We start from the raw sequence: 44,422 nt of genomic DNA on the forward strand, positions 1-44,422 counted from the left end.
GAGCGCGCCTGCGCCCGACATCGCGGCGAACTGGCCGCTCCAGTGCATCGGCAGGAAGGCGTGGCCGGGGCGCTGCGCATCGCCGAGCCGAACCCGCGCGCGGGCAAAGCCGAAGCGCGTCTCGATTCGCGCCAGGTCGCCGTCGCGCAATCCATGCGCAATCGCGTCGCGCGGATGAAGGTCGATCACCGGCTCGGGCGCATTGGCGGCGAGCCGCGGCACGAGGCCGGTGCGCGTCATCGTGTGCCACTGGTCGCGCATGCGGCCTGTATTGAGGACGAGCGGATGGTCCGCCGTCACCGACAGGACCGGGCCTTCCTGACGGACGGCGACGAAGCGGGCGCGCCCGTCGGGGGTGGCGAAACGGCCATCGGCGAAGAGCCGCTCGGCATCGTTGCCGCCCTTCATGGCGGGCCAGAGGCGTGGTTCGAAGGCGTCGTAGTCGGCGTCCGCAATCTCCTCGAGGTCGCCGATGTGGAATTCGCGCCCGCCCGCGTTCTCGAAGGCGGAGAGCGCCGCATGCTCGCGCAGGATCGCGGCCGGACCGTCATAGGCGAAGGCGTCGCCGAAACCCATGCGCTGCGCGACGCCGCAGACGATGCGCCAGTCGGCCCGCGCCTCGCCGGGGAGGGCCAAGAAGGCGCGCTGGCGCGACATGCGGCGCTCCGAATTCGTGACCATGCCTTCCTTCTCGCCCCAGCCGGCGGCCGGAAGCAGGACCTCGGCATAACGGGTGGTGTCGGTGCGGGTGACGTCGGAGACGACCACGAAGTCGCACGCCTTCAGCGCCGCGCGCACCCGGTTCGCATCGGGCATCGACGCCGCAGGATTGGTGCCCATGATCCAGAGCGCCTTGACCTTGCCTTCGCCGATGGCGCGGAAAAGATCGACCGCCTTCAGCCCCGGCCTGCGGGCAGTGTCCGGCGCGTTCCAGAACCGCGCGACGCGGTCGATGTCAGCCGGCACATCGAAGTTCATGTGGGCCGCGAGCTGGTTCGCGAGCCCGCCGACCTCGCGCCCGCCCATTGCGTTCGGCTGTCCCGTCACCGAGAACGGCCCCGCCCCCGGCCGTCCGATCCGCCCCGTCGCCAGATGGCAATTGAGGATGGCATTGACCTTGTCGGTGCCGTGCGCGGACTGGTTGACGCCCTGGCTGTAAACCGTGACCGTGCGCGGTGTCGCCGCGAAGGCGTCGACGAACGCCTGCACGTCGGCCGTCCGCAGGCCGCAGCCGCGCGCGACATCTTCCAATGAAGGCGCATCCGCGCTCGCCAGCGACAGCGCTTCGGCAAATCCGTTCGTATGCGCCGCAACATAGTCCTGAGCGACCGCGCCCATCCGCGCCAAATGCGCGAGCAGCCCGTTGAAGAGCAGGACGTCCGTGCCCGGATTGAGCGCCAGGTGCAGGTCGCATTCCTCCGCCGTCGCGGTGCGACGCGGATCGATAACGACAATCTTCGTTCCTCTCGCCTGCCGCGTGGCCAGCATCCGCTGGTAGAGCACCGGATGGCACCAGGCCGTGTTCGACCCGACGAGGATGATCAGGTCGGCCTCCTCAAAATCGGCATAGATGCCCGGCACCACATCCTCGCCGAACGCGCGGCGATGTCCGGCGACCGACGACGCCATGCAGAGCCGCGAATTCGTGTCGATGTTGCCCGAGCCGATAAAGCCTTTCATCAGCTTGTTGACGACGTAGTAGTCCTCGGTCAGCAACTGGCCCGACACGTAGAAGGCGAAGGCGTCCGGCCCATATTCCGTGACCGTCTTGGCAAAGCGCGCGGCGACGACGTCCAGTGCTTCGTCCCACCCGGCAGCCCTGCCGCCGATCTCAGGCTGAAGCAGCCTTCCGTCGAGCCCCATCGTCTCCCCGAGCGCCGCGCCCTTGGAGCAGAGCCGGCCGAGATTGGCCGGATGGTTCGGGTCGCCGCGGACGGTGACCTCGCCATCCGCGGCGACCTTCGCCAGCACGCCGCAACCCACCCCGCAATAGGGGCAGGTCGTCCTCACCTCGGCCACCGGGCGATCCTGCATCGCGCTCACTCCGCCGCAAGGATCGCGGGTTCGAGGCCGAGCCGGATGCGGCCTTCCTCGACGCTGACGGGGATCGTTCTGACCGCGCCCTCGTCCACCCCCAGCGCCTTGCCGGTCTCGAGCGAGATGACCCAGTTGTGGAGCGGGCAGGTCACCGCCGCGCCATGGACGATGCCCTCGCTCAGATGCCCGCCGCGGTGCGGACAGTGATCCTCGATGGCAAAGATGCGGTCGTCGGCGGTGCGGAAGACGCCGATCCGTCCCTGCGGCGTCGCCACGCAGCGCGCGCCGCGTTGGGGAATGTCGGCGATCGTGCCGATGTCGAACCAGTGCTCCGCGCTCATTCCGCTGCCTCCTTGAAGGCGAGCGCCGTCATCGGGCGGAACTCGTGCTTGTCCTTGCCCGAGACACGCTCGGACCAGGGGTCGACCTGCGCGAATTTCTGGCTGAAGACGAAACGGTCGAAATAGGCGCGGCGGCGCTCACGGTCGTCGAGCACCTGACGGCGCACCTCGTCGGTGCCGATACGCTTTGCCCATTTGTAGATGCGCTCCAGATAGCGCGCCTGCTCGCGATACATCTGGACGATCGCGACGATCACCTCCAGCGCCTCGTCCTCGGTCGGGACGAGGCCGAGAACCTCCGTGCCCTTGATGTCGAGGCCTGCAGCGCCGGCAAAGTGGATCTCGTAGCCCGAGTCGACGCAGATCACGCCGACATCCTTGCAGGTCGCCTCCGCACAGTTTCGCGGGCAGCCGGAGACGGCCATCTTCACCTTGGCCGGCGTCCACGAGCCCCACATGAATTTCTCGATGCGGATGCCGAAACCGGTCGAATCCTGCGTGCCGAAGCGGCACCAGTCCGTGCCGACGCAGGTCTTCACGGTGCGCAGGCCCTTGGCGTAGGCGTGGCCGGAGACGAACCCCGCCTGGCCGAGGTCGGACCAGACGGCGGGCAAATCCTCCTTGCGGATTCCCAGCATGTCGATGCGTTGGCCGCCCGTCACCTTCACGGTCGGAATCGCGAACTTGTCGACGACGTCGGCGATTGCACGCAGTTCGGCCGCGCTCGTCACGCCGCCCCACATGCGCGGCACGACCGAATAGGTGCCATCCTTCTGGATGTTGGCGTGGACGCGCTCGTTGACGAAACGCGACTGGTAGTCGTCGGAATATTCGTCGGGCCAGTCGCAGACTAGGTAATAGTTCAGCGCCGGTCGGCATTTCGCGCAGCCGCAGGACGTCTTCCACTCCAGTTCCTGCATCACCGACGGAATCGTCTTCAGTTCCTTCGCCTTGATAAGCCGGCGCACATCGTCATGGCCAAGATCGGTGCAGCCGCACATGGGCTGGACGGCCGCCGGGTTGTAGGCGGTGCCGAGCGTCAACGTCATCAGCTTCTCGACGAGCCCGGTGCAGGTGCCGCAGGACGCCGACGCCTTGGTGTGCGCGCGCACCTCGTCGAGGCTCGTCAGGCCCCTCGCGGTGATCGTGCCGGTGATCTTGCCCTTGCAGACGCCGTTGCAGCCGCAGATCTCGGCGTCATCCGCCAAGGCCGCAACGGCCGCCAGAGGGTCCGCCGGAGCGCCTCCCTGGAACATCTGGCCGAAGATCAGCGTGTCGCGCATCTGCGAGATGTCGGTCGCCTTCTTCTTCAGGTCGTTGAACCAGGCGCCGTCGCCCGTCTCGCCGAAGAGGACCGTCCCGATGATGCGGTTGTCCTTGAGGACGACGCGCTTGTAGATGCCGGCCGAGGCGTCGCGCAGGATGATTTCGTCGCGGTCGTCGCCATCGGCGAAATCGCCCAGCGAATAAAGGTCGATGCCGGTGACCTTGAGCTTGGTCGGCGTGTCTGTATGAACGAAGCGCTTGTCCTCGCCGCCGGTCAATGCCGCCGCCGCGACCCGTGCCATCTCGTAGAGCGGGGCGACGAGGCCGTAGACATTGCCGGCAACCTCCGCGCATTCGCCTACGGCAAGAATGTCGGGGTCCGAAGTCACCATCCGGTCGTCGGTGAGGATGCCGCGATTGACGGAAAGGCCCGCTTCCTTGGCCAAAGCCGTGTTCGGGCGGATGCCGACCGCCATGACGACCAGCTTCGCGGGAATGATCGTCCCGTCTGCGAGCTCGACGCCCTCGACACTGCCGTCGCCGACGATCGCCCTGGTGTTGGCCTTGGTGATCACGTTGATTCCGCGCGCCTCGACGGCCTTTTGCAGCAAGTACCCGGCCGCCGGATCGAGCTGGCGCTCCATCAGCGTCGGCATGACATGGAGCACCGTGACGTCCATGCCGCGCTCCTTCAGGCCCGCCGCGGCTTCCAGGCCCAAAAGGCCACCGCCGATCACCACCGCCTTTTGCCGCGACTGGGCGGCCAGAAGCATGGCGTTGACGTCGTCGAGATCGCGATAGGTGATGACGCCCGGAAGATCGGCGCCGGGAACGGGAATGATGAAGGGCACCGAGCCGGTCGCGATCACCAGCCGGTCGTAGGGCTCGGTCACGCCCTGGTCCGACGTCACCGTCTTCGCGTCGCGGTCGATGGCGACGATGCGATGACCCTTGTAGAGCGTGATGCCGTTGGCGACGTACCAGCCGTCGCCGTGGATCACGATCTCCTCATAGGCCTTCTCGCCCGACAGGACCGGCGACAGCATGATGCGATCGTAGTTCACGCGCGGCTCGGCGTTGAAGATGGTGATCGCATAGCGGCCGGGCGCGGCTTCGATCAGATGCTCCAGCATGCGCCCGGGGGCCATGCCGTTGCCGATGATGACGAGTCTTTGCGACATGGGTTTGCTCCTCGCGGTCATTCGGCGGCGGGCGCCAAGGCGGGCGCGCGCTCGATGTTGCGGATGGCCAGGTGCATCCAGGCAAGGCTCGCGGCGACGATGAGGAAGAGCAGCATGAAGCAGCTCGTCCACTGGCCGGTCACGTCGCGCAGCACGCCGAAGGCGAAGGGCAGGACGAAGCCTCCCAGTCCGCCGATCATGCCGACGAGGCCGCCGACCGCGCCGACATTCTGCGGATAATAGACGGGGATGTGCTTGTAGACGGCCGCCTTGCCGAGGCTCATGACGAAGCCGAGGATGAAGACGAGCACGATGAACACCGCCGGCCCGATCGCAAAGGCCATGGCGCCCTCGCCCGCGACGAGGCCGAGCGAATAGTCGGGTAGACCGAGAAGCGCCGTCACCGCCGCCGCGACGAGGAACATCGTATACATGACCGCGCGCGCGCCGTAGCGATCCGACAGGACGCCGCCATAGGCGCGGAAGATCGAGGCCGGGATCGAATAGGCTGCGCCGACGATCCCCGCCGTGGCGATGTCGAAGCCGTAGACGCCGATCAGGTAGCGCGGCAGCCAGAGCGCCAGCGCAACGAAGGCGCCGAAGGCGAAGAAGTAGTAGAGCGAGAAGCGCCAGACGCGCAGATCCCTCAGCGGCGCGAATTCGGCGGCGAAGCTGCGGACCTGCCCCGCGCCGGTCCGCCGGCGCCCGCGGATTACCGGGTCGTCCTCGGTCGCCAGCCAGAAGACGACCGTCATGACGACGAGCGCCGCCGCCCAGATCAGCGCAACCGACTGCCAGCCCCAGGCGATCATGACGAAAGGCGCGACGAACTTCGTCACCGCAGCGCCGACATTGCCGACGCCGAAGATGCCGAGCGCCGTGCCCTGCCGCGCCGTTGCGTAGAAGCGCGAGACGTAGGCGACGCCCACCGCGAACGAGCCGCCCGCGAGCCCCACGCCGAGCGCCGCGACAAGCATCCCGCCATAAGTGGTGGCGAAGGCGAGCAGGAAGGTGGCCACCGCCGCCGCGAGCATGGTCAGCGTATAGACGAGGCGCCCGCCGTAGCGGTCGGTCCAGATGCCGAGCAGCATGCGCACCAGCGAGCCGGTGAGGATCGGCATGCCGATCAGGAGGCCGAATTCGGTCTCCGTCAGCCCGAGCTCGTCCTTGATGCGGATGCCGATGATGGAAAAGATCGTCCACACCGCAAAGCAGACGGTGAAGGCGATCGTCGACAGCGACAGCGCCTGGGTGGCGCCGGGATGAGAGTGATCCGGTTTCAGTGCTTGTGTCATTTCTGGCTCCTTGGCCGGCGTGGGAAGCGCCGCACGGGTGGCTGAAAACGAAAAAAGCTGCCGCCAGGCCGCTGCCCCGCGCCAGTCGCGCGAAGAAGGAGCCTGAACGGCAGCTTTGCCTGGAAGCGCCCGCCATTGGACGCCGATCTCGTGACCCTTACGGGTCTACGACATGAGACGCACGGACCGTGCCAGTTTTCGCAAATTGGCGAAAATCACGTAGATTCATGAGCTTAAGTGGATTCGGCCGAAACCGACCTTGAACCGGGCTTGGCGCATCTGCGCGCATTGCAGCACAAATCCGCCCATAGATTGCGCAAGTGCAACATGATGATGCCGAAGTAGGCAGTCAGAACGAGGCGAGATATTCGTCCAGGCGATCAGGATCGAAAATCCGGCCGTCGAAGAAGCCGTCCGGCCCGAGGACGAGGCTCGCCCCGGCCGAGCCGACCGGCGTCGCCGCCGTCAGCGCGCCTTCCACCTTGGCATTCGCGCCGGGCAGCGCCACGCCGAGCGGCTTCAGCGCCGCGCGGTAGAGGTCGGGCCGGTAGGTCTCGCGCGTGACCGAGGCGTTCTGCGCGCTCGCTGCCACCTGCCCCCAGCGCACCATCTGACTGTAGAACCAGAGCGCGTGGCTCTTCCAGGGAAAGGTCGCGGCCTTGGCCTGCGGCACGAAGAAATCGGGAACCACGACGGTCTCGCCCGCCCCCGCCGCAATGCGGCCCGTCAGCGCCGGCAACAGCCATTCGGCCGGTGCGCCGACATGGTCGGGCGCGGCCAGCATCGCCGCCAGTTCCTCGCGGTTACCCGCCTCGCCGCACCAGGCGGCGGCGCGATAGAGCGCGCGCAGGAGCGCGGCCAGCGTGTCGGGATCGGCATCCGCCCACTCGGCGGCGACCCCGAGCACCTTTTCCGGGCTCGAATGCCAGATCGCCGCCTTCGTCGTGACGATCCGTCCGACGCCCTTGGCGACCGCCGCTGTGTTCCACGGCTCGCCGACGCAATAGCCGTCGATGCGGCCCGCCGCCAGCGCGTCCGACATCAGCGGCGGCGGCACCACGACGATCTCGACGTCGGCATCGGGCGCGATACCACAGGCGACCAGCCAATAGCGCAGTTCGTAATTGTGCCCCGAATGGGGATGGACGACCGCAAAGCGCGGGCGCCTGCCGTCGCTGATCGCCGCGCGCAGCGCCCTGCCGGTCGCGGCCGGGTCGAAATCGCCCGTCGCCCCATGGGCGCGCATCGTATCCCAGAGCGGCAGCGAGACCGTCACCGCATTGCCGCCGAGGCCTAGCGCCATCGGAACGATGGTGCGGGCGGCGAGCGGCGCGAGTCCGAGATTGTGCGCGATCGGCATCGGCGCCAGCATGTGCGCGACGTCGAAATGGCCGACTGCCAGCCGGTCGCGAATACTCGCCCAGGAGTTCTCGCGCACCAGTGCAAGGTCGATGCCCTCGTCTGCGGCAAAGCCCTTCTGCCGCGCAGCGACGAGGATCGCGCTGTCGAGAAGCGGCAGGAAGCCGGCCGTAACGCGTGCGTTCATGTCCCGTCTCCCGGCCCAAGCAGGCCTGCTGCGGTGATCAGGCTTTGCGCGATCTCGGCGATCTTGCGGTTCTGGTTCATTGCCGTCCTGCGCAGGAGCGCATAAGCGGCCTCTTCCGAAAGCCCGCGCGATTTCATCAGGATGCCCTTGGCCTTTTCGATCAGCTTGCGGCTTTCGAGTTCCGTGCGCGCCTCATCGAGTTCGCGCGCCATGCGCGAGAAGGCGTTGAAGCGGCTGATCGCCATGTCGAGGATCGGCTTCACACGCTCCTTGCGCAGCCCGTCGACGACGTATGCCGAGACGCCCGCCGCCACCGCAGCCTCGATCGACGCGCTGTCGGAGCGGTCGACGAACATCGCGATCGGCCGCTTCACGGCGCGGGTCAACTGGAACATCGATTCCAGCATGTCGCGGTTAGGATTTTCGAGATCGATGACGATGACGTCGGGCTGCTCATCCGCGATCCGGCGAGCGATGCCCGCAACGTCATGGATGATTGTCACGTGAGCATGACCAGCCTCGCGCAGTCCTTCTTCGATGATCGCCGCACGGATGCGGTTCTTGTCGATCACCAGGATACGGAGGGCGCTATTCATAGCTACGTGTTTGCGCATTCCGTTTCGCGCTGCAACATCAAATCGTCATTGCGAAATTTCTGTCGACTCATCCATAGATCCACTCAAGCCGGCAAGCCGAGTTCTCTGGTCCGGTTCTCTTGATATGACGGAGGCGGATCGGCCGGCCGGCGGCGTCCGGGACAGCGTGCGGCTACACAATGCAGGTGATCGCTCGGCCCGTCACAGCATGGAGCTGATGTCCGAGGCGCCGGTGGGATAGGCGAACATCGTGGATTTCAGCTGCTCAGCCGTCAGTCGATGTCGGATCGCGAGCGCGAATATGTTGATGACTTCGTCGACATGCGGGCCGACCAGGTGCGCGCCCAGGATGCGATCGGTCTCCTCGTCCACCAGAACCTTGAACCCGTACACCTTCTCCGCTGCTTGGCGCGCGGTGAACCAGCCTTCCGCTCGCTCGCTCTTCACGCGGAATCTCAAACCCTTCTCCCGGGCGTCCGCCTCGCTGAGGCCGACGGCGGCGATCGGAGGGACTGTGAAGGCAACGCTGGGAACGCCTCTATAGTCGGGCGTGAGCGTGTTGCCATCAAGCAGATTGGCGGCCACCGCCTTTGCATCGTGGCTCGAAACCGGCGTTAGCGGCGGCCCCATCTCGGCAGCATCGCCGGCGGCGTAGACTGACGGGTTCGAAACACTCTGCAGGTATTCGTTCAGGACCAGCCGACCATTCTCGTATGTCACGCCGGCGGCGTCGAGGTTAAGTCCGTCCAGAGCCGGCGCGCGGCCCGCCGCGTGAACCACGAGGTCCGTTTCGACTGTCATCTCTCCAGCGGGACCGTTCGCCCTGACGAGGTATCCCCCGTCCGACGTCTCCACCGACGTCACCTCCACGTCGGTATGCACGTCAATCCCCACCTCGGCGAACTTGTCCATCAGCCAGCCAACCAGATCGTGGTCGAAGTGCTTCAACATGCGCTCGCCGTGCTGAAGGATCGTGACCTTCGATCCCGCGCGGGCCGCAATGTGGGAGAATTCCGCTGCGATGTAGCCCCCGCCGACGAGCACGATGTTCTTCGGCAAACACTCGAGATCGAGGAACGCCTCGTTGTCGATAAGGTGCTTTTCGCCTGGAATCCCGAGCGGCACCGGCTCCGCGCCTGCCGCAATTAGGATGTGGCCGGCTTCGATGGTCACCCCACCGATGTCCAGTGTGTTCGGTCCAGTGAAGCGGGCACGTCCATGAAACGTGTCGACTCCCTTGTCTGCGAAGATCTTCTCGCGCTTTTCGGGTACCGGATCCGTGAAGCTGCGTTTGAAGTCGAGAGGACCGGCCCACTCCAGGCGGATGTCGCCGCCGACGCCGCGCCCCGCCATGCGCCACGCATGATCGGCTGTATCGGCCCCGCCTATCATCATCTTCTTCGGGTCACATCCCCTGAGTGCGCAGGTGCCGCCGAAGGGACGGAAGTCGACGACCGCGACGCTCCAGCCAGCAGACCTTAACCGCGTCGCAGAAACCATCGCCGCCGTGCCCGTTCCAATGATCGCCAGATCGTATTTCTTGCTCATGACCGACTCCTGAAATCCAGAAACTGCTGTTGGCGGGTTCGCTCATCCCGCACAACAGGACAGTTGCGCCACGTCCATGTCGAAGGTCTGCGCGGCAAGCTTCAGGCCCTCGACGGTGGTGAGATAGGGGAAGATTGTTTCGCCGAGCGCCTTCGTCGTCATGCCGAATTTCAATGCCAGGACGAGCGTCTGCACACTGTCGGCTCCCTCCGGCGCCATGATCACGCCACCGAGGAGGCGGTCGGTCTGCGCATCCGCGACCAGCTTGATCAGACCGCGCGTGTCGCGTGCGGCGAGCGCGCGAGGCAGGTTGTCGAGCGTCAGTACGCTGGTCTTGACGTCGTATCCCCCATTCCGCGCTTGCGCCTCGGTCAGCCCGACCCCGGCGACCTGCGGATCCGTAAACACCACCCACGGCATCGCCGCATTGTCGCAGCGCTCGGAACCGCCCAGGACGGCATTACGCGCCGCGAGCTTGCCGCCGTAGGCGGCCATGTAGACGAACTGGTCGCGGTCCGCGACATCGCCTGCCGCATAGATGCCGGTCTGCGTTGTCTGCATGTCATCGCCGACCCGGATAGCACCGCGTGCATCGGTCTCGATGCCCATCTCGGCGAGGCCCAGCCCCCCGATGTTGGGCGCACGGCCCGTCGTCAGGACGAGGCGGTCGGCCGTCAGGTTTCGTTCGGCGCCGTCCACCGTCACCGTCAGGACCGCACGATCACCGTCGCGCCGCGCGGCGTGATAGGTAGCGCCATCGAGGATCGTGAGGCCTTCGGCGTGCAACGTCTCCGTGAGCGCCTCGGATATCTCCGGCTCTGCCCGCGGCAGCAGGCGCGAGCGGCAGACGATGGTAACGCGCGTGCAGATCCGCGCCATCATCTGCGCAAGTTCCACACCAATATAGCCGCCGCCGAGGAAGATCAAGCTCTCGGGCAACCGCTCTAGCTCCAGTAGCGAAGTGCTGTCGAGCGTTGGGACGTCCGGAATGTCGGGGATATCGGGGACGGCGGGTCGTCCGCCGGTGGCGACGATCACCTTGGGAATCGTGATCTTGCGCCCGCCGACCTCGACCCCGCCGGGGACGAGCCGCGCGGGACCCTCGTCGATATAGGTCACGCCCTCGTAGCCCGGCAGCAGGTCGGCGTACTTCTTCTGGCGCAGCGTCGAGACAAGATCGTCCTTGGCCGCGACGAGCGCCGCCCAGCTGGCCAGCTCGGCCGATCCTCGAAGTCCGGGAAAGCGATGCGCCGCCTGCGCGCCATGCACCGCTTCGGCAGCGCGGATCATCGTCTTGGAGGGAACGCAGCCCACGTTCACGCAGGTGCCGCCGATGGTGCCATGTCCGATGAGAGCGACGCGCTTGCCACCCTCGGCGGCGGTGATCGCGGCCGAGAACCCGGCCGATCCGGCGCCGATCACGGCAAGGTCGAAATCGCCCTTCGGCGCGCACATCAGGTCATCCATCCGTTCGAGTGTTCAGCCACCGCTGCCGCCGCCAGACCGCATACACGGTCAGTGCGACGAAGAAGGCGAGCGCGGGCAGCAGCACATAGTCGAGCCAACCAAGCCAAGCCGACAGGCCCAATGCGCCGAGAAGCACGACCAGGATCGGGGTGAAGCAGCAGAGCGCCGCGATGACGCTGCCGACGATTCCTGTCGCGATCAGCTTGCGGTCGGTCTGCTCGGTTATCCCTTCAGCCTGCGACACGCGCAGGGTAACCTCCATTGGCCGAGGCAGTCGCTATGGCGTCGGCGCTGGTTGCGACGGTATCGAAAACGACCGTGGCGGTACGGGCCTCGAAGTCGATTTCTACGTCGCGCACGCCCTCGACGCCCTCCATCGCGCGCTTCACAGTGACCGGACACAACGCACAGGTCATGTTGTCGACAGCGAAGGTGACAGTCTGCTCCGCGGCGACAGACTGCGCGACGGCGGGAATGGCGGTCATTGGGGCGACGGCGGTCAGGCCAAACAGCGCAAGGGCAAGGATCTTCTTCATGTGGTTGTCCTTTCAGGGTCAGTAAAGAAGCGGCGCCCACCAGTCGATGGTGAGCGCGGCGGCAACGAGGATGAAGGAGGCCCAGAGCGCGGTCTTGGTAATGCGCGCCAATGCTGGCCTTGCGCAGTATGAACCGGGCTCGCAAAAAGTCGGCTTGCGGATATACACCTGCCGGAATCCCGCTCCGATGAAGCCGAGCGCGATCACAGCGAAGATCGGCTTGTAAGGCTCCAGCGCCGTCAGGTTGCCGATCCAGGCGCCTGAGATGCCGAGGGTGAGCAGAGCCAGCGGCCCGACGCAGCAGGCCGAGGCGAGAAAGGCGCCGAGCACCCCGCCCGCCACGAGCCAGCCCTTTCGGCCTGCGCGATCAGCGCCGCCTTGTCCGTTCTGTCGTCTGTCAGCGCCATGTCGCGCACCTCTCGTCCGTGATTGACGAGAGGTATAGGGTCTGTAGTAACTACAGGCTCAAGAGGAAATTGCTCATGATCGATCACGAGCGCGAGAGCGGCTTCACACGCGGAGATCTGGCCCGGGCGACCGGCTGCAACATCGAGACGATCCGCTATTACGAGAAAACCGGCCTTTTGCCCGATCCGCCACGGACTGACGCCGGCTACCGGATCTATTCCGTCGCGCACGCTACGCGTCTGCGCTTCATCCTGCGTGCCCGCGAACTCGGGTTCTCGATGGAGGATATTCGCGGGCTGATGGGGCTCGAAGACGGCGCCGCGCCGACATGCGCCGAGGTCAAGGAGCGGACGAAGCGCCACCTTGCCGATATCCGCACGAGGATTGCGGATCTTCGGCGTATTGAGGTCGTTTTAGCAGAGACTTCAGCCAAATGTTCAGGCAGAAAATTGCCGCACTGTGCGGTGCTCGATGCGCTCGCCGGATAATGAGATGAACAAGAACCGCTTTATGGCGACGAGACTACATACACCCGACCCAATCCCGCGTTGCGGTGTAGCCACTCAGCGTCGGCGAGCCTTCCAACACAAGGTCGGTTCCCCGGTTGCCCGCGCCTGGAACTCACAGCTGAAGTCGATGATGGGCGGGCAGGAACAGAATGGATCACGGACCGACGATGGCGCCGTAGCGCAGCCCAGCTCTCACCCAGGTGCGAGCTGCTATCCGGGTCACGAGGGCGACGATCACCGCCGCCCCTTATTCTGGTCTCAAACGATCGGAAGTCGTCGATTGTGCCCGAGAACGGGGATAACTCACATGTCTGACATTTCGCCTGCCGGCCCCGGCCACGGGCCCATCAACTGCTCGAAGGTAACCTCGCCCATTTCGCCAGGCATATCTCCGTGACTCTGATTGTCAGCGTGGTAGGCAACGACCATCATGCCGTAGGTGTTTTCAGCAGGCACGCTGAATGTCGTCATGGGATGGCCCTGCGCATCAGCGGTGAATTCATTCGCTGGCGTCCCACCGGCTGGCCCCATGTCCATTCCAATTGTTTTCGGGGTAACCCACCATATTGTATAAAGGCCCTCGGGTACCAGACCGGTCGCTTCGACCTCTATCGATGCTTCGTCATTGTCTGTCGATACAACGCGCGCTTCTCCGCTCGCCTGCATCCATTGCTCGGCAGCTATGCCTACGGGCAGACCGCTCTTGTCGGCCGCCATGAGGTCGACTCGTTTCATCTCGACCGTCGCGTCCTGCGCGAAAGAAACCGCCGGAAAGGCTACAAAGCTACCGACAACGCCGAGCGCCAGCGCAGCAGCGGTAAGATATGGAATTGAGTGGCGCATTTTGATCCCTCCTGTTCAGAAACGGCGTCAGGGCCGTCAATCCGAGTTCGCTCTGGGTTTTAACTCGTTACTCGCATCTCGTTCACGGTAGCGTGAGTTGCCGACATCCGAGGAGCATTCGGGTCGGTGGCCCTTCATACGGACCGCGTGCGTTCAGCCGAGAACAATTGATCGCAACGGCAAGCCTGGCAAAGACGTCCCTGTAGACAGCGACCCGAAGTCACTCTCAGGCTTGTAGGCTGCAGATCGCCGATCCAGGCCGGAGCGATCGGATGCATCATCTGTCAGGATGCATCATTTCTCGAAATGCAACGCGCCGATCCTGCAACGAGGCGCGCGTGTCATTGGACGTTGAGGAGTTACAACGTCATTATTCCGTGTGGATGGGCGATCCCGAGCGAAATGCGTGAAAGGCGAACGCGAAGGTGACATCGTACGGGATATCTATCCTCTGCCCATCTGTTTCACGCTGCACGACAACATTGCCGACATCGCGTCCGCCGGCAACGGTTGCGGCGTCGAGTGCGGAGCTTTGACCTGTTATCCACGTCAGAACGATATCGCCTTTTCGCATGGTGCCCGTGTCGCGCAGGAGCGACAATGCAAAGGCTTCATGGCGGCCGGGCGTGATCTCGACGGCGACGACACGCGCCATCGGCTCGATCCCCTCGGGCATACTCCCGGCGTAAAGGAAGGGCGTCGAGCTCTCACGATCGTAACCAAGATAGGGATTGGCACCGTAGTTCCGATAGTCCGGATCGCTAGGCACAAGAACCCGACCGTCCGGAAAGCGCTCTGCGAAGCGTCCGAATGATTCCAGTCGCGATGGCACCAGCGCCAATCGTGTGCCGACCATCTCGCCGACAATTGCTTCTCCGGTAAACTGCTGCCACCAGCTTTCGCTCTGGCGATCATACATAACCAAGTCGGAATGACGCAGCTTGCCTGTCGTTCCGAAATCAAGCGTCTCTGCCTCCGTGCGACGATCGAAGACAAGTGCGGCGTTGCACAACGGACAATAGGTGGCGGCAACCGGCACGTCGCCGACCTCATCGTTGACGATCTCATGCCAGATCATGATGCGAAGCGGATAAGGGCCGTAGCGTTCAGGAATATCGGCCCAGGGAGAGCCCGTGCGAAAGCGCCACAAGATGCCGTTGATCACGCGGCGATCGTCAACGCGGCGAACACCACGGCTCTTGTTGGGCAACAAGGGTTCGATGATTGACCACTCAAAATCGGTCAGGTCAAAACGGCGACGCATTCCAAGGCTCCTTCGCAATTCGAAGCCTTGAATCAAATCAAGCCACCAATGTCACCCGTTTATGAGTTTACGGCCTAATGCTCAGATACTGGATCAATGTGCGCAATTCATCGATGACGGCAGGGTCGGCCTTATGAATAATGCAACCATGCGAGCACTTCGCGGTTTTGCTCTCGGACGGAAATCGTGGCTCTTCGCCGGCTCCGAACGTGGGGCCGCGCGGGCGGCGGCCATGACGGCGGAGCACAACCACGTCGATCCGTTCGCATAGCTGGCCGATCTGCTCGCCCGCATTGCCGACACCGCGCAAAGCCGGTTGGCCGAACTTCTACCGTGGAATTGGACGACGCAATCTGCAATATTGGACGCATGAGCCACGCTGATCGCATCGCCCGTATCAAGATCCAACTGGATGATTGGCAGCCCGCTATCTGGCGACGCGTCGAGGTTCCGCTAACGACAACGCTCAAGGCCTTGCACGACGTCATCCAGGCAGCCATGCCTTTCGACGACTATCACCTCTTCGACTTCCGGGCCGACGGAAAGCGTTATGCCATCCCCGATCCCGAATGGGACAGCATGCGCGATAGAACCTATTCCGCGAAGACCATGCGGCTTGGCACGCTTAGCGATCGGGGCGTCTTGAAGCTGGCCTACACTTACGACTTTGGTGACGATTGGCGTCACACACTCACGATCGAAGCATTCGTCGCCGCCGATCCAGCTATCGAATATCCCCGCTACATCGAAGGCGCTGGCCGTGCTCCTCCCGAGGACATTGGCGGCATTCCCGGCTTCGAACTGTTCCTCGACGCGATCGCCGACCCAACGCACGAGCAGCACGACGAACTCAAAGGCTGGCACGGTCGCCCGTTCGATCCAGGACATGTCGCCGAAGATGAGATCCTCAGTCGGATCGAAAAGCTCGCCAAACGTCGCGCTTTTGGGAAGGCAGGCTTTGAAAAGAGCCGCAGCCGATCAAACTGAACATTGCTATTGCGATGCGGCCTTCACCGAAGGCTTATTGGGGCTTGAGCGTGCAAATTGACAAAAAGAGCCTTCAGTCCTTGAAAGTCTTGCCTGCTCATCGTCTGGCTATCTTCTTTATGCGGCTGCACCAAATCCTCTCCTTCTTGACGTTGTTGCGGTCCATTATTGCAAGTTACTCCGAGATCCCTCATGCCACGCATAGGAACAAGCCCAATTAACACGGCACGATCCGCTCGATGGTTGCTCCCGGCTTGGGGTCACTTCCCGAGTGTGAGAATGTCTTCAGCTATCTGGAGCAGACTGCCACTCTCGACATCGGGTTGTAGCATTGTCGTGGGGAAGCGATGTCCTCGGTTCACATAGCCAGCAAGCAGTCCGGCAGCTTTCGCGCCGTGCACATCCCAAGGATGACACGCTACCAGCATCATCTCCTCCGGTCGTAGGCCGGCAATTTCCACCGCATGTCGGTAGACCTCCGCTCGTGGCTTGGACCAACGAACTTCGTCGACCGAGATCACGCGATCGACGAAGTTGCTGAGAGAACATCTTTGAAGAAGGCTGCTGGTGACGGCAGCGGCACCGTTGCTCAGGGCGAAGATCCGGACACCTGCCTCAGAAAGCCGCTCGAAAGCTGATCGCGCGTCTTCATGTGCCGTCAGCTCAGCCATCCCCTTCAGAACTTCGGCGCGTTTTTCAGCCGATCCGGCAAGACCAGATTGTTCGAGCATATCTGCCAGGACCGCGTCCAATACGTCTTTGAACGGCTGAAATCTGTCGCTTGCGGCGAGCCCAAACGCATCACGCAGGCTTGAGGCAAACCAAAGCTCGAGGCTGTTGCCGGGTAATCCCAGCCCCATCAGCCGCTCCCGCATAGGCTCTAATGACACCGTCGTCTCGATGATGTCGAACGCCACCGCCTTGATCATTCTTTCGGTCATTTCGATCCCTCGATCTTCTTACCATGCGGCTCATAGCGCCGCATTCTCTCGATTGTCGCTGCTATGTCGTCGGCCAATTCGACCACAGCTCGCTGCGCGCCGACGCGCTGCGCATAGACGCGCAAGCCGATGATCGACGCCTGGGCCTGCCTTGCCAATCGCCGAGGGTCCGCGCGAGGGGGCAATTCGCCCCGCTGAACCGCCTGTTCGAACAAGGCCGCCATGTCCAATTCGGTGTCATGGAGCGCACTTGCCGCGGCAGCATGCAACGCCCCTTCTTTCTTGGTGGACTCCAGTACAGTCTTAGCAAGCATGCAGGCTTTTGACGGCATGTCGTCCTGAAGATCAGAACCCAACGATCGAACGTAATCCGCAAGCGCTTGAAGCGGAGAAGCCGATGTCGCGATCGTGGCCCTCAACCGTTGCCGCATCGCCTGTGCGTAGAGATGCAAGGCTTCCATGAACAATTGCTCTTTGCTGCCGAACGCGGCGTAGATGCTCCCCGGACGCATATCCAGCGCACCTTCCAGATCCCGGATCGACGTGGCGTGAAAACCACGTTCCCAGAATAGATTGAGCGCAGACGCCAAGGCAGCGGGTCGATCATAGGCGGCGTGACGGGCCATCGCTTCACTCTTATTTGGGGCTGCTTCACACTGTAGCAGGCCCGGGGAGTCCGAGAAACAATTTTGAGTGATCGCTACGAAATTATCTTGAACGATCGCTCAGAAAGTGGGATTCGACGCGGCCCGCCGCTACGGCCGTCTCGCAGAGGAAGATCTGATGACCGAGTTTACGCTCCACGACAAATCATCCGCACCAGCTGAAAGCACCCCGCTTCTGGAAAAGTCCGAAAAGGCGTTTGGCCGCATTCCGGGACTTCATGCCGTCATGGCGGAATCGCCTCAGCTTCTCGACGGATATCAGGTCCTGCACAAGCTCTTCACCGAGACGAGCCTGAATGCTGACGAGCAGACGGTTGTCTGGCAAACAATCAATGTGGAGCACGCCTGTCACTATTGCGTCCCAGCGCACACAGGCATCGCCAAGCGCATGGGCGTCGATGACGAGATCACCACAGCCCTTCGCCAGGAAACGCCCCTCCCCACTGCCAAACTGGAAGCGCTGCGGACCTTCACACTTGCTCTTGTTCGCAACCGCGGCGTCCTGGGTGCCGATGATGTCGATAACTTTCTGGCAGCAGGATATGACAGGCGAAACATTCTCGAAGTCATCCTGGGCGTCGCGCAAAAAGTCATGAGCAACTACACCAACCATCTGGCCAACACGCCGGTCGACAAGCCGATGCAGCAATTTGCTTGGAAGAAGGGTGCCTCAACCCAGGGTTAAAGCCTTGGCGGCCGGCCGGATGCGGGCCGCCCCGAGCAATGTAAAAGGCGGCGGCACGTCGATGGACAGAACGGACCGGCTCGTTTACCGTGAAATCATGCGGATTTGGCTCAGATCACTGCTCGTGCTCATTGTCGTTGCGGTCGCGGCGGCAACCACAATGCAGCCTGGCGCAGCCACAGCGATGTCGATCGAGATGGATGCAGCGTCGACAAAAATGATGGACATGGCCGACTGCCATGACTGCGACGCCGCCGCCGGCGTTATGTCGTGCATGAATGCCTGTGCAACGGCTTGTCCTGCAATCTTGAACCAAACCGCGAAAGCCGATTTCTTGCATCGCATGTCGCATGAAATCGGCGTCGCTCTTTTTTCTTTGGGCGTAGTCCGTACGCCCGACCCATTTCCTCCCCGTCGAGCTGCTTGATCTAAAGCGCCGGAATTCACGCGGCGGCGGCGCGATATCGCGCGCATTTTGCCGCGGCTCTCCGGGCCGATAGACTGACTCCACTTAGAAGCTGAAGTCGAATTCGCGCAATTGCGGAAGAGCGGCACGCAGGTGCTGCGCCGATCGCGTACGCACAGAAAGAGGAAATTCGACATGATGAACGACATGGGTTCGATGGATGGCATGGGCTGGATGATGTGGGGGATGAGTGCTTTTTCGATCCTCGCTCTCATCGTCCTGGTGCTCGTGGCTGCCGCACTGATCAAGTATCTGCGGAACGGATCGCCGCGCTAGAATCAGCCGTCCTTAAGAAAGCAAACAAGATGAACACGATCGAACACGGCGTAGCCGCGCGTACTGACGGCTGCCGCTCCGCACGGCCGCGGCTGCGTATTCGCTGGACGATGCTCGCGGTCAGTTTGGCCGTTGGTACCGGAGTGGCGCTTAACTGGGGCTGGCTGACGGCAGTTGGCCTCGCGCCCTTCCTGCTGGGGGCACTGCCGTGCGCAGCGGCTTGCGCACTGGGACTTTGCGTCGGTGCGAAGCCGTCGCCCAGTCCTAGCGTCGGAAAGGATTCGCAATGAGTGACCGGCTTGCTCTGCTCGCGGCATTTCTGGCATCCGCATCGGTACAATTCTCGATAACGCCCGTCCTGGCGGCGGATGAAGGCTTCCGGTTTGAGATTGTCGACGAAGTAGCGACCGTCGGCGACAATGCTTTGACGGTGCGGCTCATCGATGCCGAAGGCAACAGCGTTCCGGCAGCCGTAATTTACGCCCTAAGACTGGACATGGCTCCCGATGGAATGGCTGCCATGACCGCACCCCTCCAACCCGTCGAGGAACTTGAAGATGGCCTTTATCGCTTCCGGGCCGATTTGATGATGGAAGGCAATTGGCGCCTTCAGATCGCAGCAAAAGTTCAGGGAGAGATGGAAACCGTCACGGCAGAACTGCCCTTGGAGGTACTTCCATGAGGCCCATCGGAATTGTGACGACCCTGGTAGTCGTCCTTGCTAGCGCGGCAGCAGGGTATTGGGTCGGGCGGCACGGAGGACTGACCCCCGCATCTTTAGTTCCCGCCGTCGCCCAAGCGCCGTCCTCCGCGAACACTGCCGGGGAGCAGGAGGACATTCTTTATTATCGGCATCCGGCGGGGGAAGCCGTCTATTCGGCAACCGCCGCTGAGACGCAGGAGGGAGAGCCGTTCGAGGCCGTGCGGGCGGGCGAAGACGTGACGCTCGGCGAACAAGGCCCAATTGCTCCCCAAGACAGATCAAAGGCCCCGGCTGCGAGCGGGAAAGTTCTTTACTACCGCAATCCGATGGGGCTCGCCGACACCTCGCCGGTCCCGAAGAAAGATTGGATGGGGATGGACTATATCCCGGTTTACGAGGGCGAGCAGCCGAGCGACTCGTCAGTCGTGGTTTCGGCCGGAAAAATCCAGAGAACCGGCGTAAAGACCGAAACGGCCGAGCTCGGCGTGATGGCCCGATCCATCGACGTTCCCGGCACCGTCACGCTCGACGAACGGCTGGTCAGCGTCGTGTCGCCGCGGGTCGAGGCATTCGTGGAGACCGTCGCCGACGTGACGACCGGAGACCGCATAGAGGCGGGCGACGAGCTGATGCGCGTCTATTCCCGCGACATCGCAGCCGCAGGCGCCCAGTTCCTCTTGGACTTGAACAGCGGCATCCCCGCGAAGGCGATGTCCGGAAGCCGCCTTCGCCTGAAGAACCTCGGCGTGCCGGAATCCGCCGTCCGCGACATGGAGGCGACGCGGGCCGTTCCCGAAAGCATCGTCGTGACCGCGCCTTTCGACGGCGTCATCCTCGAGCGCTCCGCCATTCCAGGCATGATGGCTGAGCCGGGCGACGTCCTGTTCAAGATCGCGGATATCTCGCGCGTCTGGATCATGGCCGACGTGCCCGAATACCTGGCTTCCGATGTCGCTGTTGGCGCGAAGGCTGTCGTGCGGTTCCGCAGCCTTCCCGGCAAGGAGTTAGAAGGCACGGTCGATCAGGTCTATCCCGAGATCCGGGAGCAGACCCGAACGACCAGGGTCCGCGTCGAACTGCCCAATCCTGACGGCGTCCTTCTGGCGAACATGTACGCAGATGTCGCAATAAAAGGAAGGCAGACTGCCAAAACCGTCACCGTGCCCAACGGAGCGGTGATCGACACCGGAAAACGCCAGTCCGTATTCGTCGATCTCGGCGAAGGGCGCTTCGAACCCCGCGACGTCCGGGTCGGGATGCAAAGCGGCGGCCGGACCGAAATCCTGGAAGGCATCGCGGAAGGCGAGCCCGTGGTCGTTTCCGGCAACTTCCTGATCGATGCGGAAAGCAACCTTAATGCCGCTTTCAGTGCCTTTCAGTCGGAGGTCATCGAACCATGATCGCGCGCATCATCGATTGGTCGTCAAGAAATCTGTTCCTCGTCGTCTTCGCGGCTGTTTTCGCTTCGGCCGCGGGAATCTACGCATTGCGCACGCTTCCTCTGGACGCGATACCAGACCTTTCAGACGTCCAGGTCATCGTGTTCACCGAATATCCCGGACAGGCTCCACAGGTCATCGAGGACCAAGTCACATATCCATTGACCACTGCGATGCTCACCGTGCCGCAGTCGAAGGTGGTCCGGGGCTTTTCGTTTTTCGGCGTATCGTTCGTCTATGTCATCTTCGAAGACGGCACCGATCCGTATTGGGCCCGGAGCCGGGTCCTCGAATATCTCAATGCGGCCGCGAGCCGATTGCCGGGCGGCGTGACGCCGACGCTCGGACCGGATGCCACGGGCGTGGGTTGGGTCTATCAATACGCAGTCGTCGCGAAAAAGCTGACGTTGGCCGAACTGCGCTCGCTGCAGGACTGGGTGGTGAGGTTCGCCGCCTCCGACGCTGACGGCGTCGCCGAAGTGGCGAGCGTGGGCGGGTTCGTCAAGCAGTATTCGGTCGTGATCGATCCTGCGCGATTGCGGTCCGCCGGCCTGACGCTCAGCGACGTGGCCGATGCCGTGCGCGACAGCAACCTCGATGTCGGCGGACGCACCGTCGAGATCTCCGAGTTCGAGTTCATGGTGCGCGGCCAGGGGTATCTCGAAGACGCGGGCGACCTGGAAAACATCGCCCTCATGGCCGACGGCGGCGTCCCGCTCAGGCTTACCGACGTTGCGCGTGTGGAAATCGTCGCCGACGAACGGCGCGGAATCACGGAACTCAACGGCGAGGGCGAAGTCGCGAGCGGCATCGTGCTACAGCGTTTCGGCGCGAACGCGCTCGACGTGATCGACAACGTCAAGGGGAGCCTGGCGGCGATCAAGGACAGCCTGCCGGCCGGAACCGACATCGTTCCAGTTTACGACAGGTCCAAACTCATCGAGGCCGCCATCACGACGCTCAAGACAACGCTGATTGAGGAATCGATCGTCGTCGCGTTAGTAACGATCGTGTTCCTTCTCCACGTCCGCAGCGCCTTGGTCGTTATCATCATGTTGCCCGTCGGCATCCTCATGGCATTCGCGGTCATGCAGTTCTTGGGAATTGGCGCGAACATCATGAGCCTGGGCGGTATCGCGATCGCGATCGGGGCGATGATCGACGCGGCGATCGTGATGGTCGAGAACGCCCACAAGCACCTCGAACGCGCGCCGCCGGAAAAGCCCCGCCTCGAGGTGCTGATCGAAGCGGCTTCAGAAGTAGGCCCAGCACTGTTCTTCAGCCTCCTCATCATCACAGTTTCATTCCTGCCGATCTTCACGCTGGAATCCCAGGAAGGCAGGCTATTCGCGCCGCTTGCATTCACAAAGACCTTCGCTATGGCAGCTGCGGCGATATTATCCATCACGCTCGTTCCAGCTCTCATGGTCATCTTCGTTCGAGGTAGGATCGTCCCCGAGCACAAAAACCCCGTGAACCGGCTTCTGACCGGAGCCTACCGGCCTGTCATCCGCGGGGTCCTCAAGGCGCAGGGCGCGACGATCCTGATCGCTTTGCTCGTGCTTGCCGTGACCATCTGGCCAGCCCGGCAGCTCGGCAGCGAATTCATGCCTGAGCTCGACGAAGGCACGCTGATGTACATGCCGACGACCTTACCGGGCCTGTCGGTGACCAAAGCCGCCGAGCTGATGCAGACGCAGGACCGGATCATCAAATCCTTTCCGGAAGTCGATTCAGTGTTCGGCAAGGCCGGCCGCGCCGCAACGGCAACCGATCCTGCTCCGATGGAAATGTTCGAGACCATCATCAACCTGAGGCCCAAGGACGAATGGCGCAAGGATGTAACGGTCGAAAGCCTGAAGGTCGAAATGGACGCCGCGCTCCAGTTCCCTGGCGTAGCGAATGCTTGGACGATGCCGATCCGAGCACGGATCGACATGCTTGCGACGGGCATCAGGACGCCGGTTGGCGTGAAAGTCTACGGACCGGATTTGGAAGGCATCGAAGGCGTGGCCCGCGAGGTAGAAGCCGTCTTGCAAACTGTTCCAGGAACGTCAAGCGCCTATGCCGAGCGCGTGATCGGCGGCTATTACCTCGACATCAAGCCCGACCGCACTGCCCTCGGTCGTTACGGGCTCTCCGTCGCTGACGTCCAGGACGTGATCTCCATGGCTTTGGGCGCGCAAGTTGTAACCTCGACGGTAGAAGGTCGCGAACGCTACGGGGTGTCGATCCGTTATCCCCGGGCGCTGCGAAGCGATCCTGATTCCATTGCGCGCGGCATCGAGATCGCCCTCCCCGGTGGCGGCGCTATCCCGCTCGGCGAAGTCGCCTCGGTCGAACTCGCCCGTGGCGCAACATCAATCAGGACGGAGAACGGGCGTCTGGCGGCTTACATTTTTGTCGACATTTCAGGACGCGATCTCGGTGGCTACGTGGCGGCGGCACAGTCGGCGGTCGCTCAAGCCATCGATCTGCCGGACGGCTACTCCCTCGGGTGGAGCGGCCAATTCGAATATCTCGAACGCGCCGTGGAGCGCCTCAAAGTTGTCGTGCCTTTAACTCTGGCGCTCATTTTCCTCCTGCTTTACCTGAACTTCCGCCGCCTGACCGAGACTCTGATCGTCATGCTGTCTCTGCCATTCGCGCTCGTCGGAGGCATATGGCTGATGTGGTGGCTGGGTTTCAACACGTCGGTCGCGGTCGCCGTCGGTTTCATCGCGCTTGCAGGCGTTGCCGCGGAGACAGGGGTGATCATGCTCATCTATCTCGATCACGCGCTCACTGATGCCAAGGTGCGTTGCGAGGTGGAAGGACGCCCCTTCCAACGCACTGATCTGCATCAAGCGGTTATGGTGGGAGCGGTCGAGCGGGTACGTCCCAAAATCATGACGGTCGTCACCATCATGGCAGGACTCATCCCGATCCTGTGGAGCACAGGTTCTGGATCGGAGATCATGCAACGAATAGCGGTCCCAATGATCGGCGGCATGGTATCATCGTCGTTGCTGACTTTGATCGTCATTCCGGCGGTTTATGCAATCGTAAAAGGCTGGCATCTTTCAAACCCCGTAGGAGTCGATGTGGACGCCGGTCATAAGGTTGTCCGCCCGAAAACCGCACGGGAAACATGACCATGCTCTTGGTTCAAGTTCCGATCAAAGGGATTTTATGAAGTCGCTTTCTGCGCCGGCACCTTGTGCGAGTATAATAGGAGCCAACGTTGGGGTCTTTAGCCTGAGTCTTGACCCTACTATCCGCGGTGCTTGGCATCCATGCCTCCGGTCGCAGCCTACCCGGTTAAAAAAAGGACACCGAGTTCATCATCGCTCGTCGCGACTTTTGCGGCATCGCGGTCGGAGGCTTTTCTCGAAAGGTCGCTTGCTTTTGTCTCACGACAATTCCTATTCCCGGCTGACACAGCTCGGTTCTGAGACTCTCATCCCTGCCACCTCTGAAGCGGCCACTTTGGAAAGAGTGCCAAGCCCGCATGCTGAAACGAGTTTCACCGTGCGTTTCGGGTCAGCCGGATTTTGCACATCTCGTCATCGATTACGTTCCCGGAGCGGGGTTGGTTGAGAGCAAGTCCCAGACACTCTTCCTGTTTTCTTTCCGCAATCACGGCGCCTTCCATGAAGAGTGCACGGTGATGATCGGCAAGTGGCTGATCGGCCTGCTCGAGCCCGAATGGTTGCGCATCGGCGGCTATTGGTACCCGGCGGCGGTATTCCAATCGACGTCTTCTACCAGACCGGATCCGCACGGACCGAACTGTGGATACCCGATTCAAGCGTCGCACCCTATCGCGGACGAGATGACGCGATGACAAGAATCAATATCCAGCGAACCGAGGGGGGGCGCCTATCTGGCACTCTTTTGCGCTACCATTCCGCTCGCCAACTGGCCGGTCGGTAATTTCGGCACGGCCTGCATCGAAGCCGGCCCATGCACCATTACCGTCTGGCCGGGAATCGCAGCGCCAAGCGGCGTGCTGGCGATTGGTGCCGCTCTTGTGCTGCGTGACCTGGTGCCGCGGCGGCTCGGCCTCAACGGGGCATTCGCGGCAATCGCCGTCGATGCGGCCCTGTCGACTGGCTCCCGCCGCGTTGGTAATTGCCTCCGTCGCCGCCTTCGTGATTTCCGAAACCGTCGATCTCGCCGTCTTCACACCGCTCCAGCGACGTGGGCTGGTGATGGCTGTCTTCGCGAGCGGTGCCGTGGGCTCGCTGCTGACAGCATAGTCTTCTTCTCGATCGCCTTCGGCATGTGAACCGGCGTGCACAATTTGCGCGCCGATTGACATTCGGTAATCTCGAATTTCTCACCGGCCAGATGATCGGCGAGGGCTGGGCGACCTTGATTGCATTGCCGCTCGTCTACGCAATTCGCATACGCGACCGCCGGCTCGGGCTTACAACTGCCTGACGACAACGTGAGCCGAAATCCGGCCATGCCGCCGTCGTTGCACCGCCAAATTCTCCAACGTTTATTTCCACAGGGATCATGCCCTGATCTGCAAGAAGATCAGGGCATGATAGGATCGATCGTTTAAGAGCTCTCACAATCGCGCAGAGTGAGCAGGTGGCCTCAAGCCACTAGCTGACTGTCAGGTTCGACACGGTCGCGTCGACCCGTGCTGGCGTGTTCTCGCTGTTGGAGGAGACGGCCACAGCGACGAGTCGGTCCAGAGGCTGTCCGAAGACGCGCGGGAAATCCGCCGCCAGATCGACCTCCTCGGTAAATCGGCCCGTGCCGGCTTCGCGGGTAATCAAATTGCGCAGCCGCTCGGGAGCATGTGGACTCGGCACGATCGTCCCGGGAGCGGTGTTGCCACCCCACGTGTACATCAGGATGCGCGCTGACCGATTGGCCATCAAGCTCCTGATATTCGTCCCCGGCCGAACCCGATCGGCATTTGCCGCATCGAGACTGACGAAGAACATACCGAGATTGCGATCGTCTTCGCCAAGTGTCGACAGGTCCGATGGGGGAACCGAACTTCCGACCTCCCAGGTCCATCGCGCCTTTTGCGCGCCGTGCAACGCAGGTTCCAACATCCGATATAAGATCGACGAACTGCCGTCTGCGACGACTTTCAAAGTCTCCCGGGCTGGCTGAAAGACATTCGGTATGAGACGCCGGAACGTCAGGTGTTCCCAACTTTCGTCAAAGCGAATATCGGCTGCGTTCGCTGTCCCCGTGCCCGTTAGAAAAAGGCTCGACGACGCTGCAAAGCCTATACAGAGCTGGCGGCGCGATAAAGTCAGTGGCGGGTGACGGGTCATGATATTCTCCTGAATATTCGGTTGTCGCCGTTGCTCATGGTGAACGATGAGGCTTTTGCGGCTGAACCTGGAGGGGGATGAGAGTGTTGGAAGGTGCTGCCAGCATCTTTTCGAACAGAATTCGTCGCATTAGCCAGCCTGCGGTCCTGGGAAAAAGGCGACCGAGAAGCGCACCGAGGATGGCGCGCCGCCCAGGAACGATCGCAAAGCGACGACGCGATCGCCAGATGGCCTCTGCGACAACTTGAGGAGCGATTCGACCTACCCGGTGGTTCGGTCTTGGTGAATGTTCTGAGGCGTGCGCCGTATCCATGGGTCCCGGCGCCACAATCTGAACGCATACCCCATTCTGCTTCCAAAGTGGTCGACGCAGGCTTTTCGCAAACACCGTGATGCCGTCCTTGGTCGCTGCATAGCTGCTCGCCCCTGGATAACCGACGTAATGCGAGAGCGATGAGACGAAGACCAGACGTCCAGAACGCGCCAGCTTTTGAGCCTTGATCAGACCGGCTGCAAGCTGCATGGATGCAATCAGATTGACCGCGACGACGCGCTCCATGCGTTCGAGCGATACCTCTTCGAACCGCCCTGTCGCGCTGATGCCAGCATTGAGTAAGACGAGGTCGAATGCCGGTTCGTCGGCGAGGCACGCCAGCGCATGAGCGACATCGACCTCACTCCCTAGGTCGGCCACCACACGCGTTACCTGCGACGGCAATTGCTGAAGACCCCTCGCATCCACGTCCACCACGAAAACGGATGCGCCGGCCGCGAGTGCCTTTTCCACCAAGGCACGACCAAGTCCGTTGGCGCCTCCCGTCACCAGGACTCGCATCAAGACCTGACCTTGCGTAGCGCGTTCATCAGATATCGACTATAGGAAAGCGTCTGACGAAAGCTGCCCCCGTCTTCAATGCTTCGAACGATCATTTCTGCCATCGCCGATGGCGGCAACATGACACGGGAGAGCCAATCTCGTTTTCGCCCCGCCCTTTCCGCCATCCCGGTTGCCGTAGGCCCAGGGTGTAAAACCTTGACGACGATCCGCCCTTGCCACTCCAATGCGAGCGACCGGCCCAAACCGTCCAGAGCGGCTTTTGTAGCGGCATAAACCGGCATGGCTGGCGATCCCTTGTATGCAGCCGATCCGATGAAACAAAGGCGACCGCCATTTCTGGCAAGGGGTATATAGAGGCGGTGTGCGAGCCGTATTTGAGACGAAAGATTCACGTCGACCACGCGATGGATGTCAGCAGAAGTCTCGGCTTCGACAAACCGATAGAAACCGGCTCCTGCGCACAGGACGGCCCGATCAAGGCAAGGAGCTACCCTGGACATTAATTCCGCGACACCAGTTCGATCCTTGGCGTCGAGCGTAACATAGTCCACGTCGGGAAAATCGACAGGCAGTTCGCGGGACGGTCGGCGACCACTGGCTGTAACTCGACAGCCCTTTGCAGCAAGTATCCGCACGACCGCCAGTCCGATGCCGGAACTTGCTCCTGTTACCAGATAGCACTGCCCACGCGGATCGAACGTTCCAGAGATGCGGTTTCGTCCAGGCAGCAGCATTTTTGTCCAATTTCGAAAACCGTCTAGGGAAACAGGGAAACAATCCTCTGGTGTCGGGAAAGTCCAGTCACCATGAGCTTGCCTCACGCCGAATTGAGTCGATGTGAATGGCAGCCCTTAGATCTTGAATCCTGAAGATCGTATGGGTCTCATGGGCTTGCGAGCCATCTGGTGGGCAATCGGATACTGGCGACGAAAATCCATGCCTCGGCGGAGGCGATCGTTCTCACGAAGTCCTTGGCCAGGCAGCGGTATCGTCCGAGTCACGCGAAGGTCCGTTCCACAACCCCTCTGCGCGGCAACACCTCGAAGCCCCTTGCCTTGTCCATTCGCTTGACGATCTCTATTAGAAAGAATCTCCATCCGGATCCCGCAGTTAAGTTAAATCATCGCGCAAGTTCGTAGCCCAACGACGGAACCGCCCAGCTGATGGAAAGCCCATGATACGAGTCGCTTGGTTAATCTAGCTCGGCGCCATCACGAGCAACAGCAAGGGTGCAGCGCAAGCGGCCTCGTCAACGGCCGAATTCTCTCCAGTTGGCTCCGCCGTCCTCGCTTGCGAGGATGTCGCCTTCATGCGACGCAACGAATATTCGCTCTTCGTCCGTAGGATCGACAGCCAGATGCAGGAGAACCCGGTCTCCCCAGTCTGCGCCGACAAGAGCGAGATCCAGTTGCTCCTCGGCTGAATGCACGAGCCCCTTACCGAGCACAAAAGCGTAGAACGCCCCCTCGGGCGTGACCTCTACAAGACTGACCGGAGAGCCTTCGACCACCGCCTTCCACGTCCCGCCCGCATCCTTACTGATCAGCAGCCCGGATTCGGTCGCGGCGTAAAGCGTGTCGCTGTCACGGGCGGAGGCGGCGAGGTCGATCAGCCGCTGAGGCAAGGGCCCTGCGACGGACCACGTCTTGCCGCCGTCGCGGCTGACCTGCAGGCCGCCGAACGCGCCGTAGACCGTCATCGGGTCCGCCGGGCTCACGGTCATCTGGTGGAAATCGACAGGACCGCCCTCGCCCGCCGATACCTGTTTCCAGTTCGCGCCGCCGTCGGTCGAAGCGATGAAGCCGAGGTTGCCTCCATCCGCCGGATGGCCGCTGGCATACAGCGTTCCCGGATCGGAAGGATGCGCCGTGAAGCCCATGAAATCCTGCACGACGGAAATGCGTTCCGCCTCGCCACCGGGATCGGCGCGGAAAAGCCCGTGATGGGTGGCGATCAAAAGATATTCCGGATCCTCGCGTTCTACTGCGAGTCCGTGGATATGGGTCTGCTGCTTGAGCTGCGACACCGGAACGGATTCAGCCCGCGCAACCAGGCCCACCGCGACCGCGGCGGAGCACGCCAAAGCTCCGAGCAAGGCTGACCTGCTTCGTTTCGTCATTGTTTTCTTCCTTTCCTGCATTCGTGTTGGTTTTCCGGTTTTTCGCACCCGCAGCAGATCACCCTATACGCCTCCCCGGCGGCGCTTTCCTCGACGGCATCGTCCCCGCAGAGGCATTCCAGCGCGCAAAGGAGATGTTCGGCGACATCGAGCCTGCCGACGTCGTGCGCTTGCTTGAACGCCGCCAGAATGGAACGGTCGAGAGGCTGGCTTCCCTGTCGCATCGCGCTGCCTTTCTTCATCCGTGCATCATGCTGTTTCTAGCAGGTGGAAGGTCAACGGGCGGGCCACGATCCCGGTCACTCTGCTGCCTCCTGGCGCTGCTGGAAGCGGCGGTTCATCTCGTCGTGGCGCTGGCGCACCTGCTCCGGCCATTGCGCCTTGATGAACGAGAGCACGGCGACAATCTCCTTGTCCGTCAGGACGCCTTCGAAGGCGGGCATCCTGGTCTGGTAACCTTGAATTTTAGCCGCCTCGGCTACGCCGAGCTTGGTGATATCGAACAGGAGCTTGTCCGGAATGATGCCAGCGGCCCTCCGCGTCGACGACCTGGGTGACGATGCCGTGGATCTGAAGCCCTAATCAGTCTTGTCGAACCCGTGCCCGAAAACCTCCGCAAGCCTGCGGGTGGTATCCTCAGGCAGGCCCTTGCAGCTTAGTCAGGAAGAGCCAGTTAACCAGATCGAGCCCGTGCGCCGGGCCGTAGCCGGGCATCACTTCTACCGTGTCGCAACATGCGATAGCCTGACCTGATGTGGTGGGCGGCCTCCGCTCGCGGCATTGCAATGTTCTAAAGCGAGACCGTCAAAAGTCACATGAGGGAGAACCGTCCACCACACCGGTGGGCGTCTACGGGTCCAACCTGCAATGTTGATGGATAACGGTGTCCGCCTTTCCGCTGTCCATTTTCGCGCAAGCTCTCGGCGGCATATTCTCGAGAGGAGATATGCAATGCGCATTGAAAATGTACAACGCACTCAAGGACAGGCAAGCCAAAAGGGCTTCACCAACCTTTGCACTTTTACGCTAGTCCTTGATGAGGGGATCAAGCTCTACGGCGTTAAGCTCATCGAGACGCCAGACGGAAATCATTTGGCTTATCCGCCCGACACGGCATCCGGTGGAAAGGCCTGGTGGCTGCCAAACGAGATGCGAGATGCGGTGGTAGCGTTGGCGCTGAAAGCGAAGGACGAAGCGCTGCTGTCGCGGTTTGCCAAGCTAGTAAGTTTATAAAAAAGGGTCGCTTAGAGCGACCCTTCTGTGTCACATCGCGGCTTTCGCTATTAGCGGAAGAGCGACAGGATCGACTGCGAGTTCTGGTTGGCGATCGACAGCGCCTGGATGCCGAGCTGCTGCTGCGTCTGCAGAGCCGACAGGCGAGCCGATTCGGCGTTCATGTCGGCGTCGACCAGAACGCCCACACCGCGGTCGATGGCGTCCATGAGCTTGCCGGTGAACTCGATCTGCGAGTCGATGCGAGCCTTCGAGGCACCCATCGTCGCGGCAGCGCCGCGCATAGCGTCGAGAGCCGTCTGCGAGGTCGCAGCGTCGGTCATCGTGGCGCCAGCTCCTTCGAGATCGTAGTTGGCGACTGTGATCGTCGTCGTGCCGCCTGCAGCGGTGTAACCATTTACGACCGTCAAAGCGGTACCCATGGTCGTAAGGAGGTTTTGCCCTTGGAAATCGGATGACGTGGCGATCGAGGTCATCTGAGCTTTCAGTTCGGTGATTTCTGCGTCGATTGCAACCGTGTCGACGCCGCCCTGCTGCCGAGCAACGTACTTGGCCATAATCTGTTCAGCGAGTTTGATGCCTTCTTCGAGACCGGTATAGGCGGTGTCGACGACCGCGGCACCAAAGCCGAGCGAGTCTTTGACGGCCGAGTTGGCGCTGTTCTGAGCCTTCATGCCCGTGGCGATCGACCAGTAGGCCGCGTTGTCCGAAGCGGTCGAAACGCGCTCGCCGGTGGCGATGCGGTTCTGGGTCGTCGCGAGATTCTTGTTGGTGCTCTGCAGCGTCTGGAGAGCGGTCATTGCGGAGGTGTTGGTGAGAATGCTAGCCATAACTGACAATCCTTTAACTCGATGAAAGCGCCCGGTTCATCCGGCGGAGTAGGATCGCATCATGCTAAGCCGCCCTGGCCCCTGCTCGTCGCCTATGAGTACCGCGCCGAGTTCTAACGAAAGGTGAACGGCCAGAGCGATTTTTGGGCTCATGCTGTCTCTCTTGGAGTCGGACACTGTCAGGCTTAACACTGCCGCCCCGTTGACCATGTCTTGCCAATTGGTCGTCTCGCGCGTTAGCAGCAAAAAACCCGGCAATTATATCAATGGCTCGGTAGGCAATGATCGACGCGAGCAGGCCAGTTCACCGCTTGAGATTGACCAAAATGTCCAACAAATCCGCTCCCGTCTGGAAGACTTTCGAATTTGCGGTGTAGTTACGCTGCGATTCGATCATGCTCGTCAGCTCTTCGGCGATGTCGACATTGGAGCCTTCGAGGGCGCCGGCCACGATTTCGCCGAAGTTCGAGGTGGTCGCGACCCCGATCGTCATGCCGCCCGAGCCGTTGTTCGCCTGATAGACGTTGCCGGGCAGCGTCGTCAGGCGGTCCGGGCTGGTGACGGTGGCGATCGGAATGCGGAAGAGATTGATGACCGAACCGTTCTTGTTCAGCGCCGAGACCATGCCGTCGAGATCGATCGAAATCTCGTCGAAGCCGCCGGTGCCGCTGCCGTTCACGGCAGGCGCGCGGGCGGTATAATCCGCGGCGAGCGACTGAATGCCGGCCAGCGAGAGCGTGAAGGCTTCGCCGCCGGGAACGGTGAAGTCGAGAGACTGGTCGCTCGCAGGGTCCAGCGAACCATCCGAGGGGTCGAATGTCAGTGCCGCGGTGCCCAGCGCCGGGCCTCCGTAGGGGAAGCCGCCATCGGGCGAGGCAAGGCTGGCATCATAGGCGACCGCTTCCCAGGTGTTCGGGCAGGTTTTTGCGAAATAGACGTCGATGACCTTCTCTTCGCCGATGCCCGTATAGACCGTCATCGAGGTCTTGCCGGAGAATTGCGGCGGGGTGCCTGCCGGATCGGGATTGGCGCTCGGCAGCGCGGCCGGGTCGGTGACGATGTCGGCGAGCGCCGGCAGGTTCGGCGAGAACGCGCCTTCGGTCGAGGCCGAGGCGGTGAGGCCGGTCGACGAGATCGACACGACTTCGAGATCGTCCGGCGTCAGGCCGGCGGCCATCTTGGTGCCGAGGAGGTAGAAGCCGGCCGCGTTGACGAGGCGACCCTGCGCATCGGGCACGAAGGAGCCTGCGCCCTACGACCCGGTGATGATGTTTAGGATCATGGTCCTGCAGGCGCTCTACGGCCTGTCGGACGACCAGGCCGAGTTCCAGATCCAGGATCGACTGTCGTTCATGCGCTTCCTCGGGCTGGGGCTCGGGGACCGCGTGCCGGACGCCAAGACGATCTGGCTGTTCCGCGAGCACCTCACGCAGGCGAAGGCGATCGAGAACCTGTTCGCCCGTTTCGACAAGCACCTCACCAAGGCCGGCTATCTCGCGATGGGCGGCCAGATCGTGGACGCGACGATCGTTGCGGCGCCAAAGCAACGCAACTCCGACGCAGAGAAGGCGGACATCAAGGCGGGCAAGGTCCCGGACGCATGGAAGGGGAAGCCTCCCAAGCTGCGCCAGAAGGATCGCGATGAGCGCTGGACCGTGAAGTTCTCAAAGGCCAAAGTGGCTGAGGACGGAAAGGTCCAGCAGCGCGACATCGCCATTCCCGCCTTCGGCTACAAGAACCACGCCTCTATCGCCGGCACGGCTTCATCCGCGGCTGGAATGGGCGCGCGCTGCTAAAATGATTCGGCTACGTCCGCGTACGACGAGCGATTTTGGTTTGCCAACTACGATCGTTGCCAACCGCTCTCAACAAACCAGTGTTATGGATTGGTGTCGTCTCAAGTGGAGCGTCATTGCGCCTTAGCGCATTGCCGACCCCGCTCAAAGGTAAGCGTCCGGTGAGGATTTGAGGTTCAGTTGCTGCCGCAGCACTTCTTGTATTTCTTGCCGGAACCGCAGGGGCACGGATCGTTTCGTCCGACCTTGCCGAAGCTTGGTGCAGGTTGCTCCGGTTGACCGGCAAGGTGCTGGGTAAGCCTCCAGGCGTTGAGGGTCTCCACCCAGTGCGCAATCAGGTCCGGGGCGTTCTCGGCGAGGTCGTCGGCCTCGGGCTTGGCGAGGCGGCTTTCATTGCGGCTGATCTCGGTGAGGGTGACGAGCCCGGCAAGCGCGATCTGCGTGTCTTCGTCGCTCCCCAGCATCACCGCCCAGCTTTCCGGGCGGAGTTGCATGGCCGCTTCGAAGCCGTCGATCCAGAACTCCCAGAGGATTTCGTCGTGTCGGGGATCGACGTCGAACACGGGCGCATATTGGCCCCGGTGCAGGTCATTGGCGGTGGCATTGTAGTGTTCCATGATCAGCCCGACCACCTTCTCCAGCTGCTTGGCGTTCTCGAAGACCGGAGCGGCATCTTCGTCTGTGCTGCCCCAAACCATCGGCAGCCACTCACCGGGCATGATCAGGTCGGGACAGACGAGAATCCCGGCCAGGAAGCCATCGAACTCGCTGATGAGCATTGGATCGCTATCTTCCGGCAGGCCTGCCAGTTGCTTGTCAAGCAGCGTCAAACGTCGCGGGATGCTCGGCATGCGGCTTCCAGTTCCAGGGCAGCAGTTCGCCGATGCGGTTGATGGGGTGATCGGCAATTCGAGCAAGAACGTCGCGCAGCCAGGCTTCGGGATCAAGCCCATTCAGCTTCGCCGTTTCGATCAGCGTCAGGATGCTTGCTGCCCGTTCGCCGCCAAGGTCGGATCCGGCGAAGAGCCAGTTCTTCCTCCCCAGCGTCACCGGCCGGATGGCGCGTTCGGCCGCGTTGTTGTCGATCTCGACCGTGCCGTCGTCGAGATAGCGGCAGAGCGCCGGCCAGCGCGTGAGCGCATAGCGGATGGCCGGCGCCGGTCCACTCTTGCCGGGTAGGCAGGCCAATTGCTGCTCAAGCCATTGCCGCAAGGCGTCAGCCTTCGGCTTCGCCTGTGCCTGGCGGACGCGATGACGGAGATTGGCGGGCGAACCGCGGATGGAGGCTTCGATGTCGTAGAGTTCGCCGATGCGACGCAACGCTGGGACTGTCAGGAATTCTGTGCGCGAGGCCGGTTTCGTCATTGGCTGACGAACCTCTCGCCGAAGACAACGGCGAACTGGGTCTTGGCCTCGAACCATTCGCGCGGCGGTCGTTTCCATTCCTCGGCCGCATGGTTCAGGACCAGATATAGCAGCTTCATGGCCGCGTCGTCACTTGGGAAGTGCCCCCTGGTTCGAACGGCGCGGCGCAGCTTCGAGTTCAGCGCCTCGATCGCATTCGTGGTGTAGATGATCCGGCGCACGCTTTCGGGATAGGCGAAGAAGGGAACGACCTGGCTCCAGTTGCGCCGCCAGCTCTGGGTGATCGCTGGATATCTCTGGCCCCAATAGCCGGCGTCGAACGCATCGAGCGCCGCCAGGCCGGCTTCGGCGTCCTTGGCCCGGTAGATCGCGCGCAGCGCCGGCACGACGGGTTTGCGGTCCTTCCACGACACGAACTCGAGCGAATGGCGGATCAGATGCACGATGCAGGTTTGGACCACGGTCTGGGGAAAGACGGCGTTGATCGCTTCGGGAAAGCCCTTCAGGCCGTCGACGACGGCGATCAGGATATCGCCGACACCGCGGCTCTTCAGTTCGTTCATGACGCGCAGCCAGAACTTGGCGCCTTCCGTCTGCTCGATCCAGATGCCCAGAATCTCTTTCGCGCCGTCGGGCAGGATGCCGAGCGCGATGTAGACGGCCTTGTTGCGAACGAAGCCCTCACCCCTGATCTTGACCCGGATCGCGTCGAAAAAGACCAAGGGAAAGCAGGCATCGAGCGGCCGGCTCTGCCATTCGGCAACCTCCTCCAGGACGGCGTCGGTGACAGCCGAGATCAGGTCCGGCGATACGTCGATACCGTAGAGTTCCTCCAGATGGCCGCGGATCTCGCGCACCGTCATGCCGCGCGCATACATGGAGATGATCTTGGCATCGAAGTCTGGAAAGCGGCGCTGGTATTTGGCGATCAGCTTCGGATCGAAGCTGCCGGCCCGGTCGCGCGGGATCGACAGCGTCATCTTCGACGTGCCCGTCGGCACCGACTTCCTCGAATGCCCGTTGCGCCGATTGGCGGCCCCCTCAACGCGTTCATCCTCAAGGTGCTTGTCCAACTCGGCGTTCAGAATCCGCTCCGAAAGCGCCTTCTTCAGATCGTCCAGAAGACCGTCCCTGGCAAAAACCTCATTCGGATCGCGGCCAGCAAGGAGCTGGTCCAGTAGTTCTTTCTCGATAGCCATGTGATGATTCTCTCCTTTCCATCATCATGGCCTCGCGCACAGAATTCCTGACAGTCCCCAGCGCTTCCTCCGCAATCGGCGCCGGCCCGGAGACGGTCAGTTCGAAGAACTTGCGCCGGGCATGGGCCCAACAGGCCGCCTCGACGACAGCGCTCTCGTCGTCAGGTGTAGCCCGCGATACAGGTGCTTGAAGCCGGCGTAGCCGTCGGCATGAAGGACACCGCGGAACGCCTTCAGGTGCGTCTGTGGATGCACGCCCCTGCGGTCGCCGCTGTACAGGTAGCAGACGGCCGGCGGCGCAGCGCTCGCCCAGGGGCGTTCATCGCGCACATAGGTCCACAGCCGTCCCTGCTTGGTGCGCCCGCGGCCCGGATCGAGAACCGGGACCGGTGTGTCATCGCCATGCAGCCGGGTGCCGGCAAAGACATGGGCACGCACCGCTGCGACAAGTGGCTCCATCAGGGCCGCCGTCCGACCGACCCAGTCGGCCATGGTCGAGCGGGCGATCTCGACCCCTTCGCGCGCGTAGATCGCCGCCGCGCTCAGCCTCGGATCTGAGGCCTCTTCCAGGATGCGCAGCTTGTCCTCATCCGACCATTGCCGCCGGCGCTCACGACCCGTGATGATCTCCATCCGTCCCATCGTTCCGTCGCTAACTTCGAAAATTGATGCGAAATCAGCTCCGAAACCTGGACCAGAAACCCGCCGGCACAAACCCCAACTCACCGGACGCTTACGCTCAAAGGCGGTTATGATACGGCCAAAAAACGATGTCAAAACCTTTGGGGCCTCAGCACGGTTGCGTGCGTCTCGACCCACACCATTTTGTAAGAAGTGAGGAATGGTTCAACAGCGAGCTGAAACTGCATGGCCTTTTCTTCCGTCGTAACAGTCCAGAAAAGAACCTTGGTGTCCGCTCCTGCCACCAGATCTTCCGACCACGCGCCTTGCCGCCCCACCCCTGCGAGAGTGGGTAGTATAGTGTAACCGGAAATTCCCGCAGCTTCAGCAAAATCAGCCAATCTTGGTATGAGCGGGGCATCGAGAAGCACTTCTATCTTGCGATGTCTGACTTCGGTCATGGTTGCAATCCACTAGCCATGATGGTGTAGAACGGAATACCGAGCGTGAGATTGAACGGGAACGTGATTGCGAGCGACATGGTCAGATAGATGCCGGGATCGGCTTCCGGAAGAGCAAGGCGCATAGCAGCAGGCACTGCGATGTAGGAGGCACTGCCTGCCAAAGTTCCCAGAATTGCAACCGATCCCGGATCCAACCCGGCTATTGTTCCCGCCAGCACGCCGATCGTGCCATTGAAGACTGGGATGAAAATAGCCAGTGCGACCATTCGTGGTGTCAGGACTTGCGATCCGCGTAACCGTCGTGCGGCAACCAGACCCATGTCCAACAGGAAGAGGCATAGCAGCCCTCGAAAGCCACTTTCGAAAACGGGTGCAATGCTCGCGAACCCAGATGGCCCGATCGTGAGTCCTACAGCAAAGCTTCCCGCCAGCATAACAACTGAACCGTTGAGGAGCGTTTCCCGCACGAGGTTTGTCTGGCTACCGGATTTGGCAAACCCCCTTGAGCGGGCTAGCATCAGACCAACGACAATGGCCGGTGTTTCCATCAGAGCCATCACAGCGACCATGTAGCCCTCAGCGGAAAGTCCTGAAGCCGGCAGAATCTCGACAGCGGTGACAAATGTGACTACGCTGACGGAGCCATAGTGAGCTGACACCGCCGCCGCGTTGATCCGGTCTATCCGCCCGAATTTCTGAAGCATCCAGAAGGCCGGTAGAGGCAATGCGCAACTGAGAACCATGCCCACCCCGGCAGCAATCAACATGTCGCTCGAAAAGCCGACTTCGGCAACCTCAATGCCACCCTTCAACCCGATCGCGGCCATCAAATAGAGGGACAGTCCTTTAGCGACCTGTTCCGGAACGGAAAGATCGGATCGGCCAAAGCCGGCCGCCATACCCAGAACGAAAAAGAGAATGATCGGCGACAGGAGCTGTGACAGCATTAGCGGAACTTCTATTGCGAGATCTCTACCGTAGAAGCACCAGCTGAGGGTCTGCAAGCCGTTCGACCATCAAGCCAAAATTTTCTATCCCAAGGAACCACGGCAACGGCTCGTTGTTACCCTCGAGATCAAGCGAGGTTAGTATGAGCGATGACCCTTCACTCGCGCCTGCTTTAGAGAGAAAACTCGAGGACGCGATAATTGACGAGTTGCGGCGACAGGTCGAAGAGGACTCCCAGGCCCTGTCGTTTGAACATGAACCCGGGCGATTGAATGTCCAGGGGGAGATCGATCTTGATGCGCTGATGATGGTCATAGTCGGATCGGTAGCGGGAGGCCCTTAGAGCAGTATTTCTCAACGACGCCGAGCTGGACGTGCTCGCCTCTTGGCGCATCGTCCATCCGACGGTTCTTTTGGCCAAGTTGTTAAAGGTCGAGGACTCATCAACAGAGTAGCCGCTCGCTGTTCATACATTGATCACACCGCCCGGCGTCCACGCCGCCAGGAAAGAAGGGACGTTATATCCTGGCGGCTCGGAGCATGGCCCCACGCACTGAGCACGCGTCGGGTACCGCAATAAGAATTATCATTTCGGAAGGTTCCCGCCGGGCCGAGAGTGCCGCAGAATTTTCATCGACGCAATGTGCACAATCAGGAGGTTTCCGTAAAAAGGCCCGCGAAGCGGTGAGCGTTTCGCGCGTTGGCTCCACCAAGCGCAACGCGTCTAATTCATCGCTCACTAAAATGCGACCGCTGATCTTCACTGTCCGGTAGTACGTTCACCTGATCGTCGCGGATTGGGTTTGAGGATCGGCATAATGTTGAAGCGCTTTGCAATATCGGAGAGCGGCAATTTCGCGGCGATCCTCGCCATCGCCGCGATTCCGGTGGTAACGGCTGTGGCCGGCGCGATCGATGTCGCCGAGACGCAGCGCAAGGCGTCGCAGGTTCAGCAGGCACTCGACGCCACGGCGCTCGCAATGGCCAACCTTGAGATGAATGGGACAGTGCCGACCGACGGTCAGGCCGAAGCCTATTTCCAGGCTAACCTTTCCAGCTGGTCAGGCGCTTATCCCGATTTCAGCTACGTCGCGCCGACGAACCAGGACAGTTTTGCTGCCCTCATCGAAGACCTGCAGGCGCAAGCCATCCTTGGCGCAGCGGCCGAGGGTGAACTTGTCCGAGGCGTTACCGCTTCGTTCCGGCATGAGGGCATGACGTCGTTTTCCGGCAAGTGGAATGTGACGCGCCAGGCGAGCGTGCGCATGGCGGCCGGATTGCCCGCCTGCATTCTGGCGCTCAACGAAACCGCCGCGTCGGCCATCAAGATCCAGGGCTCGACGGAAGTCACCATGGCGCATTGCGTCCTGGCGGCGAATTCGAATGCGCAGGGCGCGATCTCGCGTGGTGGCTCCGCGACGGTCGATGCCGAATGCGTGACGACCGTCGGGACGGTCAGCGGGTTCGAGACGAGCCTCGCCGACCTTAAATGCGACGCACCGCTCGAACGGCGCTGGAGCAGCACCGATCCCATGAAGGACGTCGCCATACCGAGCTATACGAGTTGCCAGAAAGCCGTCGGCACCGGCAAGGCAAAGTCGCTGAAGCCAGGCACATATTGCAGCGAACGCATTTCCGGCGACGTCGTGATGGAGCCCGGCACCTATATCCTGCGCGGCGGCAGCATCAGCCTGAACGGCAACGGCTCGCTCGCCGCGCCCGGCGTTACTTTCTTCCTGCTCGATGACGCGAGCATGTCCATCGGCGCAAACCAGCTTGTCCAGCTTTCGCCGCCGACCAGCGGGCCATATGAAGGCATCAGCATCTACCAGGAGCAGGGCAATACCAATGCCCTGCAGATCCTGGGCACATCCGGTTCGACGGTTTCGGGCATCATCTACGCGCCATCCGCGCACGTGCAGTTCGCAGGCAACGCCACTGCCAATGCAGCTCCCGAATGCCTCCGCGTCATCGCCGACACGATCGAGCTGACCGGCAATTCGACATTCGAGAGCGACTGTGAAGATGAGTTTGCGGGCCGCAAGATCGAAGCCGAGGTCTCGCTCTCCCTGATCCGATAAGAGTCAGTGCCGACACTGCTCATGAGTGTCGCGCGATGCGTCTGACGAGGATCATGACGGCTGCGGCGTAGAGGAATGCGGTGGCAGATTCGATGATGGCCTCCGCGTCCTTCCAGAGCCTTCGGTTGCGGCTGATCCAGGCGAAGAAGCGTTCGACCACCCATCGCCTCGGCTGTACGGCAAAGCCGACCTGATCGGGCTTCCGCTTGACGATCTCGACGGCGAGGGAGCTGGCTTCCGCGACGCGCGTGATCGCGTCGCCCGTATCAAGATCCAACTGGATGACTGGCGCCCGCTATCGGGCGGCGCGTCGAGGTCGTGGCTCATGCGACCAATCTGGCAGATTGCGTCGTCCAGTTCCACGGTAAGGGTTCTGACATCCGATTCGAACATCAACATGAGGCCATAACCTCGAAAAGGACCATGACCCGGCACGGACTGTAACCCGGCGTGCAAAATTGGACCACGGACAGAACGGGCACTGAACCCCGCAATGAACGGGCTCATTGACGTCCACACCTGTCAACGCATCTACCAACCGTTATTGAGCGAGGCCGTGAATGCGGGCACCTTCCTGGCCACGACCCAAAGAAACTCGAGGAGGCCCGCAGGCAATTGTACGCAACACCAAGGCCATCTTCGCGCCCAATCCGATCAGGGCTTCGGTAGCGGAGGTTTTTTGTGGTCAAAACTGTTTTTTCAATCCGATGGCAAAGGACGTATTGTGCGCTCCGCTAGCCCAAAAATCTGAGTTCAGGTTTGTGGTGAGATCGAAATCGCTGAATGCTTTCGTCGTGTAGCTTAATCCAGCTCTCATGGGCATATCCGTCTCGCGCAGATCGAACCTCACTTGCTCGAAGGTGATCAGACCATCCTGGCTCCGCGACGTCGGCACCCGCGCCGTAGCCGATCCGGCGATCGCTGTGGGCAAAACGCCGCCATAAAGCGTGATCCGATCATCGTCGTTCAACAGCTGTCGTCGCGATGCGGAGAAGCCGATGCTTCCATGCATGAATGGATCATAGGTAATGAGATTACCCTCACGTGTATCCACATCGCCAACCCCCACCTCAGCGAAGCCCGTTACTGACCAGTCGCCTACTGAGGGAAAAGTTAAACCAATCGCCGATGCCACATTCGAACTGCCAAGAGCCGCCACGAACGGGCCGTTAGCAACGGATCCAAAGAAGCTGTTCGCATACCCCCCTGACAAAGTAAATTCAACGCTGAGCGCCTCATGATTCGTTAAGCGGGACATGCTGAAGGAGATGGCATCTCCCTGCGGGTTTTTCTCCATTTGGCCCGAATACTGAAAAAACTTGTTCTCGCTTATGGGCATCAAACTCGAAAACCGCGTCGCTCCGTCTACGTTTTGATGAGCTTGAGAGAAAAAAAGCTTCGCCGTGGCTGTGTCCTCGAGAACGCGCATCTCAGAATCAACTTGGCTGAAACCAAAACTGAGAGCTTCCATGCTGCTAGCAAGCGCCTCAGACGGGTTCGCTTGGAAATGCGATGCGTGCGCCGTCGTCGTCAGCTCCTCACCTTTGACGTAGAAATCACCCCCCAATTGGTCGAGGAGCATGACGGCGCGGCCGGCCAAGGCTCTCTTGAGACTCGTTCCTACAATCGGAGCAGTCCCCTGCAAACCGCCACCTACGGAATGACGGGGTGACGTAGCTACATGATGGCCTGTCGCAACTGCCAAGCCTCCGACTGGAGCAAGTGCGGCGGCCATGTCAGGAACACCGAGCCCATAGAGGCTGGAAATAGGTCGCGAGACGTTCGCGCCAAACTGGACGCTTCCCGAGACTGACTGTTGGAAAGCGCTCCAGTCATTTTGGGCCGTAGCGAGGAGACGCGTCGTTAATTCCTGCGGCGCAAGCTGCGGAAACGCTTGCGCGAGAAGCGCGATCTGGCCTGAGATCTGCGGCGCCGCAAAGGACGTTCCAGTCATTGTCCCATAAGAAGTATCGCTAGATGCAGTCGGGGCATGGACTGTCCCATTGGCCGTCAGGCAAAACGACGCCGCTGATCCACATGGTGCTGAAATCAGATCCGAATCGAGAATCTTGCCGCTGTCGCGATCAACTGAAAAAAGTGCATTGGCGGCAACGATCCACGCCCCTTGTAGCTCTGGGACGAAGAGTGGAAGTGCCGCCCAGGCATCGACGTCCCCAAGCGACTCTTCGTTTGCGTTAGCAAAAACCACAACGCCGTTCTGTTGGAAGGTCCTATAGGATGCGAACAAGTCGGCCCACTGGCCGGATGAGCCGCCGAGTCGGCTTGGCAGATAGTTGGCATAGGTCGATGCGCCAGAGGCTTGGTAGGCAGCTTGCTCGTCGGAAGCTGCGACCTTGCTTGCCCAACCCCAGGAATTGTTCTGCACCTTGGCACCATTCGCCGACGCGTCCAAAGTGGCTCCCGTCAGGTGGCTGAGAAGATTCGACGACGAAACATTGCCAAAAGAGGTGAGATGCAGCGCTGAGTTTGGCGCTACGCCCATTATCCCCCTCCCATCGGTGTTTGCTGCGGCGATCGCGGCAACCGACGTGCCATGTTGTTCGACTTGTAAGCTTGGTGCAGAGCCGAGATAGGTTCGGATCTCTTTGTTTGCGAATTCCTGGTGCGAGATACGAAAACCGTCGTCAACGACGGCAATTAGCTGACCATCGCCTCGAACAGACTTGCCGTGAGCAAGTGTGGCGGTATGCGCGAAATGAATGTTCTGAAGCACATAGGGAGACGAATTCGTACAATTCGCGGCAACATAATTGGCACAGGCTGGAGCGACACCGAGCTGCTGACGGACAGTATTCTCTTCGAGCAGGCTCAGCCCCACAGCCGTGAATTCCGCATTGCTTTTGTAGCGTGCGGCCGCCTCAGGATTCAGTATCGGATACTCACTGGGCGTGGGCTGAGGATCGGGCGGTGCGGAGGAAACTGTCTCGGAACCGCCTCCTTCACATCCGGACAAAACTGCAATGCAAACCGCTCCCGAAAGAAGGGAATACCGCATCGTACCCTCGAACTATTCTGACGCCCCATCTTCCCTAGAGAACAATTTTGCCTCTCTCGGTCCATCGGCGTGCGGGCAAATAGGTAGCAGTCCGCGAAATCGAGCGCTCTGTGTGACACGTAGACCACATTTCTCGAATCGAGCCTTCAGGTTAGCCCACCACCCGTAAGCATGGATCACGAGAGTTTTTGGATCCGAATTGCCGAGGCATAGAGCTTAGGCCGTAGATCTGTAATTTGCAGAGCTTGGCGGTGTTTCCCTTGAGGGTTTCAAGGATCTGTCCGCACTGATGGCTGCAAGCAGCGATCGTGCTGTATCGGGTTTCACAAGGCCGAACGTTGCATTGACTCGAAGCGGGCTTTCTGGCCCATCCGGTAACCTTCGCAGATCGTCCGTCCCTGCGTTCCCTCTCGGGACACCGCCCTCGGATCAGCTATCTTGCTTCACCGCTGGCAATCAGATTCTATCGCACCTCATGCTTCGAACAAAGTGCCATCGCGCAGCATGGCGTGCATGATGACGGCAAGACGGCGAGCAAGCGCCACGCGTGCCTTTCTTAAACCGCGCCGCTTCGCGATCTTCATGGCCCACCCCTTGAGGGCGAAGCTGCCGCGGCTGCGCGTCAGGATCGAGTTGGCCGCTTCGTAGAGCAGCTTGCGCACCATACTGTCGCCTTGCTTGGTGATGCGCCCTGTCCGGTCGATCTCTCCGGATTGGTGACGTCTGGGGACAAGGCCGAAGTAGGCGCCGGCGGTGCGCGATTGTCGGAAGCGGCCAACTTCATCGATTGCCGCGGCAAAAGCAGCAGAGGTTTGGACGCCGACACCGGGGATGCTCATGAGTTGCCTGCAGGATTGAGATCGGTGGGCGAACTCACGCAGCACCAGATCCATTTCCTTGATCTGCTTCATCAGCTCAGTCCTCACCGCAAGCAGCGCGGTGATGCTCTGGCCGAGACCGGGTATGTTGGCAGCCTCTATCACACGGTCGATGAACCCCTTACCCTGACCGGGACCGGGCTTGAATCCGAAGGTCGCGCACAGGCCGCGGATCATGTTGTCGAGCCGCACTCGGGCTTCGACCAGGTGGTTGCGTGCCGTGATGACGCTGCGCACACCATGGGCGGCAGGCGACTTGACGTGCACTTCCTTGTAGAAGCCAGTCCTGGCAAGTTGGGCCAGCCCTGCTGCGTCATGAGGGTCGGTCTTGTTCGCCTTCAATGCCTTCAGGCTCTGATGTGCCTGCCGCGCATCGATGCACACTATAGGAATGCCGAGAGCACGCAGACCGTGACAGATTGCCGGCGACATGCGGCCAGTTTCGATCACCGCCCGTTCGACGCCACGCACCTCGTGCAATGCCTGTGCGATCATGGCGGGCGTGCTCTCGACCTTCATCGAGACGATCTTCCTGCCGCTTTCGTCGACGACGCAAACCTGCGTGGTTTCCATCGACAGGTCCAGTCCGGCATAATGTTTCATGGCTGCTTCCTTCCTTCAGCTTTCGACAGCCAGAAGTGTGGGCCATCTTTCAGCTCCGAGGGAAGCGGCCACAAATTACCCGATGACTCATTACGTTTGGCACCAGATGCGTGTCGAGATGAGTTTGATGGCGGCGAGGTAGTTTTC

General features: G+C 61.4%; 41 protein-coding genes and 8 pseudogenes (1 of these 49 running past the window's edge). 13 read left to right on the top strand and 36 right to left on the bottom strand.

The window, feature by feature from the left end:
* From PZ895_RS10605 to PZ895_RS10655, 11 genes are all read right to left on the bottom strand, one after another.
* Positions 1-2,034 carry the 5' portion of a nitrate reductase gene (locus tag PZ895_RS10605; RefSeq protein ID WP_275838987.1) on the bottom strand. It extends 639 nt beyond the left edge of the window, so only the first 2,034 of its 2,673 coding nucleotides appear in the window; the start codon lies at positions 2,032-2,034; its stop codon lies off the left edge, out of view.
* A 5-nt stretch (positions 2,035-2,039) separates the two neighbouring features.
* A complete protein-coding gene (gene nirD / locus PZ895_RS10610; protein ID WP_275838988.1) occupies positions 2,040-2,378 on the bottom strand; it encodes a nitrite reductase small subunit NirD in 339 nt (112 codons plus the stop codon).
* Positions 2,375-4,825: a nitrite reductase large subunit NirB gene (gene nirB, locus PZ895_RS10615; RefSeq protein ID WP_275838989.1), complete on the bottom strand. Its 2,451-nt coding sequence runs from the start codon at positions 4,823-4,825 to the stop codon at positions 2,375-2,377. Before nirB ends, nirD begins: the two co-directional genes overlap by 4 nt.
* Before the next feature lie 17 nt (positions 4,826-4,842).
* Positions 4,843-6,120, bottom strand: a complete 1,278-nt coding sequence (locus tag PZ895_RS10620; protein WP_275838990.1) for a nitrate/nitrite transporter — start codon at positions 6,118-6,120, stop codon at positions 4,843-4,845.
* Between the two features lie 349 nt (positions 6,121-6,469).
* Positions 6,470-7,666, bottom strand: coding sequence for a CmpA/NrtA family ABC transporter substrate-binding protein (locus tag PZ895_RS10625; RefSeq protein WP_275838991.1), 1,197 nt, complete (start codon positions 7,664-7,666; stop codon positions 6,470-6,472).
* Positions 7,663-8,262, bottom strand: a complete 600-nt coding sequence (locus PZ895_RS10630; RefSeq protein ID WP_275838992.1) for an ANTAR domain-containing response regulator — start codon at positions 8,260-8,262, stop codon at positions 7,663-7,665. The genes PZ895_RS10625 and PZ895_RS10630 overlap by 4 nt, the downstream gene beginning before the upstream one ends.
* Before the next feature lie 201 nt (positions 8,263-8,463).
* The gene (locus PZ895_RS10635; protein WP_275838993.1) at positions 8,464-9,810 is read right to left on the bottom strand and encodes an NAD(P)/FAD-dependent oxidoreductase; all 1,347 of its coding nucleotides are present in this window, start codon (positions 9,808-9,810) and stop codon (positions 8,464-8,466) included.
* Positions 9,811-9,852: 42 nt separating this feature from the next.
* Entirely contained in the window at positions 9,853-11,265 is a 1,413-nt protein-coding gene (gene merA, locus PZ895_RS10640) for a mercury(II) reductase (protein WP_275838994.1), read from the bottom strand.
* A 4-nt stretch (positions 11,266-11,269) separates the two neighbouring features.
* On the bottom strand, positions 11,270-11,521 hold the full coding sequence (merF, locus tag PZ895_RS10645) for a mercury resistance system transport protein MerF (RefSeq protein ID WP_275838995.1): 252 nt from the start codon (positions 11,519-11,521) through the stop codon (positions 11,270-11,272).
* Positions 11,508-11,813, bottom strand: a complete 306-nt coding sequence (locus tag PZ895_RS10650; RefSeq protein WP_275838996.1) for a cation transporter — start codon at positions 11,811-11,813, stop codon at positions 11,508-11,510. The genes merF and PZ895_RS10650 overlap by 14 nt, the downstream gene beginning before the upstream one ends.
* 18 nt (positions 11,814-11,831) lie before the next feature.
* Positions 11,832-12,155 (bottom strand): mercuric transporter MerT family protein, encoded by a 324-nt coding sequence (locus PZ895_RS10655; RefSeq protein WP_275838997.1) that lies wholly within the window; start codon positions 12,153-12,155, stop codon positions 11,832-11,834.
* A 140-nt stretch (positions 12,156-12,295) separates the two neighbouring features.
* Between PZ895_RS10655 and PZ895_RS10660 the strand changes: the two genes are divergently transcribed.
* Positions 12,296-12,709: a helix-turn-helix domain-containing protein gene (locus PZ895_RS10660; protein ID WP_275838998.1), complete on the top strand. Its 414-nt coding sequence runs from the start codon at positions 12,296-12,298 to the stop codon at positions 12,707-12,709.
* Positions 12,710-13,033: 324 nt separating this feature from the next.
* Here PZ895_RS10660 and PZ895_RS10665 read toward each other — a convergent pair whose 3' ends face one another.
* From PZ895_RS10665 to PZ895_RS10675, 3 genes and pseudogenes are all read right to left on the bottom strand, one after another.
* A complete protein-coding gene (locus tag PZ895_RS10665; RefSeq protein WP_275838999.1) occupies positions 13,034-13,573 on the bottom strand; it encodes a hypothetical protein in 540 nt (179 codons plus the stop codon).
* A gap of 370 nt (positions 13,574-13,943) precedes the next feature.
* The gene (locus PZ895_RS10670; protein WP_275839032.1) at positions 13,944-14,687 is read right to left on the bottom strand and encodes a DUF3179 domain-containing protein; all 744 of its coding nucleotides are present in this window, start codon (positions 14,685-14,687) and stop codon (positions 13,944-13,946) included.
* Positions 14,667-14,837 (bottom strand): annotated as a pseudogene (locus PZ895_RS10675) (transposase); the annotation flags it as partial. The gene PZ895_RS10670 and the pseudogene PZ895_RS10675, both read right to left, overlap by 21 nt.
* A gap of 103 nt (positions 14,838-14,940) precedes the next feature.
* Between PZ895_RS10675 and PZ895_RS10680 the strand changes: the two are divergent.
* Both PZ895_RS10680 and PZ895_RS10685 read left to right on the top strand, forming a co-directional pair.
* Positions 14,941-15,210, top strand: a pseudogene (locus PZ895_RS10680) (transposase domain-containing protein); the annotation flags it as partial.
* Positions 15,171-15,824 carry a plasmid pRiA4b ORF-3 family protein gene (locus tag PZ895_RS10685; protein WP_275839000.1) on the top strand — a complete coding sequence of 218 codons (654 nt, stop codon included), beginning with the start codon at positions 15,171-15,173 and terminating at the stop codon, positions 15,822-15,824. The pseudogene PZ895_RS10680 and the gene PZ895_RS10685, both read left to right, overlap by 40 nt.
* A 260-nt stretch (positions 15,825-16,084) precedes the next feature.
* On the opposite strand, the gene PZ895_RS10690 is transcribed toward PZ895_RS10685, so the two are convergent.
* Together PZ895_RS10690 and PZ895_RS10695 are read right to left on the bottom strand one after the other, a co-directional pair.
* Positions 16,085-16,765: a haloacid dehalogenase type II gene (locus tag PZ895_RS10690; RefSeq protein ID WP_275839001.1), complete on the bottom strand. Its 681-nt coding sequence runs from the start codon at positions 16,763-16,765 to the stop codon at positions 16,085-16,087.
* Positions 16,762-17,391, bottom strand: coding sequence for a TetR/AcrR family transcriptional regulator (locus tag PZ895_RS10695; RefSeq protein ID WP_275839002.1), 630 nt, complete (start codon positions 17,389-17,391; stop codon positions 16,762-16,764). The genes PZ895_RS10690 and PZ895_RS10695 overlap by 4 nt, the downstream gene beginning before the upstream one ends.
* A gap of 157 nt (positions 17,392-17,548) precedes the next feature.
* On the opposite strand from PZ895_RS10695, the gene PZ895_RS10700 reads away from it, so the two are divergent.
* Positions 17,549-18,115: a carboxymuconolactone decarboxylase family protein gene (locus PZ895_RS10700; RefSeq protein WP_275839003.1), complete on the top strand. Its 567-nt coding sequence runs from the start codon at positions 17,549-17,551 to the stop codon at positions 18,113-18,115.
* An 84-nt stretch (positions 18,116-18,199) separates the two neighbouring features.
* Here PZ895_RS10700 and PZ895_RS10705 read toward each other — a convergent pair whose 3' ends face one another.
* A complete protein-coding gene (locus PZ895_RS10705; protein WP_275839004.1) occupies positions 18,200-18,730 on the bottom strand; it encodes a hypothetical protein in 531 nt (176 codons plus the stop codon).
* Here PZ895_RS10705 and PZ895_RS10710 point away from each other — a divergent pair.
* The 5 genes and pseudogenes from PZ895_RS10710 to queF all read left to right on the top strand — a co-directional run.
* Entirely contained in the window at positions 18,717-18,857 is a 141-nt protein-coding gene (locus PZ895_RS10710; RefSeq protein WP_275839005.1) for a hypothetical protein, read from the top strand. The genes PZ895_RS10705 and PZ895_RS10710 overlap by 14 nt on opposite strands.
* 286 nt (positions 18,858-19,143) lie before the next feature.
* Positions 19,144-19,539 (top strand): FixH family protein, encoded by a 396-nt coding sequence (locus tag PZ895_RS10715; protein WP_275839006.1) that lies wholly within the window; start codon positions 19,144-19,146, stop codon positions 19,537-19,539.
* Positions 19,458-20,960: an efflux RND transporter periplasmic adaptor subunit gene (locus PZ895_RS10720; protein WP_275839007.1), complete on the top strand. Its 1,503-nt coding sequence runs from the start codon at positions 19,458-19,460 to the stop codon at positions 20,958-20,960. Before PZ895_RS10715 ends, PZ895_RS10720 begins: the two co-directional genes overlap by 82 nt.
* Positions 20,957-24,133: a CusA/CzcA family heavy metal efflux RND transporter gene (locus tag PZ895_RS10725; protein WP_275839008.1), complete on the top strand. Its 3,177-nt coding sequence runs from the start codon at positions 20,957-20,959 to the stop codon at positions 24,131-24,133. Before PZ895_RS10720 ends, PZ895_RS10725 begins: the two co-directional genes overlap by 4 nt.
* Before the next feature lie 253 nt (positions 24,134-24,386).
* Positions 24,387-24,812: pseudogene (gene queF, locus PZ895_RS10730) on the top strand (preQ(1) synthase); the annotation flags it as partial.
* A gap of 19 nt (positions 24,813-24,831) precedes the next feature.
* Here the strand turns inward: queF and PZ895_RS10735 are convergent.
* The 8 genes and pseudogenes from PZ895_RS10735 to PZ895_RS10770 form a co-directional block, all read right to left on the bottom strand.
* The gene (locus PZ895_RS10735; protein WP_275839033.1) at positions 24,832-25,302 is read right to left on the bottom strand and encodes a hypothetical protein; all 471 of its coding nucleotides are present in this window, start codon (positions 25,300-25,302) and stop codon (positions 24,832-24,834) included.
* 292 nt (positions 25,303-25,594) lie between these two features.
* A complete protein-coding gene (locus PZ895_RS10740; protein ID WP_275839009.1) occupies positions 25,595-26,284 on the bottom strand; it encodes a DUF3047 domain-containing protein in 690 nt (229 codons plus the stop codon).
* Positions 26,285-26,318: 34 nt separating this feature from the next.
* Entirely contained in the window at positions 26,319-27,119 is an 801-nt protein-coding gene (locus PZ895_RS10745) for an SDR family oxidoreductase (protein ID WP_275839010.1), read from the bottom strand.
* Positions 27,119-27,856, bottom strand: coding sequence for an SDR family oxidoreductase (locus PZ895_RS10750; protein WP_275839011.1), 738 nt, complete (start codon positions 27,854-27,856; stop codon positions 27,119-27,121). Before PZ895_RS10750 ends, PZ895_RS10745 begins: the two co-directional genes overlap by 1 nt.
* A 149-nt stretch (positions 27,857-28,005) precedes the next feature.
* Positions 28,006-28,209: pseudogene (locus tag PZ895_RS10755) on the bottom strand (transposase); the annotation flags it as partial.
* A 162-nt stretch (positions 28,210-28,371) separates the two neighbouring features.
* A complete protein-coding gene (locus PZ895_RS10760) occupies positions 28,372-29,241 on the bottom strand; it encodes a F510_1955 family glycosylhydrolase (protein ID WP_275839012.1) in 870 nt (289 codons plus the stop codon).
* Positions 29,238-29,483, bottom strand: coding sequence for a hypothetical protein (locus PZ895_RS10765; RefSeq protein ID WP_275839013.1), 246 nt, complete (start codon positions 29,481-29,483; stop codon positions 29,238-29,240). Before PZ895_RS10765 ends, PZ895_RS10760 begins: the two co-directional genes overlap by 4 nt.
* Before the next feature lie 57 nt (positions 29,484-29,540).
* Complete coding sequence (locus PZ895_RS10770) at positions 29,541-29,684, bottom strand: hypothetical protein (protein WP_275839014.1); 144 nt, start codon at positions 29,682-29,684, stop codon at positions 29,541-29,543.
* A 508-nt stretch (positions 29,685-30,192) separates the two neighbouring features.
* Between PZ895_RS10770 and PZ895_RS10775 the strand changes: the two genes are divergently transcribed.
* Entirely contained in the window at positions 30,193-30,474 is a 282-nt protein-coding gene (locus PZ895_RS10775) for a hypothetical protein (RefSeq protein WP_275839015.1), read from the top strand.
* A 50-nt stretch (positions 30,475-30,524) separates the two neighbouring features.
* On the opposite strand, the gene PZ895_RS10780 is transcribed toward PZ895_RS10775, so the two are convergent.
* Both PZ895_RS10780 and PZ895_RS10785 read right to left on the bottom strand, forming a co-directional pair.
* Entirely contained in the window at positions 30,525-31,304 is a 780-nt protein-coding gene (locus PZ895_RS10780; RefSeq protein WP_275839016.1) for a flagellin, read from the bottom strand.
* A 304-nt stretch (positions 31,305-31,608) separates the two neighbouring features.
* Positions 31,609-32,541 carry a flagellar hook-basal body complex protein gene (locus PZ895_RS10785; protein ID WP_275839017.1) on the bottom strand — a complete coding sequence of 311 codons (933 nt, stop codon included), beginning with the start codon at positions 32,539-32,541 and terminating at the stop codon, positions 31,609-31,611.
* Between the two features lie 13 nt (positions 32,542-32,554).
* On the opposite strand from PZ895_RS10785, the pseudogene PZ895_RS10790 reads away from it, so the two are divergent.
* Positions 32,555-33,081: pseudogene (locus PZ895_RS10790) on the top strand (transposase); the annotation flags it as partial.
* A gap of 195 nt (positions 33,082-33,276) precedes the next feature.
* Here the strand turns inward: PZ895_RS10790 and PZ895_RS10795 are convergent.
* From PZ895_RS10795 to PZ895_RS10820, 6 genes and pseudogenes are all read right to left on the bottom strand, one after another.
* Positions 33,277-33,951 (bottom strand): UPF0149 family protein, encoded by a 675-nt coding sequence (locus PZ895_RS10795; protein WP_275839018.1) that lies wholly within the window; start codon positions 33,949-33,951, stop codon positions 33,277-33,279.
* Positions 33,917-34,423: pseudogene (locus PZ895_RS10800) on the bottom strand (transposase); the annotation flags it as partial. The pseudogene PZ895_RS10800 and the gene PZ895_RS10795, both read right to left, overlap by 35 nt.
* Positions 34,424-34,461: 38 nt before the next feature.
* The gene (locus tag PZ895_RS10805; protein ID WP_275839019.1) at positions 34,462-35,664 is read right to left on the bottom strand and encodes an IS256 family transposase; all 1,203 of its coding nucleotides are present in this window, start codon (positions 35,662-35,664) and stop codon (positions 34,462-34,464) included.
* Between the two features lie 85 nt (positions 35,665-35,749).
* Positions 35,750-36,201: pseudogene (locus PZ895_RS10810) on the bottom strand (IS66 family transposase); the annotation flags it as partial.
* Between the two features lie 236 nt (positions 36,202-36,437).
* Positions 36,438-36,746: a hypothetical protein gene (locus tag PZ895_RS10815; protein ID WP_275839020.1), complete on the bottom strand. Its 309-nt coding sequence runs from the start codon at positions 36,744-36,746 to the stop codon at positions 36,438-36,440.
* On the bottom strand, positions 36,743-37,696 hold the full coding sequence (locus tag PZ895_RS10820; RefSeq protein ID WP_275839021.1) for a sodium-dependent bicarbonate transport family permease: 954 nt from the start codon (positions 37,694-37,696) through the stop codon (positions 36,743-36,745). Before PZ895_RS10820 ends, PZ895_RS10815 begins: the two co-directional genes overlap by 4 nt.
* A gap of 143 nt (positions 37,697-37,839) precedes the next feature.
* Between PZ895_RS10820 and PZ895_RS10825 the strand changes: the two genes are divergently transcribed.
* Together PZ895_RS10825 and PZ895_RS10830 are read left to right on the top strand one after the other, a co-directional pair.
* A complete protein-coding gene (locus PZ895_RS10825; protein ID WP_275839022.1) occupies positions 37,840-38,040 on the top strand; it encodes a hypothetical protein in 201 nt (66 codons plus the stop codon).
* A gap of 475 nt (positions 38,041-38,515) precedes the next feature.
* Positions 38,516-39,778 carry a pilus assembly protein TadG-related protein gene (locus PZ895_RS10830; protein WP_275839023.1) on the top strand — a complete coding sequence of 421 codons (1,263 nt, stop codon included), beginning with the start codon at positions 38,516-38,518 and terminating at the stop codon, positions 39,776-39,778.
* A 19-nt stretch (positions 39,779-39,797) separates the two neighbouring features.
* On the opposite strand, the pseudogene PZ895_RS10835 reads toward PZ895_RS10830, so the two are convergent.
* The 3 genes and pseudogenes from PZ895_RS10835 to PZ895_RS10845 form a co-directional block, all read right to left on the bottom strand.
* A pseudogene (locus PZ895_RS10835) lies at positions 39,798-40,025 on the bottom strand (IS5/IS1182 family transposase); the annotation flags it as partial.
* Between the two features lie 438 nt (positions 40,026-40,463).
* Positions 40,464-42,794 carry a S8 family peptidase gene (locus PZ895_RS10840; RefSeq protein WP_275839024.1) on the bottom strand — a complete coding sequence of 777 codons (2,331 nt, stop codon included), beginning with the start codon at positions 42,792-42,794 and terminating at the stop codon, positions 40,464-40,466.
* 473 nt (positions 42,795-43,267) lie between these two features.
* Entirely contained in the window at positions 43,268-44,275 is a 1,008-nt protein-coding gene (locus tag PZ895_RS10845; protein ID WP_275839025.1) for an IS110 family transposase, read from the bottom strand.
* Between the last annotated feature and the right edge of the window lie 147 nt (positions 44,276-44,422).

The organism is Mesorhizobium sp. YIM 152430, assembly GCF_029210365.1.
Taxonomy (GTDB): domain Bacteria; phylum Pseudomonadota; class Alphaproteobacteria; order Rhizobiales; family Rhizobiaceae; genus Aliihoeflea.

What these genes read in the sequence shown, in the direction of transcription:
- nirD (WP_275838988.1), bottom strand. Translation starts at nt 2,378, where the DNA reads ATGAGCGCGGAGCACTGGTTCGACATCGGCACGATCGCCGACATTCCC.
- nirB (WP_275838989.1), bottom strand. Translation starts at nt 4,825, where the DNA reads ATGTCGCAAAGACTCGTCATCATCGGCAACGGCATGGCCCCCGGGCGC.
- PZ895_RS10620 (WP_275838990.1), bottom strand. Translation starts at nt 6,120, where the DNA reads ATGACACAAGCACTGAAACCGGATCACTCTCATCCCGGCGCCACCCAG.
- PZ895_RS10625 (WP_275838991.1), bottom strand. Translation starts at nt 7,666, where the DNA reads ATGAACGCACGCGTTACGGCCGGCTTCCTGCCGCTTCTCGACAGCGCG.
- PZ895_RS10630 (WP_275838992.1), bottom strand. Translation starts at nt 8,262, where the DNA reads ATGAATAGCGCCCTCCGTATCCTGGTGATCGACAAGAACCGCATCCGT.
- PZ895_RS10635 (WP_275838993.1), bottom strand. Translation starts at nt 9,810, where the DNA reads ATGAGCAAGAAATACGATCTGGCGATCATTGGAACGGGCACGGCGGCG.
- merA (WP_275838994.1), bottom strand. Translation starts at nt 11,265, where the DNA reads ATGTGCGCGCCGAAGGGCGATTTCGACCTTGCCGTGATCGGCGCCGGA.
- PZ895_RS10650 (WP_275838996.1), bottom strand. Translation starts at nt 11,813, where the DNA reads ATGAAGAAGATCCTTGCCCTTGCGCTGTTTGGCCTGACCGCCGTCGCC.
- PZ895_RS10660 (WP_275838998.1), top strand. Translation starts at nt 12,296, where the DNA reads ATGATCGATCACGAGCGCGAGAGCGGCTTCACACGCGGAGATCTGGCC.
- PZ895_RS10665 (WP_275838999.1), bottom strand. Translation starts at nt 13,573, where the DNA reads ATGCGCCACTCAATTCCATATCTTACCGCTGCTGCGCTGGCGCTCGGC.
- PZ895_RS10690 (WP_275839001.1), bottom strand. Translation starts at nt 16,765, where the DNA reads ATGACCGAAAGAATGATCAAGGCGGTGGCGTTCGACATCATCGAGACG.
- PZ895_RS10695 (WP_275839002.1), bottom strand. Translation starts at nt 17,391, where the DNA reads ATGGCCCGTCACGCCGCCTATGATCGACCCGCTGCCTTGGCGTCTGCG.
- PZ895_RS10700 (WP_275839003.1), top strand. Translation starts at nt 17,549, where the DNA reads ATGACCGAGTTTACGCTCCACGACAAATCATCCGCACCAGCTGAAAGC.
- PZ895_RS10710 (WP_275839005.1), top strand. Translation starts at nt 18,717, where the DNA reads ATGATGAACGACATGGGTTCGATGGATGGCATGGGCTGGATGATGTGG.
- PZ895_RS10705 (WP_275839004.1), bottom strand. Translation starts at nt 18,730, where the DNA reads ATGTCGTTCATCATGTCGAATTTCCTCTTTCTGTGCGTACGCGATCGG.
- PZ895_RS10715 (WP_275839006.1), top strand. Translation starts at nt 19,144, where the DNA reads ATGAGTGACCGGCTTGCTCTGCTCGCGGCATTTCTGGCATCCGCATCG.
- PZ895_RS10725 (WP_275839008.1), top strand. Translation starts at nt 20,957, where the DNA reads ATGATCGCGCGCATCATCGATTGGTCGTCAAGAAATCTGTTCCTCGTC.
- PZ895_RS10735 (WP_275839033.1), bottom strand. Translation starts at nt 25,302, where the DNA reads ATGTCAATCGGCGCGCAAATTGTGCACGCCGGTTCACATGCCGAAGGC.
- PZ895_RS10740 (WP_275839009.1), bottom strand. Translation starts at nt 26,284, where the DNA reads ATGACCCGTCACCCGCCACTGACTTTATCGCGCCGCCAGCTCTGTATA.
- PZ895_RS10745 (WP_275839010.1), bottom strand. Translation starts at nt 27,119, where the DNA reads ATGCGAGTCCTGGTGACGGGAGGCGCCAACGGACTTGGTCGTGCCTTG.
- PZ895_RS10750 (WP_275839011.1), bottom strand. Translation starts at nt 27,856, where the DNA reads ATGCTGCTGCCTGGACGAAACCGCATCTCTGGAACGTTCGATCCGCGT.
- PZ895_RS10760 (WP_275839012.1), bottom strand. Translation starts at nt 29,241, where the DNA reads ATGACGAAACGAAGCAGGTCAGCCTTGCTCGGAGCTTTGGCGTGCTCC.
- PZ895_RS10765 (WP_275839013.1), bottom strand. Translation starts at nt 29,483, where the DNA reads ATGAAGAAAGGCAGCGCGATGCGACAGGGAAGCCAGCCTCTCGACCGT.
- PZ895_RS10770 (WP_275839014.1), bottom strand. Translation starts at nt 29,684, where the DNA reads ATGCCCGCCTTCGAAGGCGTCCTGACGGACAAGGAGATTGTCGCCGTG.
- PZ895_RS10775 (WP_275839015.1), top strand. Translation starts at nt 30,193, where the DNA reads ATGCGCATTGAAAATGTACAACGCACTCAAGGACAGGCAAGCCAAAAG.
- PZ895_RS10780 (WP_275839016.1), bottom strand. Translation starts at nt 31,304, where the DNA reads ATGGCTAGCATTCTCACCAACACCTCCGCAATGACCGCTCTCCAGACG.
- PZ895_RS10795 (WP_275839018.1), bottom strand. Translation starts at nt 33,951, where the DNA reads ATGCCGAGCATCCCGCGACGTTTGACGCTGCTTGACAAGCAACTGGCA.
- PZ895_RS10805 (WP_275839019.1), bottom strand. Translation starts at nt 35,664, where the DNA reads ATGGCTATCGAGAAAGAACTACTGGACCAGCTCCTTGCTGGCCGCGAT.
- PZ895_RS10815 (WP_275839020.1), bottom strand. Translation starts at nt 36,746, where the DNA reads ATGACCGAAGTCAGACATCGCAAGATAGAAGTGCTTCTCGATGCCCCG.
- PZ895_RS10820 (WP_275839021.1), bottom strand. Translation starts at nt 37,696, where the DNA reads ATGCTGTCACAGCTCCTGTCGCCGATCATTCTCTTTTTCGTTCTGGGT.
- PZ895_RS10825 (WP_275839022.1), top strand. Translation starts at nt 37,840, where the DNA reads ATGAGCGATGACCCTTCACTCGCGCCTGCTTTAGAGAGAAAACTCGAG.
- PZ895_RS10830 (WP_275839023.1), top strand. Translation starts at nt 38,516, where the DNA reads ATGTTGAAGCGCTTTGCAATATCGGAGAGCGGCAATTTCGCGGCGATC.
- PZ895_RS10840 (WP_275839024.1), bottom strand. Translation starts at nt 42,794, where the DNA reads ATGCGGTATTCCCTTCTTTCGGGAGCGGTTTGCATTGCAGTTTTGTCC.
- PZ895_RS10845 (WP_275839025.1), bottom strand. Translation starts at nt 44,275, where the DNA reads ATGAAACATTATGCCGGACTGGACCTGTCGATGGAAACCACGCAGGTT.